Source organism: Propionimicrobium sp. PCR01-08-3 (genome assembly GCF_030286045.1).
In the GTDB taxonomy this organism is placed as follows: domain Bacteria; phylum Actinomycetota; class Actinomycetes; order Propionibacteriales; family Propionibacteriaceae; genus Brooklawnia.
In genome coordinates this window covers 1,952,581-2,008,777 of sequence record NZ_CP127390.1, presented here as the reverse complement: position 1 = coordinate 2,008,777, position 56,197 = coordinate 1,952,581, and the positions used below count along the sequence as shown (strand labels likewise).

Sequence of the window (56,197 nt, the reverse complement as noted above, 5' to 3'; positions counted from 1 at the left end):
GCATGTTCCTTTTTGCGCCGCGCTGGCCACGGCTGAGAGCAAAACTAAATGTTGTGTCGCCTCTGGAGTATCTCTCCAAGAGGTTTAATGTACCTACCGAGCAGGTGCTGGCATGGTCTGGTGCTGCGCTCAAGGTCTTCGATGTCGCGGCCAAATGGACGGCCTCAGCCATCCTGCTCTACGTGTTCGCGGGCATCAACATCCCGGTGGGAATCCTCCTGGTGGGTGGCGTCACCATGTTCTACGCCACGGTCGGCGGTATCTGGGCTGATGTTCTTACCGACTTCGGCCAGTTCCTGATTCAGTTCGTAGCGGCGATCGTGCTCTTCGTGGTGGTCTGCATGCGGCTCGACGGCATTTCCACGCCGTTCACCATGTGGTCCCAGCTGCCACCCGACCACGCGCTGCCGTTCAACGCGCATCTGACAATGTGGTTCTTCTTGGTCTACATCCTCATCGACACCCTTTCCTACAACGGCGGCACATGGAACCTCGCCATGCGCATGATGGCGACTCCGAACGGTCGAGAAGCCAAGCGCTCAATGGTGCTGTCGGCCGCGCTCTACCTCGTCTGGCCGCTCGTGTTGTTCGTCCCGATGTGGGCCGCTCCCATCTTGTTCCCGAATATCTCAGATCCGGAGCAGTCGTACGCGATCATGGCGCAGGACCTCTTGCCGCACGGCCTCGTGGGTCTCGTGCTTGCCGGAATGTTCGCCCACACCATGGCGATGACGGCATCGGACGCGAACGCGATCTCGTCCGTGGTGATTCGTGACATCATCCCACAATTCCGCAAAGGCAAGAGTTTCCTGGAAGAAAAGCAGGAACTGTTCTGGGCGCGACTCACCACTTTCTTGTTTATCGCACTTTCGATGGGGATTGCTTTCTCGGCGGATTCGTTCGGTGGAGTACTCGGCCTGATCATCTCGTGGTTCGGTGCATTGGTTGGCCCGATCGCTATTCCGATGCTGCTCGGAATGCTGCCATGGTTCCGCAGGTCCGGTCCGACCGCGGCGCTCGTTTCGTGGGCAAGCGGTCTGATCATTTTTGCCTTGAATAAGTATGTGCTTATCGATTGGGTAGCAGGCCTGGGCGACTTGGAGAGCGCATATGAGGTGGCGGCTCCGGTGACCGTTGCGATTATTCTCTTTATCGTGATCGGATTCATCAAGCCCGAAAACACGCCAGAGACGGATGCTCTTGTTGACTTACTCAACGATGACCCGGAAGAAGAGCTGACCAGCAAGTCGACGATTTAGCGGCATCTTAGGTTCTAGACACCAGTCGTTTGAAAGGAGAATTGTCCCAGTGAAAGTCACTTGGAAACACCACTTGGAGAAAGACATTCTGCCGTGGTGGAACAGGCGGGCGATCGATACCGAACATGGGGGTGTTTTTACCAACTTCGACAACAACGGTGAACTGCTTTCCAGGAACAAGTACACCTGGTCACAGGGCAGGTGGGCATGGCTTGCTGCGGAGCTGTCGGAGGAACTCGCCAAGGGGAACATCGCGGACGCTGATGCGGACGCCGGGCAGTGGGCTGAGCGCGCGAGATACACCGCTCAGTTCCTGCTCGCCCATGCGCTGCTGGGAGATGGCCGCACGGCGTATCTGACCAGCAGGGAGGGAATCCCGATTCCGCAGGGGCCGGAAGGAGAACTCGCCATCAGCGTGTTTGCCGATCTATTCACCGCCCTCGGACTCGGTGCCGCCGCGCGGATTCATCCACAGTACGGACCGAAATGGCTTGATGCCGCCGACACTATCCTGCATCGCGCGGAACGGGATTGGATCGCGCGTACCTGCCTTTCGGAGCCCTATCCCGTACCTAAGGGTTTTCGCGATCTCGCCGGCCCGATGAACCTGCTGCACACCGCAGCCGAGATGCTCCGTGCCAGGCAGGTGTGCCCGATGACTCCGGATTTTTGGACGAGTATTGCGGCTGTCCGTGATCGCTCGCTCGATCTTCTGCTGGGTGATGACGGATTTCTCGGTGAGGATGCCTGGTGGGAGTTCTATCCGGCATCGTCAGAACTCAGCGATACCCTCCTTGGCGGGCACCGCACTCCTGGGCACCTACTCGAAGCACTCTGGATGATCGCGCATGCGCTTGAGCAGGCGGGCGAAACCCCGCCGTGGCAGCGTTTTGCGCGTTTGGGAATGCGTGCGTTCGAGGTGGGTTGGGACGATAATGCTTCCGGGATGTTCCGGTATGTTCACCTCACCGGCGGGCGGCCCCACGGAAGACTCCTTGACGCGCAGGCGTCCACTCCGTACGAGGCACTCCTCACGCAAACCTGGGACACCAAACTGTGGTGGGTGCACTCAGAGGCCGTCTACGCGGCAGCGATGCTCGCTGAACATGTACCCGGGATGGAGCCGTGGTGCGAGCGTGTAAGTGAGTACACATTCTCGGCGTTCCCGGACCAGGTACACGGCGAATGGGCGCAAATCCGGGAGAGGGACGGCACGCCGCTCAATAAAGTGGTGGCATTGCCGGTGAAAGACCCTTTCCACATCATCAGATCTCTTATCTTCCTATCCCGAATTGAGAGGCGTTCATGAACTATCCCATTCACCTTCACGTGAGCACCACGACCACCGAGATGGGAGCCGCCGCCGGAGCGCGTGCCGGCGCGTTGATCCGCGATGCGCTCGCCACCAGAGAACGAGCGCGAGTCATGCTTGCTGCGGCACCCAGCCAGTCAGCAACGCTCACTGCTTTGTCTCGCGAGCCATTCGATGCGCACCGGGTGGACTTCTTCCATATGGACGATTACCTGGGCCTGCCGGCCGATGCGCCACAGGGATTCGGGAACTGGCTGGATGCGAACTTCATCTCATTGCTCGATGGTGCCACCTTTCATCGCATCGACAACGCGGCGGCTCCTGAAGCGGGCGCGCGGGCCTATTCGGAACTGATGGGCGACGAGCCATTCGACGTGGTGCTGTGTGGGCTCGGCGTCAATGGCCACCTGGCCTTCAACGATCCGCCTGCCGATTTCGAAGATCCGCGGGGTGCTCGCGTGGTGGAGCTTACCGATGTTTCCCGCTGGCAGCAGGTCAACGAAGGACACTTCCCGACATTCGACGATGTTCCCTCGCATGCCATCACCGTGACGATTCCGCGCCTGCTGAACTCGGCACACATGGTGTGCTCTGTGCCAGGAGCGGAGAAGGCGGATGCGGTGCGTCAGACGCTTGACCGCGATCCCACTCCCGAGGTGCCCGGCACCGCCTTGAAGACGCACCCCGACGCCCACCTTTATGTGGATCAGACATCGGCGCCAAACAAGCCAACAGAAGAAAGTCCGAAGGCAGAACAATGAATCTAGGGCAGAGCTACTTCGAAAAAGTCTCCGATTTGATGCAGCGCATCTTGGCGGAGGAGGCCGAGACAACCGCGACGGCCGCGGGCATGCTTGCCGATCAAATTGAGGCCGATCGCCTCGTGCATATATATGGTCCGGGCGGCCACTCCAACCTGGCGAGTCAGGAGGTGTTCTTCCGCGCCGGCGGCCTGATGCACGTTTCGGCGATTCTCGATGAAGGCACTTTGATGTCATCGGGGGCCTTGCGTTCTATGGCGATGGAACGCACTCCTGGCTATGGCCGCGTAGTGATCGACGACGCTCAGCTGGGCGCCGACGACCTGCTGATCCTGGTCAATGCCTACGGGATCAATGCTGCGCTCATCGATGCGGCGCTCACCGCCCGCGAGCGGGGTGTCACCATCATCGGCATCTCGTCCCGCAGCCATGCAGATCAGACGGCACACGGCCATCCCGCCCGGCACCCTTCGAAGGCAAATTTGCACGATGTCGTCGATCATCACATCGACACCAAAGTACCGATCGGTGACGCAGTCATCGAGATCGACGGTGCTTTGGAAAAGACGGGTGCTGTTTCGACCTTCGCCAACGCATTCACCCTGAACTGGCTGATGCTGCAAACCGTCGACGAATTGGTGCGCCGTGGCGTGGAGGTTCCGCTATGGCGTTCGGGGAACGCCCCAGGTGGCGACGAGGCGAACGCGCGTTTCCTGGCTCGGTTCCGGGGCAGAGTGAGGTCGCTGTGAGCGCGATAGGTGCAGATACGCAGAGATATCCGGCCACGCTGGAAGGCCGCAACCTCACCGGAGGTGGCGGGCTCCGGCTCCACCTTGATGAGGGACGAATCTCTGGCATAGAGCGCATTTCTTCAGCCGACATGGCTCCCGGCGCGCCGTTTCTGGCGCCCGGTCTCATTGACATCCAAGTGAATGGGTATGGCGGATATGACGTGAATGGCCAGACCGCAACAGTCGAAGGCGTCATTGCCATCACCAAAAGGCTGGCGTCCGAAGGCGTCACCACCTGGGTGCCGACGATCATCACCGCTTCGGAAGAGATGATCTGTCGCTCCCTTGCTCTGGTGAAGCAGGCGAAAGAATCCGACCCCGTGGTGGACGCCGCGGTTCCGTTCGCGCACGTCGAAGGTCCCTTTCTCTCCGATCAGGACGGCCCAAGAGGCGTGCACAGCCTCGAAGAGATCCGGCCGGTGGACGCCGACGAAGTGGCGCGGTGGTGCAAGGCAGGCCCGGTGGGCTATCTGACCCTCTCGCCGCACTGGGACGACTCTGCCCGCGAAATCGCCAAGATCACCGCCATGGGAATCACGGTTTCGCTCGGGCACACGCAGGCATCACCCGAACAGATCCGTGCTGCGGTGGACGCAGGCGCGGCGCTGTCCACCCATCTGGGCAATGGAATCTTTGCTCAGCTGCCACGTCACCCGAATGCCATCTGGGCACAGCTCGCGGACGACCGGCTCACCTGTGGGCTCATTGCCGACGGCCATCATCTTCCGGCCGACACCTTGCGGGTGATGCTGCGGGCACTCGGCCCCGAGCGCGCGATGTTGGTTTCCGACTCGGTAGAACTCGCCGGAGCGCTGCCCGGCCGGTACACGACTGCTGTGGGAGGAGACGTGGAACTGAGCCCGACCGGGCGACTTTCGTACGTGGGCACGTCATTTCTTGCGGGTTCGGCCGTGAATCTTGCGCATTGTCTGAAGTTCACCGTTGGCAGCGCCGGTCTATCTCTGGCCGATGCAGTGTCCCTGGCCACCCGCAATCCGGCGCGGGTGATTTCGCGGTGTCTCGGGCGTACCGGAGCCGCAGCTGGGGCGCCTCGAGGTGCGTTGATTGCGGGTGCCCGCGCCGATGTGGTGGAGCTCTCGGCTGATGCCACGGTGTGCGGTGTGGTACGCGGAGGGCAGAGGTTGGCATGACTGCGGTGCGCGTGGGAGTGGCCTGCCAAGATGTGATGGTGCCTGTAGGGACACCCATGGCGGGATTTGCTGCCCGGCTGGGCCCGAGCACGGGGGTACACGATCTCGTGACGGTGCGGGCGCTGGCCTTCGACGGCGGCGTGGCGCTGGTGAGTGTAGATGTCTGCTCGCTCCACGAGCGCACCTGCGAGAAGATCCGGGCGGTGGCAGGCAACCACGTGATTGTGACGGCTACTCACACGCACTCCGGGCCATGCGTCAGTTTCGAGCGGCTCGGTACACATGCGGAGGGCGTGCATGATGCGATTGTGGCCGCCGCGCTCGCGGCGGTCAGCGAAGCACGTGCGTCCGCTGTGCCCTGCCGGATGCTCTACGGCGAGGCCAGTGGCGGCGGTGTCGCCAAGAATCGGCGACATCCGGACCGTGTGATAGATCCACCTGTGCAGATCCTCGCATTCGCTCCCGAGAAGCCCATCGGACCGGCGGATGAGGCTGCGCACTATCTGGCTCATCTCATTACTTATCCGTGTCATCCCGTGGTGCTCGATGGCCTCAACCGCCAGATCTCTGGTGACTATCCCGCGTTTCTTCGCGCTGGTGTCGAGGAGACCTTCCCGGGCAGCGTGTGCATCTTTGCCACAGGGTGCGCGGGTGATGTCAACACCGGCCATTCGGCTGCCGCCTCATTTACTCCCACCGGAGGAGGCATGCGTACGTTCGCCGAGGCGAAGCGTATTGGTGCTTTGCTGGCACGTGCGGTGGCGGGCGCCACGATGCAGGAACTGCCGACAAGCGCCGTGCAGGTGGATCACGGTTCGGTTGCGCTTCCGCTCCAGATGCTCACCGAAGAGACTGTTCGAACTCAACGAGCAGAGTGGGCCCGGCAACTCGACGAGGCGTCCGATCCAGGGCTCCGGATGCTGCTGGAACTATGGATCGCCTGGGCGGACGCTTGGGAGCCTGGCTACCAGCCTGAATGGCCGGCCCGTATCAGCCTGCTGACGATTGGCGAAGTGAGCATCGTGGCACTTCCCGGCGAGCCATTCTGGGCTACGGCCTGCCGGATCTGTGAGCAGGGCACGGGCCCTACACTCGTGCTTGGGTATGCAGATGGTGTGCCCGGATATATCCCTCCCGCCGACGAATGTCAGTACGGGGGTTATGAAGTGTGCGATGCACACCGGTATTACGCAATGCCGGCACCGTTTGCCGCGGGTGCCGCCGACCGTCTGGAGCAGGCAGTGGAGGTGCTGGATGCAGCAGCGCGCCACCATCATTGAAGTAGCTCATCGGGCGGGTGTGGCGCCATCGACGGTCTCACGTGCGTTTAACAAACCGCGCATGCTGCGGCCCGAGACTGTGCGCCGCATCATGGCGATCGCCGCGGAACTCGGCTACGAGCCCAACGTGAATGCCCGCGCCCTCAGCACCGGGAAATCCGGCATGTTCGGCCTGGTGGTGCCAGACATCACCAACCCGTTCTTTGCCCCGCTCATCCGTGCGGCGCAGCGGGCGGCCGAGAACGAGGACCTGGACATTCTCGTTGTGGAGTCCGACTCGGACCCGGAGCGCGAGCTGCGTCTCGTCCGGCGCCTGATGCCGCGGGTCGCAGGATTCTTGCTTGCGTCCTCACGGCTTTCCGAGCGGAAAGCCCGCGAAATAACCGAGCTAGCGCGTGTCGTGTTCATCAACCGCGACATCGCGGGCACCGCTCGTGTGCTCACCGAATCGTCGGAGAGTCTCAAGCACGGCGTGGCAGTTTTGGCTGACGGAGGTGCGCGCCATATCGCGTATGTGGGCGGGCCCCGCAAATCTTGGTCCGAAACAGAACGCTCCTCGACGGTCATTGAAGCTGCACGGGAATTTGACATCGCCATCACCCATCTGAGGGTCGAGGCGGGAATCTACCGTGATGCACGAGCGCTCACTCCCGAGATCGTGCGGATCGGGGCGGATGCCGTGGTGGCTTTCGATGACATCCTGGCACACGGGGTTCTCGACGGATTGCGCCATCACGGTATTGATGTGCCCGCGCACGTACAACTGCTCGGCTGCGACGATGCGCTTCCCATCGAAACCCATCCGTCCATCTCCACGATCCGGCTCCGTTCCGAAGAAGCTGCAGTGATCGCTATCCGGCTTCTGATCGGGGACGATGGCGACGCTGTATCTTCCGCTCGCATCGGCCTGCAAGGTGTGCTGGAACTCCGGGAGACCACGCGCGGCTGAGCCTGACGAACGGCTGAGCTAATCGGCCAAATCGATACTCGTCACTGCCGTCTTAGAGGTGGGATCTTGGTACCTCGTTGCGCTGGTCATTCGAGCCTTCGTTCGGATGCGGCTACCTTCTTGCGGGCAGCCTGCTCATTGGCTCCAGATATGCGAGGCCGCGCGGCGATGCCGGGGACGACGTTGAGTAGCGTGGGGCACATGGTGGACACCCAGACAATCGGATTCATCGGCACCGGGGAGATTTCGGCGGCCATGGTGACGGGGCTGGCCGGTGCGGCCGGTGGGCCCGAGCGCATCATGGTCTCGCCGCGCAGCGCAGGCGTCTCGGCGCGGCTGGCCCGGGAGTTTCCCGGCACCGTCGCGGTGGCTGAGTCGAATGCCCACGTGGTTGCGTCCTCTGACATCGTCGTGTTGGCGATTCTTCCCCACCAACTGCATGAGGCGCTCGACGGCGTTCGGTTCCGGCCCGAGCAGCTGGTGATCAGCTTGCTGGCAGGCGTCGCAATCGCGGACGTTGCTGCGGTGGTGGGCGCGAGCGTTCCGATCGTGCGAGCCGTACCGATGCCGGCGGTGGCCCGGCGCGACTCCGTCACGGTCATGGCGCCGCCCGAACCACGTGCCAAGGCACTCTTCGACCTGCTGGGCGGGGCCCTCGAACTGCCCGCCGAACCCGATCTGGCCGTCTATTCCGCGCTCACCGGCACTATCAGCGGGTTCTATCGCTATCTCGACATTGTCTGCGAATGGGCGGTCGGACGCGGTGCCACGAAGGATGCAACGGAGCCTTTCGTGCGTGGTCTGTTCGCGGCCCTCGCACCGGCACTCCGGGACCCGAACGTCGACCTCGCGCATCTTGTCAAACACGCCGAGACTCCGGGCGGGCTCAACGAACAACTGCGCCAAGAATTCTTCGACGGCAGCGCACCGGCTTTGTGCCAAGCGCTGGACGGGCTTTATGAGAGGGTCACCCGGCGCTGATCCACTCAGCCGAGTTGTTCGGCCAGCTCAAGCCAGCGTTCTTCGACCTCGGACGATTCTTGCTGCACGGCCTGAAGCTTCTCGTTCAGCTTGGTCAGGCCCTCGTAGTCGCTCGGGTCGTGGGTGGCCATCTTCTCTTGGATTGTGGCGCTCTGCCCGGCCAGCCGTTCGAGCCTTCGTTCGGACGCAGCCAGCTCCTTGCGGGCAGCGTGCTCCTCGGCTCCCGATCTGTGGGGTCCGGTTGATGGGGCAGGGGAGGAGGACTGCCGGCGGCTCGTCGGATCCGCCGGTCGTGTCGCGGAGATCGATGTCTGAGCGGCTTCCTCTTGGAGGCGCAGGTATTCGTCCACGCCGCCGGGTAGGTGGCGAAGCCTGCCGTCGATGATCGCATACTGCTGATCGGTGACCCGCTCGACGAGATAACGGTCGTGCGAAACCACGATCAAGGTGCCCGGCCACGAATCGAGCAGATCCTCCATCGCCGCGAGCATGTCGGTGTCGACATCGTTCGAAGGCTCATCGAGAACCATCACATTAGGTTCGCTCAGCAGCACCAGCAGAAACTGCAGCCGACGTTTCTGACCGCCCGAGAGCTCACCGACCCGGGCCGACAGATGCTGGGACGAGAATCCCAGCCGCTCCAGCAACTGGGCGGGAGTCAACTCTTTGCCGCCCACGACGTAGCTCGCCCGATGGCGGGCCAGCACGTCACGCACCAGGTCATCTGCGATCTCGTCCAGCTCACGGAACTGCTGATCGAGCACCGCCAGCTTTACGGTCTTGCCGCGTTTCACACGCCCGGAGGTCGGCCTGATGTCTCCGGAGATCAGGCCGAGCAGGGTCGACTTGCCCGCACCGTTGGCACCGAGCACCGCACTGCGCTCGCCCGGAGCGATCTGCCAGGTCACATCGTGCAAGACCTCGCGGCCATCGAATCCCGCGGACGCGTCCAGCAGGTCAACGACATCCTTGCCCAGCCTGGCCACCGCCAGCCGGTCGAGTTCGAGCTTGTCGCGAGGCGGAGGTTCATTGGCGATGAGTTCGTTCGCTGCCTCGATACGGAACCGGGGTTTCGACGTGCGAGCCGGCGCCCCGCGGCGCAGCCAGGCCAGCTCCTTGCGCATCAGATTCTGCCGCTTCGCCTCGGTGGCGGCGGCAATCCGGTCGCGCTCCACCCGCTGCAGAACGTACGCTGCGTAGCCGCCCTCGAAGGGCTCGACGATCTGGTCGTGCACCTCCCAGGTGGCGGTGGCGACCTCGTCCAAGAACCAGCGGTCGTGGGTGACCACCAGGAGTCCGCCGGCATTCAGCGCCCAGCGGTTCTTCAGATGGTGGGCCAGCCAGGTGATGCCCTCCATGTCGAGATGGTTGGTCGGCTCATCGAGGGTCAGCACATCCCACTCGCCGGCCAGCAGGGACGCCAGGGCAACCCTGCGGCGCTGGCCGCCGCTCAACGTGCCGACGGCAGCGTCCCAATCGAGATCGGGCACCAGACCCGCCAGCACGTCACGGATCTTCGGGTCACCGGCCCATTCATATTCAGGCCGGTCGCCGACGATGGTGAACCCGACGCTCACCTCGTCGTCCAAGGTGTCGGCCTGGTCGAGCACCCCGATCCGAAGGTCGCCGCGGCGGGTGACCTGACCCGAGTTCGGCTGAATTCGTCCGGAAAGCATGCCCAGCAAAGATGACTTGCCATCACCGTTGCGGCCGACGACGCCGATCCGGTCGCCCTCGTTGAGGCCAAGCGTCACCGAATCGAAGACGACCTTGGTCGGGTATTCAAGATGCAGGGCTTCGGCCCCGAGAAGATGCGCCATCGGCTAGCGGCCGCGCATGGCCTTGCGGGAGCCCTTCATGTTGGTGGGCAACGGGCCCTTCGGCACCGGGATGCGGGACTTCATCGCGTCCAGAGCCTTGATGCGGCTGAGCACCTCGCCGATCTCGACCTTGTCGAGCGAACCGGGCAGCTTCTCCACGTACTTCTGTACCTTCTCCATGGGCACCTGGCCCTCGCCATCGCCCATCATCACGGTGTGCACATCGATGCCGTAGAGCACCTGCTGATGCCGCCGGACCTCGGTATTGAGCAGATGCTTCAGCCGGCCGGCATCGCCATCGCCGAGCAGCACCACGCCGGGAGCTCCGATCACGCGGTGGATGCAGTCCTGCTGACGGGTGACCGCGATGGCGGGCTGAACGGTCCACTTCTTCTTGTTGAGCATGTCGAGCGGCACTTCACCCGCACCGGGAGTGCCCTTGTAGCGCACGTACGTGGCCTTCTTGGTGCGCCAGGTGAGGACATATAGCGCGGCCGAGAAGCCGAGCAGAGCACCCATCACCAGGCCCCAGATCCACTGGTCGACGACCAGGCCGACGACCAACCCGAGCACGGTCACCAGGGCGAAGGCACCGGCCATCCACCACGGAAGCTTGGAGTCGACCTGTTTGGTGATCTTGAAGGACTCGCGAATCTGTTTCCAGGTTCCCCAATCGCGCGGGTTATCCGAATTGCGCTTCTTCTCGCGCAGCGCCTTGGCCTCGGCTTTCTGCTTGGCAGCCAGCTCCTTGGCCTTCTCGCTCTTCGCCATCATGCTCCGTCGTTCGTGAATCAAGTAGTGAGGGGACGCACGGCGTCCGCTGGTCCATGATACCGGGTGGTCGCGGCCATCAATAAACCTGGATCCACCTGACGGCCAAGCCAGGTTGAGTCAGTCAGCTCAAGCTTGCGAACGCAGCCGTCGGCGGTAGTGCGTCCAGGGCAGATCGTCGTCAGCTCCGGGTAACGAGAAAGGCGGACGCCACGGGCTCGCTGCCCGTGGCGTCCGCCTTTGATGCTGCCAGTTACTGACGTGCGGTTTTCAGATCACAGCCCGAACTCGCCGCCGAAGGCGCCTTCTTCCAGGCGGGCCTTGACCGCCGACAGGAAGCGGGCCGCCACCGCACCGTCAATGAGACGGTGATCGTAGGTCAGCGAGATGTACATCATGTCGCGAATCGCGATGGTGTCGTTGCCGAACTGATCGCTCACCACAACCGGACGCTTCACCAGCGCGCCGGTACCCAGAATGCCCGAATTCGGCTGGTTGATCACCGGGGTATCGAACAGGGTGCCTGCCGAACCGTAGTTGGTGATGGTGAAGGTGGCACCCGACAGCTCATCGGGGCCGAGCTGGTTGTCGCGTCCGCGAGAGGCCAGATCGGCGATCTGCTTGGCGATGCCTCCCACGTTCAGATCGCCGGCGTTCTTGATCACCGGGACGATCAGCCCGCGCGGGGTGTCGACCGCAATGCCCAGATTCTCGGCGTCGTGGTAGACCACGTTCTTGCCGTCGATCGAGGCATTGATGTTCGGGAACGCCTTCAGGGCCTCTGTAGTGGCCTTCGAGATGAACGCCAGGTAGGTGAGCCCGGTGCCCTCCCTGCGGCGGAACTCGTCCTTCACCTTCTTGCGTAGTTGGCTGATCGCGGTCAGATCAACCTCGACGGTGGCGGTCAGCTGAGCAGCGGTCTGCAACGACTCGACCATCCGCGACGCGATGACCGTACGCATCCGGCTCATCTTCTCAGTGGTGCCGCGCTTGCCCGACTCATCGGGAACAGGCTTGGCGGACGGCTGGGCGGCTGCAGGAGCAGCGGCGGCCGCTGCAGGTGCAGGGGCCTCGGCGGCCTTCTTCGCTGCCTCGGCGGCATCCAGCACGTCCTGCTTGCGGATGCGTCCGCCGACACCGGTGCCGGTGATCGAGTTCAGATCGACGCCGTTGTCGGCGGCCATCTTGCGGACCAGCGGTGTGACGTACGGGCCGTCTTCGCCGGTGGCACGAGGTGCGACCGGCGTGGGCTCGGCTGCTCGTGCCGGAGCGGCAGGAGCCTGCGCGGCGGGTGCCGCGGAAGCGGCCGGAGCTGCGCCGACGGGCTCAGGAGTCGGGGCAACCGAGGCGGCGGGAGCAGCGGATGCCGGTGCTCCCTTGTCAGGCTCGGGCGCCGCAGCTGCTGCGTCGGGCGAACCGACCACGCCCAGCACGGAACCGACCTCGGCGACCTCATCCTCCTTCACCTTGATCTCGAGCAGCACGCCTGCGGCGGGAGAGGGAATCTCGGTGTCGACCTTGTCGGTGCTCACCTCGAGCAGCGGCTCATCGGCGTCGACCTCTTCGCCGACCTCCTTCAACCAACGCGACACGGTTCCTTCGGTGACCGACTCGCCGAGAGCCGGCAGCAGGACCTCGGTGGCGTCCGATGAACCCCCGGCAGGTGCAGGAGCGGAAGGCTCTGCGGGCGCGGCAGGTGCGGGCTCGGTGGGAGTGGGTGCCTCCTCGGCCTGCTCGACCGTCCCCGCCGGTGCGGTCGGTGTGGCCTGCTCGGGGGCGGGAGCACTGCCTTGCTCCGACGGCTCGCCGACGATGCCCAACACGGCACCGACCGGGGCGACATCGTCCTCGTTGAACTTGATCTCCAGCAGCGTGCCCGAAGCGGGGGAGGGGATCTCGGTGTCAACCTTGTCTGTGCTGACTTCCAGCAACGGTTCGTCGGCGTCGACGTGCTCGCCAACTTCCTTGAGCCAACGTGACACGGTTCCTTCTGTGACGCTCTCTCCCAGTGCGGGCAAGGTGACTTCAGTCGACATGGGTAAGGCTCTCCTTCGAAATGCCGGTGGTACCGATTAGTAGCCTATCCCGAATGACCCTTCCGCGCGGTTTCCGTGCACGCTCGGTGCCAGGTTTGTTCGCCCCCAGCTGAGGCGCGCAGGTAATAATTGGAGGCGTGAACGCGATCGGACGGTTCTTCTCCCGGGGGCGCCGCCGTGCGTCCAACGCGAAGGACGATCGCGCGGTCGATGAGGCCACTCGCGAGGTGTTGGCGGCCTTCATCGCCGGGCATCGCGGGGTCGAGGGATGGGTTGAACTGCCGACTCAGTTCAACAAGCCGTCACTGCTGCTGATCGCCTATGACGGCGAGTGGACCAGGCGTAGCGTGCCGTCGGCCTCATGGGCTTTCGATTTTTGCAGCAAGCAGGACATTCCCGGCTATCAGGCCGGTGTGGTTCCTTATCCGCAACGCAAACGCGATTGGGACGCCCGGCACCGCGCTCAATAGTCAGCCAGCCATCGACTTCGCGAGCTCGATCAGTGTCCGTACTCCCATCCCGGTGGCGTGAGCGGGCACATAATCGTGGGCGTCGCTCGCATTCCAGGCCGGACCCGCGATATCGAGGTGCGCCCAGCTGGTGCCCTCTGCCACGAAGTGCTGCAGGAACGCCCCGGCGAACAACGCACCCCCATTCCGGTCGGCTTTCGAACGCAGATCGGCGACCGGCGAGGGCAAGAGCTTGCGCACGTGTTCGGTGATGGGCAACTGCCAGAACTCCTCGCCGGCGGCCTCCGCAGCGTCCAGCAGCCGGTCCGCGGTGGCGTCGTCGCTGGTCATCAGGCCTGCGATCTGGGGTCCCAGCGCCACCACGCAGGCGCCCGTCAGCGTTGCGATATCCACCACCATGTCGGCATCGTCCTGGTTGGTGCGGGCCAGCGCGTCGGCGAGCACGATGCGTCCCTCGCAGTCCGAGTTCGTGTTCTCGACGGTGGTGCCGTCGAAGGTGGTGATGACATCGCCCGGACGATAGGCGCTGCCGGAGATCATCGACTCGGCCAGCGGAGCATACGCCGTCACATGGACGCCCAGCCCGAGCTCTGCGATCGCCCGGGTGGCGGCGATCACATCGGCGGCGCCCGCCATGTCGTGCTTCATCGTCAGCAGGCTGTCGGCCGGTTTGAGGTTAAAACCACCCGAATCGTAGGTGATGCCCTTGCCGACCAGCACCAGGTGCCGCTTGGTCCCGCGCGGACGGTAGTCGAGCCGGAGCAGCCTGGGTGGTCTGGCCGAGCCCCCGCCGACCGCCAAGATGCCGCCGAATCCTTGTTTGTCGAGGGCTTTCTCGTCGAGAATCTCCAACTCGACCTTGGAGTCCTTCAGATAACCGCGGGCCTGCTCGGCCAGATCACTCGGGCCGAGCAGATTGGGCGGCAGATTCGTCCAGTCGCGGGCCACCGCCACCGCCTGCGCGGTGATGCGTGCGGCGGCGAGAGCCCGAGCCGACGACCTGTTCGAGCCGAGAATGCCGATGGTCTCGACCGGTGCGGATTCGGCAACCCGGCTGAGCTTGCGGAACCTGCTGGCAGCCAACAGCGCGCCCTCGGCGACCGCCTGTACCTGCCCGTCGGCGCCGGCGTCCAAACTGATCACGATGCGCCGCGGCTCGGCAGAACCGGCCTGCATCACCTGGCGAACTCCCAGCCCAGCCGCCCGGCGCAAGTCTTCGGGACGCAGATCGAGATCGTCGCCCATGCCCACCGCGACCAGCTGCAACGCCGGAAGGTGAAGCTCGGTGACCTCGCCGACCTCCCCGGTGGCGCCCCGGGCACTCAACAGCGCGAGCAGGCCGCCGCCCGCCTTGGCGGCCTTGCTCTCGAGCTCGGAAGTCGTGCCGATCAAGGTGGGGTGCCGGTTCGATTCGACGACTCCGATCACCGCGGCGTCGGCCTTGCCGATGCCGCGCACCGATTCGATGCCCGGAAGTGCGACACGCTCCGGATCGAAGCGGGACGAATCGAACAAAGGCTGGGTCGCCATCGATATAAACCTCCGTGTGCGCTCAAGACTGTGACAACAGGCTATCCCGACCGCGGCACCGCCCCTTTGCGTCCAGCCCGATCGTGGTGCAGTAGCGTGGCGGCCAAGCAGTCGACAGGAGTAATCATGCCTACCCAAGCCTTGCAACACTCTCCGCTGTACGAATGGCACGTGGCGGCCGGAGCCAAGATGGCTCCCTTCGGTGGCTGGGAGATGCCTGTTGAATATGCCGGGGCCGGCGTGCTGGCCGAGCATGCGGCAGTGCGCGAAAAGGTCGGACTGTTCGACGTCTCACACCTGGGAAAGCTGCACGTCACCGGCCCGGGAGCGGTCGACTACCTCAACTCGCGACTGGCCAACGATCTGCGGAAGGTCGGGCCGGGTAAGGCACAATACACCCTGCTGTGCGATCAGGATGGGGGAGCGATCGATGATCTGATCGCCTACCTGCACGATGACGACGACGTCTTGTTGATTCCTAACGCGGCGAATGCCAGCACGGTCGCGCAGGTATTGGCCGATGGTGCCCCCGGCGGGCTGTCCATCGACGATCTGCACACCGAGCGTGCGGTGATCGTGGTGTCGGGGCCTCGGTCGGACGAGCTTCTCTCATCGCTGGGACTACCCACCAGGCTCAGCTACATGGCGTTTCAACCGTTCGGCGAGAAGGCCACTATTTGCCGTACCGGTTACACCGGGGAACGCGGATGCGAGCTGGTGGTCGAGAGTTCGCAGGCCGAACGCTGGTGGACGAGACTGCTCGACGCCGGCGATTCGCTCGGCGTGCAGGCCTGTGGCCTGGGTGCCAGGGATACCTTGCGCACCGAGATGGGCTATGCTCTGCACGGCCACGAACTCTCCCTGGATATCGATCCGGTGACCGCCGGGCTGAGCTGGGCGATCGGTTGGTCGAAACCTGCTTTCGATGGACGCGACGCCTTGCTCGCCATTCGCGAGCAAGGGCCGGCTCGCAAGTCCTGGGGGATTAAGGCCACCGGACGCGGGATCCCGCGTCCCGGAATGGACGTGCTGGACGACGACAGCGGCGAGGTGGTGGGGGTGGTCACGTCGGGCACCTTCTCGCCCACCTTGCACACCGGCGTGGGCCTGGCGTTGGTGGACACCGGACTCGGCGCTCCCGGCCGGGTCGGGGTGCAGATCAGGCGCCGGGCGGAGGAATTCGAGTTGGTGAAGCCGCCGTTCGTGAAGCCGCGGCTGCGCTGACCGGGCTGCCTCAGGCCTCGTCGAGTCGCATCGGGCCGTAGACCTTTTCGTCCTCATCGAACAGCGTCACCGAGGCGACACCCAAGTCGGCCAGTTCGGCGAAATTGTCGGTAAGCCACTGTTCGGCGTCCAGCTGATCGTCGAACCTGGTCTCGATCCCCGCGCCGGCGAGATCGTCGGCGGTCGCCTTCGAGCCGGGCGCAAGCTCGGCATCCCATCGCAGGCTCATCAGTACTCAGCTCCTCGATCGATCGCAGTGCCGGGACGGCGGAATCTTCTCGGCGTGATGGTGCGCGAGACCATGTACATCACCAGGCCCTTGCGGTAGGCACCGGGCAGCCGCTGATCCAGTAGCCTGCGGAACTTCTGCCACAAGAAGGTGGCTTCGAGAAGGATCAGCACGATGACCGCCCACATGGCATAGGTGGCCCAGGTGACGAGCTGGGGGAAGAACGAGCCGGCGATGAAGATCGCGAAGCTGAGTAGCAAGATCGGCCAGACGAATTCGCCGAAGGTCCATCTCGCATCGATGAAGTTGCGCAGCAGTACGCGCTCGGGCCGCTTCTCGGCCTGTTCGTATGCCCTGTCTTCACGTTCCCGCTTGAGTTCGCGCTCGCGTACCTTGCGTTCCTTCTTGGTCAAAGTCGGACGCACGCGTTCGCGGCGGGCCAGTTCGGCTTCTCGCCGGGTGGGAGTCGGTGCGGTCTTACGGCCGGTCTGCTTGATCTCTTGCTCATCGGCAACCGACGTGTCGGAAGTGTCGGCGGCATCAGTGCGCTGGTAAGGGCGGAAGAGTCCCACGGGTGTCCTTCTCAAAAGTAGTTGCTGGCCCACATACTAGTTGGCGGCCGGCCAGATGCCACCGGCCGGGTTGCCTTTGCCGCGACGAGGCCGGGCCTGCTGCGGGCGCCCGGCAGGTGTCAACCGCGACCCACGGAGCAAAATCCGGCGTCGGGCGTGCAGCGTGCCGGGGTGATAGTGGGTGCGGATGGCCTCTAAACTGTGCCCATCTGAATACTGGAAGGATTCTGTGGCTCATGCCAGGCTTTATTGAGCGCATAGCGCGCGCACTCGGATCGCAACATGACGATCCGCAGCGCACCAGCGAGACCCGCAATGAGCTGGACGACGCCTACGCGCGCCAAACAGAGCTTCTCCAGCAGGTGCGCAAGGGCGCGGCCAGCGTGGCGTCCAGTCGTCGTCAGCTCGCCGAGCAGCAACGCGAAACGGCGGCCGAGATTGATTCGCTCACCTTGTCGGCGCATCGTCTTGTCGACCAGGGGCAATCCCCGCTCGCAAGAGAAGCGCTGGTGCGCAAACAGACGCTGATTCATCTGCTGGCCGGGCTGGATACCAAGCATGCCCAGCTGCAGCGCGAAGAAGAGAACCTGATCTGGACGGCGACGAGATTGCAGGCGAAGGTTGATTCGATCCGCGCGAAGCAACACACCGAATGGGCACAATATTCGGCGCGCGAGGCCTCCCAGAAAGTGGCCGAAGCGTTGCGCGGCATCGACGTGAGTGAGACCGACGCCGTCGTCCGCCGCGCCGATGCGCTGCTGCAATCCACGCCGGACGGCCAGGCCATCTCGGACGATGAGCTGAACCAGGCCGCTGCCGCCGAGTTCGAGGCCATCCAGGATGAGTTCGCGGATCGTGCTCCGGCGGCCCCCGGGGAGGGCAGCTATCAGCAGCCGGGCGGATACCCGGCAGGAGGCCCATCCGACAGCTATTCGCCGGTGGACAAGCAATGATCGTACGGATTCTGGGGTCTGGGCAGTGGGAGGTGCCGGCCCAAGTCGTGCCCCGGCTGAATGTCATCGACGATCTCGTGATGACCGCGGTTCATGATCGCGATGCCGACTACCTGGCCGAGTTGTTGCAGGAGATGGCCGATCTCATCAAACAAACCGGAACCCCGGTGCCGTCGGGGCCGGTGGTGTTGTCCGATCAGATCATCCCGAGCCCCTCGACTCCGATCGGCGAGGTCGCCGACTGGCTGCAGGAAAGCCGCGCAGAGGACGGGCTCATTCCGGGTCAGGCCCGCAGGCGCTGAACGAAAGGCCAGAATGAACGTTCTGGCCCGATGTTGAAAGTGAACGTAGACTGAACCCGGATCTGCTGGTGATGCGAATGCACCGGATCCGCTTGACTTGGCCCCAGGCGTTCGCCTGGGGGACCCGGCAGTGAATTGAGGAGCACGAGAGATGACCGATACCACCGTGAGCGCTACTGGCGTCACTCTCAGCGAGACAGCTGCGGCGAAGGCCGCGTCGTTGCTCGCCGTCGAGGGCCGCGATGATCTGGCGCTGCGCATCGCAGTCCAGCCCGGCGGCTGCTCCGGCCTGCGATACCAGCTGATGTTCGACGACCGTTCCCTCGAGGGCGACCTGGTTGATCCCTACGAAGGCATCAATCTGGTCGTCGACAGGATGAGCGCCCCCTACCTTTCGGGTGCCACCATCGATTTCGTCGACACCATCGAGGCGCAGGGCTTCACCATCGACAACCCGAACGCCACCAGCAGCTGCGCTTGTGGAGACTCCTTCCACTGATCTTGCAGCCGACGTTCGTCGGATGCTGATACGACACGTCCCCGGCATTGCGTCCGGGGACGTGTCGTTGTCATTTCATGGTTCGGGCGCCATCGCGTGCGCGCGCAGCTCGGCCGCGCGGCTCGATCATGACCAGCTGGTCGACAGCGGGCGTCCCTCGTCATAGCCGGAGGCTGATTGGACGCCGATCACGGCGCGTTCGGCAAATTCCGGCAGAGTACGCGCGCCCGCATAGGTGCATGAGGAGCGCACGCCCGATGTGATCCAGTCGACGAGGTCCTCGACACCCGGACGCAGCGGATCGAGGTACATCTTCGAACCGCTGATGCCCTCTTCGAACAAGGACGCCTTGGCCCGATCGAAGTTCGACTTGCTGCGGGTGCGGTTGCGCACCGCCCGGGCGCTGGCCATGCCGAAGCTCTCCTTGTAGGCGCGGCCGTCGGGATCGTGCATCATGTCACCGGTCGACTCATAGGTGCCGGCAAACCAGCTGCCGATCATCACGTTGCCTGCCCCGGCCGCCAGAGCGAGCGCAACATCACGGGGGTAACGCACTCCGCCATCGGCCCAGATGGCACCGCCGTGGACCTCCGCGGCCTGCGCACACTCCAACACCGCGCTGAACTGCGGGCGTCCGACCCCGGTTTGCATGCGGGTGGTGCACATGGCGCCCGGCCCGACACCCACCTTCACCACGTCGGCTCCGGCCTCCAGCAGGTCGGTGGTGCCTTCGGGAGTCACCACGTTGCCGGCCACCATCGGTGCCCGGCGTCCGGCCTCGGCAGCGAACGCGTCGCGAACCGGGGCAACATTCGCCAATGCGTCGATCATGCGCTGTTGATGGCCGTGAGCGGTGTCGAGCACCAGCACGTCGGCGCCGGCCTTGAGCAGGGCCTCGGCGCGTCCGGCCGAATCGCCGCTGATGCCGATGGCCACGGCGACCTTCAACCGCCCCTGCGGATCGAGGGCCGGACGGTAGATGGCCGAGCGCAACGCGCCCTTCTGGCTCATCACACCCACCAGGCGGCCGGTGTCGTCCATCGCCACCGCCAGACGCTGGCGGGTCGATTCCAGTGTGTCGAAAACCTCTTGCGGGCTGGCGTCCGGGCGCACCTGGGCGAAGCCATTGGTCATCACCTCATGCACCTGGGCATAGCGGTCGACACCGGCCGTGTCTGCCTGGGTCACCAGGCCGAGCGGCGCTTTGTCGGCGTCGATGACCACGATGGCGCCGTGAGCGCGCTTGGGCATCAGATTGAGCGCCTCGCCCACGGTGGTCGTAGCGGTGACGGTGATCGGTGTCTCGAAGACGGTCGGTGCGGCCTTGATACGAGCGATCGAACTGGCCAGCACATCGACCGGGATGTCCTGCGGAAGAACCGCGAGCCCGCCGCGGCGGGCGATCGTCTCGGCCATCCTGCGGCCCGAGATCGCAGTCATGTTTGCCACCACCAGGGGGAGCGGCAGATCGAGGCCGTCGGCGGAGGTGAGATCGACGTCGAGCCGGGAGGTCACCGAGCTGCGATTGGGTGCCATGAAGACATCGTGGTAAGTGAGGTCGTAAGCAGGCCTGCTGTTCAGAAAACGCACGTACCCATTGTTCAGGCCATTCCCAAACGATTGGCCGCCGTCTCACCAGCTCGCCCGGCCACGGCGATGGCCGGCCCCGGTGAGGCAACTATGATCTGGTCGGCGCGACGCGATAGCATCACCATGACCGGGATTTGACGAATTCAGGTTTGGGCTCGACGGATGTGGGTCATATCCGATGGATTCGGGTGGGCCCTGATCCGGGTAAAGGTAGATAGTGCCGTGGCCTGTGCCAGGGCGGCGGCCGGCGAGATGAGGAAGATCCATGGGTGCCAGTGCTTCAACGCCCACCACGTCCGACGACGTGCTGAAGGTGATCATCTATTCGGACGATCGGCTGGTGCGCGAACAGATGAGGCTTGCCCTCGGCCGTAAGATCGCCGCTGATCTGCCCGAGGTCGAGATCTCCGAGTTCGCAACCCCGGCAGCGATGTTCAAGCGGCTGGACGCCGAGAAGTTCGATATCGCGCTGCTCGACGCCGAGGCGAGGCCCGGCGGCATGGGTGTCTCACACCAGATGCGCGACGAGATTCCGGACTGCCCACCGGTGCTTCTGCTGATCGCGCGGGCGGCCGATGCATGGATGGCCACCTGGTCGCGCGCCGAGGGGGTGTCGCCCTACCCGGTTGACCCGATCCGGCTGCCGACCGATGTCGCCGATGTGGTGCGCAACCATCGCAGCGGACGAACCGATGCGCTGTCGTCCTCGCTGGTGGAGCCGGGTGTGGCAAGCCGCCACGGCGCCTGATTCAAGATAGGCCCGTGTTCGGCGGACGAGCGCGAGCCCGGGCGGGCAGCGGGACTAACCTACAGGCATGACTTTCTCGTGGCCCGATGTGCTGACCGGTCTTGTCCATGGCGAGGATATGGATGCCGGGACGACCCGATGGGCGATGAACGAGATTCTGTCGGGAAACACCGGCACGGCGCAGATGGCGGCGTTCATGACAGTTCTGCGCGCGAAGGGTGAGACCGTCGCCGAGATCGATGCTCTCGCTGCCGGCATGCTCGACAAGGCCACACCGATCGAGTTACCCACCGACGCCGTCGACGTGGTCGGTTCGGGTGGCGACCGCGCCAACACAGTCAACATCTCGACGATGGCGGCCATCGTCGCGGCCGCGGCAGGCGCCAAGGTGATCAAGCACGGAAACCGGGCGGCGAGTTCGATGAGCGGCACCGCCGACTGCTTGGAGGCTCTCGGGGTGGCCTTGAATGTGCCGCCGGCCCGGCAGCGCGAGGTCCTCGACGCCTGCGGCATAGTCTTCCTTTTCGCTCCGCTGTATCACGCCTCGCTTCGGCACACGGCGCCGGTGCGTAAGGAACTCGGCATTCAGACCACCTTCAACTTTCTCGGTCCGCTCGCCAATCCGGCGCGCCCGGCAGCGCAAGCCATCGGCGTCGCGAATTCGGAGCTGGCCGACCTGGTCGCCGGTGTGCTGGCAGCGCGCGGCAACCGGGGCATGGTCTTCCATGGCGAGGACGGTCTGGACGAATTGACGACGACCACCTCGTCCGATATCTGGTTGATTCGTGAGGGGCAGGTCGTGCGCAGCGAATTCGATCCCGGCGAGCTGAACATTGCTCCGGCCCGGCCGGCTGATCTGGTCGGTGGAGATCCCGAACACAACGCCCAGGTCGTCCGCGATGTCTTCGCCGGGGAGACGGGACCGGTTCGCGACATCGTCCTGGTGAACGCGGCCGCCGCGCTGCTGGCCTTCGACGGACCGGATCTGAGCGTACCGGTGGCCGGCCAGCTTCTGGCCAAGGCCGACCAGGCCGCTGAGGCGATCGATACCGGCAAGGCATCGGCGCTTGTGGACCGCTGGGTCGAGGCCACTCAACGCGCCGTCAGCCAAGGCTGATCCAGGCCCACGCGAGCCAGGGCCCGAGCCATAGCCCCGGACCGTAAGGAAACGTTCTGCCCAGCACGGAGGGATGGCGGCGCCGCCACCAGGTGGTGCCCAGCCCCCAGCAGGCGGACGCGATCGCTCCGGCCAGCAGCGCCGCGAACCAGCCCTGCACCGATCCCGCTGCCGCCAGAGCGCCGGTCATGGCGGCGAGCCTTACATCACCGAAACCCAGCGCCCGGCTCCGCCACCACAGCACAAAAAACAGTCCGCCGGCCAGCCCGGCGCCGACCAGCGCCCTGATGATAAGGCCGGGCCACCAGCCGGGATCGATCGCCATGCCGAGGCCGAACCCCGCCAGCAACGCGATGAAGGTGACGCGACTGGCCCGAATGGGTAGCCAGGTCGTCCGGGCGTCGACATAGACCAAGACCAGGCCGGCGCTCGCCCACACCACCCAGGCCGGACGCAAGGCCAGCGGCAACGACGGGATCGGAATGCACAACAATGCCGATGCCACCAGCAGCCCGACGGCGCCGGAGGATCTCGCCAGCTGGGCGTAGCGCGGTTTGGTACAGGCATCGGGTTCGTCATCGGCGGGCTCGGGATGATGGGCCACCACCACCAGCTGCAGGCCGCACACCAGTGCAGCGGCCACCGCCCAAACCAGCCACTCACCCGGCATGACGGTGCTCCGCGCGGCGCCCCTGCTCGACCCGATCCGGGTCGAGTACCAGGTCCGGATCGATTCCCCACGCCTCACACGCTGCTTCGGTGCGCAGCTGCTGAAGTTTTGTGCAATAGACATCTTCGGCGGCGAGAAGATGACGCAGATCGCACCGGGCGATCCCACTGAACTCGGCCAGCTGCGCGATGGTGCAACCCTTCACTGCCAAAGACCACAACAAAACACGCATCTGATGGGGGTCGGCGGCCACGCGGCGAAGATAGTCGAAGCGATGCCGGTCGAGCCGCAGCAGGCGCGCGGCCTCGTCCGCCCGGATGGCCAAAGATGCGGTCCGGGAAGGTTCTTGCAGCAGTCCGAGAACCGTGGACGCGGGCACCTGCGCCGCCCTGGAAATGACCCGCCAGGGCAGCCCGGTGTCGCTCATCAACTGGCAAACCCAGGCGCGAAAAGGCCCGGCCGGAATCTGCCTGGCAGCACGATCCGGCAGGCCTGGACGCGACAGGCCCGGACGCTCTCGCGGCAGAGGAACCCGAACGCTTATGGCCGGTGATGAAACGAGCGGAACAGTCATGGCTTCCCTGAGGGTGCGGGGCCACGTCTTCGTGGCCGGTGTCGGTACCCCCACTACAGTCCATCGAACCGTCGGCCGGCAAGCGCCCGGCTCAAACGGACAACATCGTCATCGGCCCGGACAACACCTCGGCGACGAGGGACAACATCGCCGCGTCCGGGCAAAATGAAAGTGGGACCGGCCGGTGCTGAATGCACCGGCCGACCCCACTCAAGGTCCTCCCAGGAAATTACCGGAGTGCCTTGGTGAATCCGGCAGCCACGGCCGCCTCCTCACTGTTGAACCACACGTCGGCGTTGGTGCGCTCGTAACCGGCGGCCTCGGGGGTGTGGTATTTCATCGAACGCTCGTTGCCCTTGATGGCGAAGCCCTCCGGGGGCGTGGCTCCGACGTAGGCTCCCTCACCGTAGCTGTGAGCCGACGCAGGGTCCGGGCTGCCTTCCGAGATCATCTCATCTTCGGCAAGTTCTTCAGCCAGGTCACTCGCGGCGTCCTCCGCAACCTCCTGTGCCTCGGGTTCGTCGGCAGGAGTGGTGGCCTCGAACGGGCTGGCACCCCACGAATCGTCCTCGTCGGCCTCGGGGCGGGTGGGCTGCTGCGGCGACCAGCCGTCGTCGCTGCTGCCCAAGACACTGCGCACCGCGATGATGATCGCGCCCACCACGGTCGCGATTCCGATGAGCGTGAAGATGCGGCCGACCACGCTGCGCTTGCGGGGTTCGGGTTCTGGGTCGGGCAGCTGAAGGTCGCCGCGCAACGCGGCCAAAGTGGAGCGTCCGCGCCGGGTGGCCTCGATGACGGAAGGATTCTCGTTGGCTTCCTCCCAAAACTCCTGAAGCCTCGGGTACCAATCGTGCTGCACCTTGTCAGAAACGCTTTCGTAGGCCTGGGAGACCGACGGCTGGAGCTTCTCGACGACCTCTTCAACCTTCGGTGAGATGCGATCGTACGCGTCTTCGAGCACCGGAGTGACCCGGTCGGCTGCCTGGCGTCCGAAGTCGACGGCCTGCTTGCCGAGCCCACCGGCCTGCTTCGCGAGGTCGGACACCTGGTCATTGGCCTGCTTGGCAAGCGGAGTGACAGCGTCGGTGGCCCCCTCGAACACGTCCTTGCCCTGCTTGAGAGCCTGGTTGGCGGCTTTCTTCGCGGCCTTCCGGGCCTTCTTGGTCTTGCAGTTCATAACTTTCTCCTGTCCGTTGCTGTGCTCGTAGTCGAGCCGCTCGTAGTCGAGCTGCAAACCGGAGTACGTGGAAACTGCCCACGCGAACGGTTCCGTACCCACGCTACGTGGTCATCGCGGCAAATCACTGGGACTCGGCAGAATTCGTTGGTGCCATCGGATCGGACGACGAGTTTGGTGGCGCGCGGTCATCTGCAAGGATGGAGGCCGTATCCGCGTCAACACGCATTTCGAAAGGTGGGTTCGTATGAGCCAAGCCACCCTGCACACCAATAAGGGCGATATCGTCGTCGAACTGTTCGATGACTACGCCCCGAAGACCGTCGCCAACTTTGTCTGCCTGGCCGGCGGAACCCGCGAGTACCGCGATCCGAGCGACGGCCAGACCAAGACCGGGCCGTACTACGACGGCACGATCTTCCACCGAGTCATCGACGGCTTCATGATCCAAGGTGGCGACCCCACCGGCACCGGGCGCGGCGGCCCCGGCTACGAGTTCGCCGACGAGTTCTACCCCGATCTGGTCTTCGACCGCCCCTACCTGCTGGCCATGGCCAACGCGGGTCCCGGGACCAACGGCAGCCAGTTCTTCATCACGGTGGCACCGACCCCGCACCTGAACCGCCGCCACTCGATCTTCGGTGAAGTGACCGACCCGGCCAGCCAACAGGTGGTCGACGCCATCGGCGCCACCCCGACCGACCGCGCGGATCGTCCGCTCGACGACGTCGTGATCACCTCGGTCGAACTGGCCTGAGGGCCCTGCACCACAACCCACGACGCACCTGATCTTCGAGCGAATCGGACGAGATCAGGTGCGTCGTGCTATCTGCCGGCGGCGTGGCCGCAGTCGATGGCCGGCAACGATCCGAAACATGCTCGTCGCGGTCACCGGTTTCCCGTCCGGCCGATTGAATGGTGGGCTCAGTCGCCGACACCGATCGAGAACGTGGCGTCGAGGTCGCGCTGGCTGTAGGCACGGAACGCCAAATGGGTTTCGGTCTCGCGCACGCCGGGCACCTTCGCCAGGGAGTCGGAGACCACCGGGGCGACGTCGTCAAATGAGGGAACGCGCACGATGGCGATGAGGTCGATCCGCCCGGTAACCGAATAGACCTCGCTGATGCCGTCGATGGCGGCGATCTGCTCGGCGACCTCCGGGATGCGGTCGTTCTCAACATGGACGAAGACGATTGCGGTGATCATGGACTAAAGGTTATCCCTGGCGCCGGCGCCCACTGTCAGCTCGGGCAGATCCGCGCGGTCGACCCCACCGTGAACAGGCATCGACCACTCTCCGTCGATGTCGATCAGCCGCACACCCGGGGTCTCCAGCCAGCGTGCGATGAGCTCGGCTTCCTCCACGGAGGCCGATGGCATGTCGTGCGGTGTCGCCCAGACGACCTCGGCCAGTTGGACGGCTCGATTCGCGACCTCGATCGGATCACTGCCCGGTGCGGCGCATGCCGCAGCCGCCAGCTTGCCGTAACGGATGACATGGATCTGCCAGCCGGGGTTCGGCGCAGGAGACGCTATCCACTGCGCGGCCACGATCTGAGAGCACCGCGATATGGCCTGGAGTCGGTGCAGCCGCTGTGATGCCGCGACATAGCTGCGCAAGCGAGTGGTCAACACCTCGGCCTGCTCGTAGCGTTGCTGCTCCGAAAGCCGGACGATGCGGCGTCCGATCAGCGCCAGGGTGGGCCGCAGGTCACCGGTCATCGCCTCGCGCACCTGCTTGGTCAACTCCGCGTAGTCATCTGCTGCCGACCCCAGGCATGGGGCCAGGCATTTGCCGAGTTCGGCGAGCGCGCAGGCGGGGCCGCTGGCGTTCTTGGCGATCTTCGTGGTGCACTGGCGCAGCGGATAGGCGTCATAGATGGCCTCGCATCCGGTTTGCGCGGCGGATCTCGAACTGAACGGGCCCCAATAGGTTGCTTGGTCGTCCGCCGGTTTGGCCACCACAGAAAGGCGGGGATAGCGCTCGCAGGTGAGTTTCACCCAGGCAACCTTGTCCTGCCGCTTCGAACGACGGTTATAGCGAGGCGCATGAGCCGCGATGGTACGCAGCTCCCGCACCTGGGCCTCCAACTCGGTCGCGCAGACCACGGCGTCCACCCCGGTGGCGATGCGCACCATCTCGTCCATCCGCGGCCTGGTCTCCGACGAGGTGAAATAGGTGCGCACCCGGCGGCGGATATTGCTCGCCTTGCCCACATACAGCACCTGACGATCCTGGCCCGGGCGCTGCGCATAGAAGGTGTAGACGCCGGGCCGCTCGGGCAGCTCGGAGGCCCAGGTGCGTTTGGCCCGGCGTTGCGGTGAAACGCGATGCTCGAATTCCTTGAGATCCTCGAGGCTCAGCACTCCGAGGTTGCCGACCCGCTCCAGCAATCCGTGCAGCACATCGACGGTGGCGCGTGCGTCGGACAGCGCGCGGTGATTGGGTTGGGTGGCGGCATGAAAATGGTCGGCCAGGGTGTGCAGTTTGACGTTGGGCACTTCGCCGCGCAGCAGCGCCTGACGGGCCAGCGCGACGGTGTCGACGACCATATTCCCGGGCCACGGATACCCGAATTGTTCGCAGGCACGTTTGAGGAAACCGATATCGAAGCGGGCGTTGTGTGCCACCAGCACGGTGCCACGCGAGAACTCCAGCCAGCTCGGCAGCACCTCGCCGAGCGTCGGCTGCGAGGTGACCATCTGGTTGGTGATGCCGGTGAGCACGGCGATGAATCCGGGTATGTGGACGCCCGGGTTGACCAGAGTGCCGAATTCGCCGAGAATCTGACCGCCGCGCACCTTGACGGCACCGAATTCGGTGATCGTCGCCTCCGGCCCCGACCCGGTGGTCTCCAGATCGACGACACAGAACGTGGCCTCTGACAGCGGGGTACCGATGTCGTCCAGGCTGGGCTGCAGCAGGTTCTGGTGTCGATCGATGGCCATGCAGCTGACGGTAGCGGTGGGCTCCGACAATTTTTCGTACGTCAGATGCCACTGCCGGGATCGGTTCGCCGATCGCCGCTACCGCGGGACGGGCGCTTGATCGCGGGGCGGCATATCGTGACAAGTTCTTCTCCCGTGGCTGCAACGACGAAGAACCGCGCCCGGCTAGCGTTGCCCATGGCTGATCCGATGCGGTGCACGGTCAGGCGGTAAGAAAAAGGAGTGTGGTGGTGGTTCGGCGAACGGTCTATCGGGTGCGCGAACCCCGTCGGCATCGGCTCGGTTCCCATCGGGGTTGTCAACTACGCGCAGGAGTTGCAGCCGCGCAATCTCTGGTAATGGGGCTGCTCGCGGCGGCATTGCTTGTGGGCTGCTCGGCACCCGCCGTCTCCACCCCGTCTGCGCCGGAGGCTCCTACCCCGGCGAGCACCGCCGAGCGGGCGGACGTCGCAGAGCATCTGATGGAGACCGTCCAAGAAAACGATGAGGAAGCATTCTCCGCAACCTTCGCGGCGGATGTCGACCCGGAATTCGTCGCCATGCTGTGGACGAATCTGGACCTGATCGACCTGAGCCTCGTGGAGGAGAGGTCCGATGGCACCTGGCGGGTGCACTGGAAGGTTCCCGGTGAGCAGGGCGTGGCGACCCACCTGATCGCCGCAGATGTGGAGTGCGATTCGTCCGGCTGCCTGATCGCCGGCCTCGGGCAATCCGGCACGTCACCGGAACCGATCTGGCTGGTGGAACCGATCAGCATCCAGCACACGGCATATGTGGCACTTGTCGGCGGCGGAGACCTCGCCGGATGGCAGATTCCGGCCGGTGAAGCGTCCGCCTTCTTGATGGCGTCTCCCACTGACGATCTGGTGCAGCAGGCATCCACCCAGGTGGTCGAGGTGCCCGGCAGCACCGAGGCGTTCGAGAAGGTGATGGGAGCCTCCGCGCTCGATTTCGCCGACGCGGGGGCGATCACCTGGGTGGCCAACAGCGGCGGTGACGAAGACACTGTCTCAGCCGCGCCGCCCCGGGTGGTGATCAACCCCGACACCACCCAGGATGCGGACAAAACGTCGCGCAATCTGCTGCTCGTCCACGAATTGACGCACGCTGCCACGAGCTGGCTCGGGCATCCGGCCGACGGCCAACTGTGGGTCAGCGAAGGCCTGGCCGAGCATCTGATGTTGCAGACCTCCGACGCGGCAGCCCAAGCCAGCAACCAGGTCCTGCTCGATCACTGCCCGCTTTCCGACGCACCGCCGGCAGACGCCGATTTTGCGGATCCGTCCAAGAGCGAACTCGCCTATGCCTGGAGCGCGGCGGCCATCAATATGCTCCTCGCTGAGCGTGACACGGGCCATTCCCTCCACTACCTGTGGATCACTGCGGGCGAGCAGCCCGAATTGATCGGGCCCGTGGCCGACTGTGGCTGATGAGCCAGGCAGCGGCCGTGGCTTTGGCGGGGAACGCCCGATGGTCGAAGATGAGGAGCGCCCCAGCGTGCCGCGCGCCGGACGCGCAGTAGGCGGAAATCAGCCGACTGAGGCATTAATCTAATGACGGATCCTGCCCGGCAGAGCGTGGGTCCTCAGCAGATCCCTACAAGGAGGATTCCGTGACCGCCTGGTACAGCTTCTTCAAGATGACGCTGGTGCGCCCCGCGGTCAGATGGTGGTTCCGGGTCACGATCGAGGGCACCGAGAACATTCCTGAGAACGGCTGCCTGCTGGCCGCCAATCACCTGGACGCGGGCGACACCTTCAGCCTGCCGTCGCTGATCAAGCCGACGGTCACCTTTCCCGCGAAGAAGGAACTGTTCATGGGCAAGGGCGTCAAGGGCAAGGTGCTGGCCTGGTTCCTGACCGCGGTCGGGCAGGCTCCAATCGATCGTTCCGGTGGACGCGCAAGCGTCACAGGGCTCGGCTCGGTCGAGGATGTGCTGGCGGCGGGCGGGGTCGTCGGGATCTTTCCGGAGGGCACTCGTAGTCCCGATGGGCGGCTCTACAAGGGCCACACCGGAGTGGCGAGGATGGCCTTGACCAGCGGCAAACCGGTCGTCCCGGTGGCGATGATCGATACCCGGCTGGTTCGGTCGAAGATCGGCATCCCGACGATGAAGAATGCCCGCATTATGGTCGGTAAGCCCATCGATTTCCGCGAGTACGCCGGCCAGGACAATGATCTACATGTGCTTCGCTGGGTCACCAATGAGGTGATGGCAGCCATCCAGCAGCTGACCGGGCAGCAATACGTCGACGTTTACGCCTCGCGGGTCAAGCGTGGCGATCTGAGGAATGCGGACCTTGCCGGCTACTTGCTCGACCACCCCAACCAGAAGCAGACCCGGCCTGCAGTCACCGCCGAGCTCAGGCCGGCGAAAGCAGATCCGGATACTCCGGATGAGATCGGCGTGGGGGAGTGATCGGCAATGGCCGGTAGATCACGTAGATCACTTGTTCCGGGAGCATTGACGAAACAGCTGAGGCATCCGTGGCGAGTCGAAGCCGACCACCTCGAGCGGATTCCCGATGGCGCGTGCATCCTGGCGGTCAACAGGGTGAGCCCTTTCGATCATTGGATGGTCCCGGCTTCGCTGAATCGCGATTCCCGGGTGATCGCCGGCGGTCTGCCGATACGTTCCCGCCATAAAGTCAACTGGCAGGCCGATCCCGATGCGGACGACAGCCCGCAGGCAGCGGCCGCCGCGGGCGCGATTCTGGTGGTCTTTCCCGAGGGCGACAACAGCGCCGACGGCTGCGTACACAAGGGACACGCCCAGTTCGCGGCCTTCGCACTGGAGGAGGATCTGCCTGTCGTCCCCGCGGCTCTGGTGCCTTTCGCCGCCCAGGGCACACTGCCCGAACTGCGTTACCGGCTACGTATCGGGGAGGCCGTCGACACGACTCGGTTCACCCAGGCACACATTCCCAGCGACGCGCTGGATGGTTTCGTGCTGCGCGCATTGACCGACCTGGTGATCACCAGGATCTGCCAGCTTGCGGGGCGCCGCTATGTCGACAACTACGCGGCGACGACCGGTGCGGTGGCCAAGGTGACCCGTCCGGCAGCGTTTGCGTCCTGGCGTGAGGGACGAGCCGAACGCCGGGCTGCCCTGGAGCAGCGCAGGGCAGCCGAAGCGGAGCTGGCCAGGCTGCTGGACGAGCAGGACGCGGCGATCATGGACGAAGCCGTCGAGGCGGCACGGTCGCAGGCCGAAAAAGCGGCATTGGCCACCGAACACGCCAGAGCGCAACGTCGGCATCTCGCCGGCCAGCACCTGCCGAAGACCGACGACGACCAGGCCGGCCGGCCAGATGAGTGATCAAGCCGCCCCGCCTCGCGAGCCTCTCATTCCGGGTGCGGCCGAGCTGCGGCGCACCGTCTACCGGGCGGCCGGCTGGGCCAGAATCGGGTTGGTCGTGCACATGCTCGTCGTCAACGGATTGCGATTGTCGAAGGTTCCCCATCCGGGGATGCTGATCGAGATCTGCGTGATAGTGACTGGTTGGACGATCGTCATCAGTCTGCTGAACCTGAAGAAGAAGTGGCGCAACCGCTGGCTGATGGGCCTCGACATGGTGATCACGCTGCTGGTGGTGGCGAGTTCGGACTATGTGCTCGGCCTGAACGTGTTACGCGAAAGCTATCTCGGCGTCGGATGCTATTGGATGCTGGCGGCGCCGGCCGTGCTGGCGATGTGGCGCGGGCAGTGGGTGGGCCTGGCGGCGGGCGTCGTCGTCGGTGCGGTGCAGTTCTTGCAAGCGCCCTCGATCGCACCTAGGGCCTGGGGCGATGTGCTTTTGATGACCGCCATTCCTTATTTCATCGGTTTGCTCGTCAATGAACTCAGCACCACGATGACCGACCGCGACCGCAATCTGGCCACCCTGGCCGCGCTGGAAGAGCGCGAGCGCCTGAACCGCATCGTCCATGACGGGGTGCTGCAGGTGCTGGCGATGGTCGCCAGAGAAGGAAACGAACTGGGGCCCCGGGGCAAGACGCTCGCCACGCTCGCACTCAAACAAGAAGACCAGTTGCGCGCAACGCTCCAGGATCGCCGGGTCGACATTCTGGGTGGTGGTTTTCTCGACACCGACAAGACCGACGTCACGATCATGCTGGAGAGGCATCAAAGCGACACCGTGACCGTCTCGGTGATGGCCGGAGAACTGAACATGGCCTCGGCCCGCGCAAAAGAACTCGACCGGGTGATCACCGAGGTGCTGGCAAATGTCAGCAAGCATGCCGGTGACGGCGCGCACGCCTGGATGCTGCTGGAACAAGAGGGCAACGACCTGATCATCTCGGTGCGCGACAATGGTGTCGGTGTCACCGATGAGCAGCTGGAGCACGCGGCGGCCGGCGGAAGGATGGGTGTCAAGGAATCCATCGTCGGGCGTGTGATCGACCTGGGCGGCTCATCGGATCTGACCACCTCGCCGGGGGCCGGGGTCGAATGGGAGTTCCGTGTTCCTCTGGAGCGTGAGTGAACGGCGCCGGCCGGCGCCTCCGGGCCCACTCAGGGATGGCCCCGAGGTGGGCAATAATGAACAATCCGGTCGAGCACAGGAGGTAACTGATGGCAGCAGATACCAGCTGCTCCAAGGTCCGCGTGATGCTGGTGGACGATCACCCTTTTTGGATTGACGCGTTGGGTGAGGATCTCACCGAACTGGGGTGCGACGTGGTTGCGGTCGCCCATGAGGGCGCTCAAGTGATGGATCGTGCCAGGGCGACGCTGCCCGATGTGGTGGTGATGGATCTCAATATCCCCAGTCCCGACGGGGCCACCTGCACCCAGATGCTGACCGGTGAATTCCCCGACGTCAAGGTGCTGGTGATGTCGGCCTCGGGTGAGCGCGACGATGTTCTCCGGGCGGTGAAGGCCGGCGCCAGCGGATATGTGCTGAAGTCGGCCACCAAGCAAGAGCTGCTGGATGCCGTGACCAAGACCGCCGAAGGTGAGGCGGTCTTCACCGCCACCCTGGCCGGGCTGGTGCTGGGCGAATACCGGCGGATGGCCAACAACCCCGGCGCGGACGATGATTCTCCGGCACTCACCCCACGCGAATTCGAGGTGCTCCGGCTGGTGGCCAAGGGGTTGAGCTACCGCGACATCTCCGAGCAGCTGTTCGTCAGCCATCGCACGGTGCAAAACCACGTGCAGAATGTGCTGCGCAAACTCCAGTTGCACAACCGCGTCGAACTCACCCGGTACGCCATCCAGCAGGGGCTGGACACCTGATCTCATCCCTGGTTCGGGCAGCGTCAACTCTTCTGGGCGGAACAGATTATTCTTGGCTGCGTGTCTGAGCTGATCCCGTCTTTAGCCGAACTGCATGCCATGCCGCAGGTGCAGCAGCCCACCTATGCTGATCCGGATCGGCTGAAGTCGGTGGTGAACGATCTGCGCAAGCTGCCGCCCCTGGTCTTTGCCGGTGAGTGCGATGAGCTGCGCGAGAAGATCGCCCGGGTGGCCGACCGCAAGGCGTTCATTCTGCAGGGCGGTGACTGCGCCGAAACCTTCGACGGTGTGCGCGCCGACAACATCAAGGCGAAGCTGCGCGTCCTGCTTTCGATGAGTGTGGTGCTCACCTATGCGGCGCAGGTTCCGGTCGTCAAGGTCGGACGCATCGCCGGCCAGTACGCCAAGCCGCGTTCGAAAGACACCGAGACCCGCAGCGGGGTCACCTTGCCTGCTTACCGGGGCGACGCGGTGAATGGCTTCGACTTCACTCCCGAGTCGCGCCGCCATGACCCCGACCGGCTGATGCGCATGTACAACGCTTCGGCCGCCACCTTGAACCTGGTGCGGGCGTTCGTCACCGGCGGTTTCGCCGACATCCGCCAGCTGCACCTGTGGAATGCCAGCTTCGTGCAGGATTCGCGCATCGAGCACCGCTACGAGCAGATGGCCGGTGAGATCGAACGGGCGCTCGGATTCATGATGGCCTGCGGGGTGGACGACCAGACCCTGTCGGTGGTCGACTTCTACGCGTCCCACGAGGCGTTGCTGCTCGACTACGAATACGCGATGACCCGCATCGATTCGCGCAGCGAACTGCCCTACGACACCTCGGGCCACATGGTGTGGATCGGCGAGCGCACCCGCCAGCCTGACGGCGCCCAGGTCGAGCTGCTGAGCCGGGTGACCAATCCGCTGGGCATCAAGCTGGGCCCGACCAGCAAGGGCGAAGACGCCATCGCTCTGGCGGACCGGCTCGACCCGAACCGGGTGCCGGGACGCATCACCTTCATCACCCGAATGGGCGCCGACAATGTGCGCGAGAAGCTGCCTGGCCTGATCGAGGCCGTCGAGGCCACCGGACGCAAGGTGGCCTGGGTATGCGACCCGATGCACGGCAACACCTTCGAGACCGCCAACGGCTATAAGACCCGCAGCTACGCCGCGGTCGTCGAAGAACTCAACGGCTTCTTCGATGTGCACGACCAACTCGGCACCTGGCCGGGCGGCGTGCACGTCGAGCTGACCGGCGACGATGTCACCGAATGCCTGGGCGGAGCATTCCATCTGGCCGAAGAAGACCTGAATTCGCGTTACGAGACGGCCTGTGACCCTAGGCTGAACCGTAGCCAGAGCTTGGAGCTGGCCTTCATGATCGCCGAGCGGCTCAACCAAAGCCGGGTGCTGCGCCGCGAACCGCTGCAAATACCCAATTGGAATGACTGATACCCGATGATTGACCTGAGGTCGGACACCATCACCAAACCGAGCGCCGCGATGCGGGAGGCGATGGCCGCCGCACCGGTCGGCGACGATGTCTACGGCGAGGATCCGACGATCAACGAACTGGAAACCCGCACCGCCGCGCTGCTCGGGCACGAGGCCGGCCTGTTCTGCCCGAGCGGATCGATGGCCAATATGCTCGGCGTCTGGACGCTGGTGCCGGCCGGGGGCGAGATTCTTTGCGATCAGCGGGCTCATATCGTCCGGGCGGAGATGGGTGCGCATGCCGCACTTCACGGCATCACCATGCGCACCTGGGCGTCCAGCTCGGGTGTGCCCGGTATCGCGCAAACCAGTGATATCGCCGAGCTGATGGAGGTCGGCTGCGGGCCACACCTGGTGGAGACCGCGGCCATCGAGATCGAGAACACCCACAATTTCGGTGGCGGCACGATCCATCCAGTCGAAACCCTGCGCGAGATCCGCGAACTCTGCCAGGCGAACGGCGTGGCGATGCACCTGGATGGTGCCCGGTTGTGGAACGCCCATGTGGCCACCCGGGTCCCGATGGCCGAATACGGGTCGTTGTTCGACACTATCAGCGTCTGCTATTCGAAGGGCATGGGCGCACCCGTCGGTTCCGTGCTGGTCTCCAGTGCCGAGCGCATCGACCGCGCCCGCGAACAACGCAAACGGCTGGGTGGCGGCATGCGCCAGGCCGGCATCCTCGCCGCGGCCGCGCTGTATGCGCTCGACCACAACATCGACCGGCTGGCCGATGATCACCATAACGCCCAGGTCTTCGCCGAACAGGTGATGGCCCGGGCTCCCGAAGCCATCGACCCGCGCCATCTTGCCAGCAACATCGTCGTGGTCGACACCGGCGAGCGCCTGTCGTCCGAGGTCGCCGCCAAAGCGGCCGAGCGAGGCGTGCGCTGCTCCACGGTGGGCGTCCACAAGTTGCGTGCGGTCACCCATCTCGACGTGGACGAAGCCGGTTGCCGGGAGGCGGGCCGGATCGTGGGGGAGCTTCTCGCGTCTTGACCACTCGATTCAGCGGACGAGTGCGATCTCGAGTGCCAGCTCAGCGTTGATCGGTAAGACGAAGCTCTCTGATCTCATCAGGTGTAAGGGCGGGTCCGTCGTCAGCTACCACGAACAGCCCGTTGTCTTTTATCAGCCGACCGCGACGAATCGGCTCGATACGCAGCGCCGAACCGTCCAGCGTGATTTCCACCTCGCCGTGTCGCAACCCGATCTGACGGCGGAGTGCAACTGGAATTACCACCCGTCCAGATTTGTCGATGGTTGCTCTCATAGTCTTGAGGCTAGCAGGCAGTTAATGCCGAAGTGAACCCCTATTTGTGATGCATCGGTCGCTGACATCAAGCAGTTGGCGTGCCATAGTGGGAGACATGCAGATCACCCATTTCGGACATTCCTGCGTACTCATCGAAACCTCCGGCCAGCGGGTGCTGGTCGATCCGGGAGACTTCTCCACTTCGTGGCATGACGTGATCGATCTGGACGCCGTCCTGGTCACTCATCAGCATGCCGACCACGCCGATCCCGTCTGGCTGCCCAAGCTGCTGGACGCGAACCCCGACGCGGTGGTCGCCGTCGAGCAGACCGTTCCCGAGATCGTCGAGCTACCGACCAGGACGCTGCGCCTGGGCCCCGACGAACGAATCGATCTCGGCGGGCTGCACGTCGAGACCATCGGCGGCCAGCACGCGGTGATCCACCGCGACTATCCGCGGATCGGCAATGTCGGATTCGTTTTCCGCGCCGAGGGAGAGGCGAGCGTCCTGCACCCCGGAGACAGTCTGGATGCGACAGCCGAGGGCATCGATATTGCATTGATCCCGGCCTTCGGGCCGTGGGCGGCCACCAAGGAGACCATCGAATTCGCCCGGGCGACGGCCGCCCCTCAAGGCTTCCTGATCCACGACGGCCTGCTCAACGAGCGTGGCTGGAATCTGGTCGCAAAACACGTCCAGGCGTTGAGCGACACCAAGCTGATCGACGTCCGCGACACCAGGCCGTGGCAGGTCTAGGAGGCCAGAGTCTCACTCACGGTAGCCGGTTCGGCGTCGGCGATTGAGGGCACAACGGTCTTATCCGGCATCGACGACAGCACCATCGCGATGAACATGGCTGTGCCGCCGACCAGGGTGCGCACGCTGAACAGTTCTTGGCCGACAAGAATGGCGAAGATCGCGGCCCAGATCGGTTCGGTGCTCATGATGACCGCGGCCCGGGCCGGCGACACCCTGGTCTGTGCCCAGACCTGCATCAGCGCGGTCAGCCCGCCGCAGATGATCGCCAGATAGGCCACGGCACCCCAATCGGCCGAACCCTGAGGCAGCGCGATGCCGCCCGGAATCGCGGCGATGAAACACAACACCGCAACCCCCGCGGTCTGCAGGGTGGCCAGCGTGATCGCCTTGTCCTCGGTGGCCACGCGTCCGGTATAGATGATGTGCAGCGCATAGAGCAGAGCACTGATGATGGTCAGGGCCTCACCGACACCGAAACGCGTCGCACCGGCTCCGGGCACGATCGTCAGCGCGGCCAGGCCGAGCGTGGCGAGCGCCACCGACACCCAAACCCGTTGACGCACCCGCGCTTTCAGCAAGAGCGCCTCCAGCATCGGGGTCATGATCACGTAGGTGCCGGTCAAGAACCCCGAGATGGACGCACTGGTGTGCGCCAGACCATAGGTCTGCACCAATTGGGCCCCGCCGTAAAGCAGGCCCAGCATGGCGCCCTGCCGGATCGTGACGCGGGTGAAGATCAGCTTGCGGTGCATCACCAGACCGAAGAACACCGCAGCGATGGTGAAGCGCACGGCCAGCAGGTCGGCCGCATCGATCCTGGTCAAGATGTCGTGCAGCACGAAGAAGGTGGAACCCCACAGCATCGCCATGATGAGCAGGCACAGCGGAGCGATGGCATCGGCACCCGTCCGGGCACCGCGGAGGACATTCATCACAGCGAAACGTACACCTTGATCTTTGCGCCTTCGGGCAACTCGGAATCGGAGGAGAGCTCGTTACCGTCCTCGTCGGTGACCTTGGTGATCTTGCCGACGTTCGGGCCGAGGTTGGCACCACTATAGACAAACTCCGGCGAGAACTTCGCGTCGGTGAGCCGGTCGAAATACGCCTGCGGCTTCTCCTTGGATTTCGGGGTGGGCACCTTGGTGAGGTTGGCGCCCTTGCTCAGCACGAGTGTGACGGTGTCTCCGCGGTAGCCGGTGCCGTCGGCGGGGGACTGGCTTACCACCGAGTCTTTGGGCACATCCTTGCTGACCTCTTCGGTTCCCCACTCGACCTGGAAACCGACATCGGTCAATGACTGAACGGCTTCGTCCTTCGTTTTGCCCACCACATTCGGGATGGCGAGGGGCTCCCTGCCTTGCGAGATGGTCAGATCGACGGCCGTGTCGCGTTTCACCAGCTCACCTGCCGCGTAACCGGCGTCGATCACCAGGCCTGCGGTGACCGTTTCGCTCCACTGCTCGGTCAGGGTTCCGGTGGCCAGATTGGCGTCGGCGAGCGCTTGCTGCGCATCGTCCAAGGTGAGTCCGGCCAGTGATGGCACGGCGAAGCGTTCGGGCCCCAGCGAAACGACGGCGCTCATCTGCGATCCGCGGACGATGTCGTCGCCGGCCCCCGGGTTGGAGCTGATCACCAGGTCGGTGGGCACGGTTTCGGAATACTCCTCGGTGAAACTGATCGTCAGACCCACTCCGGACGCGGCACTCTCGGCCTCCGCCTGGGTCATGTTGACCACCGAGGGCGCGGCCACATAGCGTCCGGACGCGAACCACCAGCTCGTCATGCCGATGATCAACGCCAACAAGACGATGACGATGGTCGCCACGAAGGCGCGGCGGCGCCGGTAGGTGGCCGAACGCGACAATCTCGGGTAGCGTTCGCTGGCCGGCCGGGGAGCTTCCTCGAATTGCCGTGGACGGATGGCTTGCGCAGCCTCAGCTCCGCCCACGCGGGTGGGCGGATCGATTCGTTGGTGAGTGGTGCGTGGTGCAGCGGGCACCGGCTCGGACCGTCTGGGTATCACCGCGGATTCGGCCGTGGGGGTGGCGCCGGCAGGCTGGCTCCCGCCATAGCCGACCCGACGATCGGTCCGGGTCTGCAGGGCGGCTTTCGGTGCGGTGACGACCGGGGCGGCCTGGGCGGCGACCGGTAGCCGGGCCGAGTGATCGGCCAGCACGGAGGTGGCCATCTGATCGGGATCGAGAGCGGTTGTGGGAGCGTGCGACCACGGCAGCGCGGCGGCCGGATAGACCAGCGCACACAAGGCATCGTCGGATTTCACGCCGCGTTCCAGGGCTCTGCGCACCCTGCGCACCCGGCGCAGCAGTTCGCGTCCATTCGCGGGCCTGGCCGCCGGGTTACGCCTGGTGCAGGCGGCGACCAGGGCGTCCACATAGTCGGGGATCGGTTCGCGGCGGGCCTGTCCCGGATTCTTGGCGGCCAGCACCTCCGACGGGTTCGGAACGTTCTCGTTGACGTGCTTGTAGGCCACCGTGATCGGCGCGTCCCCGGTGTAGGGCTTGGTGCCGGTGAGCATCTCGAAGATCACGATGCCGGTCGAATAGACATCCGACCACGATTGGGCGCGTCCGGTGGTGAGCAGTTCTGGCGGCAGATAGCTGACCGTGCCGATCAGCAGACCCTGGGTGGTGGTCGAGGTCTGCGAGCTGATGGTGCGTGCCAAGCCGAAATCGGCGACCTTGATCTCGCCGCGGTGCGAGATCAGCACATTCTCCGGCTTGACGTCGCGGTGCACGAGTCCGGCCTCGTGGGCGACGGCCAGGGCGGCGGCGACCGGTTCGATGAGTTGCATCACGCGCAGCGGAGACATCGGTGCATCCCTGGTGATGATGGAGCGCAGGGTCGATCCCTCGACGAACTCCATCACGATATAGGGACGGCCGTGGTCGAAACCCTGGTCGAAGATCGACACCACATTCTCGTCACAGAGCCGGGCTGCGGCCCGGGCCTCCCGGTCGAATTTGGCAACGAAGTCGGCGTCGTCGCCCAGCCCGTCGTGCATCACCTTGATGGCGACGATGCGCTCCAGCCTGCGATCCCAGGCCCGGTAGACGGTGGCCATGCCACCTCTGGCGAGCCGTTGCAACACCTCATATCGGCCGTCCAGCACATCACCAACAAGCCTGTCGGTAGGGCGCTGGGTCACGGCTGCTCCATAGTCCTCGGGGAAGTTGATGAACGCTATTCAGTGTATGCGGCGCGGGTATTGGCTCCCGGTAACGCCAGGCGTTGGCGGGTCGTGTCGCGGGAATCCCCGATCACCACCCGGACGTCGTTACTGTAGGGGCATGAATGCGCTGATGGGCCTGAAGACGCGGCTGAGGTTGTCGCGGACACTGACCTGGGTGGGCCTGCAGACCAACCCGAAAACTCTTGCAGAACTGGTGCAGCGGCTGTGTCGCGAGCATCCCGACGTCATCGTGATAACCCAGCCCGGCGCGCTGCCCGAAGACCTGGTCACCGGATACCGGTCGGCGCTGAAGGCACTCGGCCGGCAGAGCGGTCAGACGATTCTCGGGTTGCAGGCCGATACCAGGGCTGCGGTGTCGGCCTCCGCAGATCTGGTGGTCACCGGTGCCGGAGCGGGCGCCGTGCGGGGCCACTCCCATGGCCTGTCGGTGGTGCGCGCCGATGATCGGATCACCGGCCAGAGCGCGCTGGATGATCCGGACGTGGATGCCGTCATCGTGCCGATCGATCTCGTGGCCCGGACGGCAGCGCAGGCACCAGCGTCCGATCCCACATCGAAGCCCTGGTTCGCGCAGGTGGCTGACCTGGACGGCGCCCGGCGCGCGGTAGGGGCGGGAGCCCGCAGGTTGGCCTTCACGGGAACCGACGTGGCCGGCTATCGCGAGTTGCTCGCCGGCCCGTGGCGCGACGAGATGGAGCGGGTCAGCTTCACTGCCTTCCAAGCGAAATAACGCGACCCTTCAGAACTGGCGCTCCACGCATTGCCGGGCCAGCTCGGTCAGGGCGATGCGGCCGGGATCGGACAACTCGGCTTGCGACAGGGCGTGCAACGCGGACGCATAGTCATCCCCGATCAGCTGCTCGATGAAACCTGCGGCCCCCGATGAGGTGACCAGATCGCGTGCGGTCATGATCTGGTCGGTGGTCATCGGTTTGCCGACCAGACCCTCGAGTTGCGCGCGCCGGGGAGCGTCGAGCAGCTCCAAAGCCTTGGCCAACAGCATCGTCCGCTTGCCCTCCACCAGATCGCCGGCCTCGGGTTTGCCGGTCTGATCGGTTGCGGCGAAGACCCCGAGCAGGTCGTCGCGCAGCTGGAACGCCCGGCCCAGCGCCAATCCGAAATGCCCGAGCGCCTCGAGCGTGGCCTCGCAGGCACCGGCGGCGGCCGCGCCGAATTGAACAGGACGCTGCACCGTATAGCGCGAGGTCTTCTCCTCGAGTACCTTGGCGGCGACGCGTTCGGGGTCGTTGCCGGCGTCTGAGCCGACCCGGTATTGCGCCCACAGATCCAGCACCTGGCCGGTGTTCACCTCGGTGCGCACCAGATGCCAGTACCTGCCGGCGCGGTGCCAGGCGGCGGTTTCCAGACCGGAATCTGAGACCAGCTCGTCAGACCAGACGATCAGCTCATCGCCCAGGACCACCGCCATTGCCCGCCCGAACTGGGCCGGGTCCCCGGCACCTTGACTGGCACGATGCCAGGCCTCGAACTGACGGTGCACGGTCGGATTCCCGCGCCGGGTATCGGCTTCGTCCAGCACGTCGTCGTGCATCAGAATGCCCGCGTGCAGCAACTCGAAAGCGCTGACGGCGGGCCAGATCTCCTGCGGAACCTCTTCGCTTCCACAAGCTGCGACGTATCCCCAATAGGCGAATGCCGGACGAAGTCTCTTGCCTCCCGAGACGAAATCGGCGGCGACCCGGGTGAGCTCGGCAAGAGCGGGGGAGACACCGACCAGCTGCGTGCGCTTGGCCTCCAGAAAGGCATCGAGTTGCTCGGCAACCTGGTCGCGGAAGTCTTGCGAGGCAGGGTTTGCTGGGTCAGGACGCATGCCCCAACACTATCGGCGCGTAACCGGGGCCGACGGCGAGGAAATAGACAGCGGATGGGCCGCCGGTGCGCCGCCACTACAATCGCAGCCATGTCTTCTCGCGAATCCATCGGTGAACTGCTGGCCAGGGCCACCGAACCGACCTTCAGTTTTGAGTTCTTTCCTCCGAAGGACGAGGCCGGCCAGCAGATGCTCACCCGCACCATCGCCGATCTGGAGGAGCTTCGCCCGGACTGGGTGTCGGTCACCTATGGCGCGAACGGATCCAGCCGTCAGCGCACCCTGGATGCCACAATGTCCATCCTTGCCAGCACTGATTTTCGAGTAGTGGGGCATATCACCTGCACCGGGCAGACCGTCGGCGAGCTGAGCCAGGCCATCGATGCCTACGGCGAGGCCGGTGTGACCAATATCCTGGCCATTCGCGGCGACATGCCGGGCGGTGCCCGGGTGCCCTGGGAGCCGCATCCCGGCGGCCTGCGCAATGCCACCGAATTGGTCGAGCTGATCGCTTCCCGCGGAGACTTCACCATCGGCGTGGGTGCCTTCCCCGACGGCCACTCGACCTCGACACCGGAGCTGGACGCGCAGATTCTGCTGGGCAAGCAGCGGGCCGGTGCCTCGTTTGCGGTCACCCAGCTGTTCTTCGACCTCGGTCACTATTTCGAACTGGTCGGCAGAGCCCGCAGCGCGGGCTGCACGCTGCCGATCGTGCCCGGCATCATGCCGGTCACCAGCGTCAAGCAACTCGGCCGGTTCGCCGAGCTATCGGGCGCCGACATTCCGGCGAAGGTCGCCGAGCGGTTGTTGGGTGTCGCGGACGATCCCGCTCAGGTGCGCGAGACCGGCGCCCAGATCGCCGCCGAACTGTGTGATCGGCTGCTGGCGGGCAAGGCACCGGGCCTGCACTTCTACACCCAGAACCGCTCGCGGGCTACTCGAGAGATTCTCGCCAAGCTCCGGGACGTCCATCGCCCAGATCGATGGTGACCAGGCGCTGGGTCGGGCGGGTGAGTGCGACATAGAGCACCCGCATCCCACCCGGGGTTTGATCCACGATCTCGTCGGGCGCCACCACGATGGCCGCGTCGAACTCCAGGCCCTTGGCCTGCAGCGCGGTGACGACCGTGAGCCTGGCCCGCACGGCGTCGTCCAAGGGCATGGACGCCACGGTGTCACGAACCGAACCGAATCGTCCGGCCGCGCAGATGATCGCGATCGAGCCCTCCACCTGACGGCCCAGCTCGGTCACCACGCGGCCCAGTGACTCGGGGAGCCGGTCGGCCGGCACCGAAAGCAGCCGGGGATCGACACCGGTCTGGCGAACCGAGGTCGGCACGTCCGCGTCCGGATAGAACGAGGTGATCACCTTGCCCGCGAGATCCATGATCTCGGCCGGCGAGCGGTAGTTGGTCGACAGCCGGAAGGTGCGCGAGGACCCGCGTCCGATCAGATCGCGCATCGCGCGCTCGGTCTCGTCGTCGTTCGGGTAGGAGCTTTGCGCGGGGTCGCCGACCAGCGTCCAACTGGCCTGCGGGCCGCGGCGGCGCAGCATCCGCCACTGCATGGGCGTGATGTCTTGGGCCTCGTCGACCAGCACGTGCGCGTGGGTGACCACCCCGTCATCGTCGGGGTCGGTCTCGCGGGTGTCGGTGAGCTGATCGGCCAGCGTCACCAGCTCGGCGATCTCGGTGCCGTCCTCGAGATAGAGCGCCGGATCGACCTCGTTTTCCACCGGCGCCGGGCCGATCATCGCCGCCAGCTCGTCGAGCAGCGCGATGTCGGCCACCGACCAGTCGGGATGCATACCTGTCCCCGGAATGAAGTCCCTGGCGTGGTCCAGGCTGTCCGCCAGAACGTGCCGCTCGTCCGCGTCCAAGACCTCATGAGCGAACTTCCGCAGCAGTGCCGGGTCGGCGAGCCTGGCCAACACCGCCTCGGGGGTCAGGATCGGCCACCAGGCATTGAGGAACATGGCGTAGCTGGCCTGCGAGGTGACGATGTCGTCGAAGACCTCCCGGGAGAGATCGAGCAGGGCCGCGATGTCGGTCGGCAGCTTCGCCCACAGTGCGTCGGTGAGCGCCTTCTCGGCGGCCGGACGCGCACGATTGGCCTTGTGGGAGTTGAGCACGGCGCGGCGGATGGTGTTCAGTTCGCCCGCCTCCAAGGTGAGGATCTCGCCCTTGACGCTGACTCTCAGGCGGATGTTTCCGGAGGTCATCGGCTCGAAGACGGCCCTCCTGAGCACCGGGAGCATCCGCAGGCTGCCCTTGATCATGGCGGCCTCGGCGTCGTCGACGCGCCCGGTCCCGAAGCCCAGGACGTCGCTGGCCAGCTCGCCGACCGACTTCAGGGTCACCGAGTCCTCTCCGAGGCCCGGCAGCACACGTTCGATATAGCTCATGAACAGGTCGGTGGGGCCCACCACCAGCACACCGCCGGCCTCCATGCGTTTGCGGTGGGTGTAGAGCAGGAAGGCGGCCCGGTGCAGGGCAACCACGGTTTTGCCGGTGCCGGGCCCGCCGGAGATCACCGTCACACCTTGGTAGGGGGCGCGGATCGCCATGTCCTGCTCGGCCTGGATGGTGGCGACGATGTCGCGCATTCGGGGCCCGCGGGCCCGCTTCAACGCGGCCATCAGCGCGCCTTCGCCGATCACCGGAAGGTTGGAGGAGTTCTCCTCATCGAGCAGGTCGTCTTCGATGCTGACGACCAGGTCGTCGCGGCAGCGCAGGGTGCGGCGGCGGGAGACGCCCATCGGGTCGGCGGCGGTGGCCCGGTAGAAGGCCTCCGCGGCCGGGGCGCGCCAGTCGATCACCAACGGCTCGTAGTCCTCGTCGCGCACGCCGAGGCGTCCGATATAGCGTTTGTCTTCGTTCTCGTCGGTGAAGTCGAGCCGGCCGAAGACCAGCCCCTCGTGCTCGGCGTCCAGAATCGCGAGCCGCTTGGCCGCCTGATAGGCGAAGGCATCGCGTTCGAACAGCGCGGTGCTGTCTTCTTCACGCATCCAGTCGGCGCGGTCGGTCTGGTATTTGGCGCGGCTCTCGGCCTGTACTTGGCGTGCCGCTTCGGTCGCGGAAGCAAGGTAACGGTAGACCTTGTCGACGTGAGCCTGCTCGATAGCCAACTCGTGGGCAAGGATCTCGTTCGTGCTCGGGGATTGTTCTTCGCTCAAGTGGGTCCATCCTCAGAAAAAGCCCGGAATGACCAGCTTACTCCGCGTGTGGGAGGATGAAACGTGACCACTGTCAGCATCATCGGGCTGGGAGCCATCGGCGCGGCGCATGCCGCCTGCATCGCCGACGCATCGCCGGGGACAGCAATCCGCGTCATCGCCGAGGGCGATCGTGCTGCCAGGTTGCGGACGAACGGTGTGCATGTGAATGACACCTGCTACGACTTCGAGATCACCGAGCCCGGCCAACAGGTGACGCCCGCCGACCTGATCATCGTCGCGGTGAAGCATCACGACCTGGACGAGGCGATCGGCCAGCTGGCGGGCCATGTCGGACCCGGGACCGTGATCTGCAGTCTGCTGAACGGGATCACCAGCGAAGAGGAGATCTCCCAGGCGTATCCCGAGGTCTGCGTGCCGCCGGCGGTGAGCGTCGGCATTGATGCCGTCCGCGACGGGCTGGAGGTGCGCTTCACGACCATCGGACGCATCGAGTTCGGCGACGCCGAACCCGGCGAGCCGAGCGAGGGCGTGCAGCGGTTGGACGCGATGCTGACCGACTTCGGGATTCCGCACCTCGTCAGCCCGGACGCCAAGCGGATGCTGTGGTGGAAGTTCCTGCTGAATGTGGGCGTCAATCAGACCTCGGCGCTACTGGAGGCGCCCTACGGATTGTTCCAGCATGAAGGTGCCGCGCGTGATCTGATGATCTCGGCACAACAAGAAGTGATCGACGTGGCGGGGGCCGCCGGGGTGAATTTGGGGCAGGCCGACATCGATCAGCTGGTGGGCATTCTCGGCACGCTCGGACCCGCCGGCTTCACGTCGATGGCTCAGGATGCCTTGGCCAATCGCCGGACCGAGGTCGACCAGTTCGCGGGCACCGTGGTGGCGCTCGGCGAAAAGTACGGCATCCCCACGCCCGTCAACCGCGTCCTGCTGCAGGCCTTCGAGGCCAAACATCAACTGTGGGGCGTGGCCTGAGCGGCCTACCTACTTGGCGACCAGCAGTGGCCAACCGAACTGCAGGGTCATGCCGAAACCGTGACCGACGATGATGGTGATGCCTGCCGCGATCGCCAGGATGACCACAGCGAAGCAGACGCCGGCGAATACCTTGGCGATCGGATGGGGATGGTGTTCTGCGACGTCATCGACGCCCTTGGCGCCGAAAGACAACGCCCAGATACCGATCGCGAAGATGGTCGGAAGCCCGGCACCGAGGACCAGTGCGTAGACCAGCACCTCGCCGCCGGCCTCGAACAGTTGCTCAAGAACCCGCATGCTCAGTTCACCTTCACCAGTTCTAGGTCACTTTTGGGATCGTTCGCTGGTTGATCTGCGAACTCACCCCCATCTGCTTGGGGGAGCGCCTTCATGGACTCCTCGATTGGGTTCAGGGATTCCGCGGTCACGGGCTGCTCCACCGCGTCCGTGGACGCAGGCGCGGGGTGAATCGAGGCCCCGTTCTCGCCGCCGGCCCATTCGGCGTTGACATTGTTGTGGTCGATCTTGGTGTTCAGCGAGTGCCGGTACATGGCACCGGCGCAGACGACCAGGATCGCGGTGATCACCAGGGCGCCGAACACGCCGCCGATCGAATGCCCGATGAACCACATGACGGCGCCCATCACGCCGGAGCATGGCAAGGTGATGCACCAGGCCGCCACCATCTTGCCGGCGACCCGCCAATTGACCTTTGCGCCCTTCTTTCCGACGCCGGCGCCGAGGATCGATCCGGTCGCGACGTGGGTGGTCGACAGTGCGAAACCCATGTGGCTGGAGACCAGGATCACCGAGGCGGTGGAGAACTCGGCGGCCATGCCCTGCGGAGGAGTGAGCTCGGTCAGGCCCTTGCCCATCGTCCGGATGATTCGCCATCCGCCGGTGTAGGTGCCCAAGGTGATCGCCATCGCGCAGGCGACCTTCACCCACAGCGGCACCGCCTGCAGGTCGGTCCACTGCCCGGACGCGATCAGCGCGAGAGTGATGACCCCCATGGTCTTCTGTGCGTCGTTGGTGCCGTGTGCCAGCGCCACCAGCGATGCCGATCCGATCTGCCCCCAGCGGAATCCGGTATTGCGGTACTTCGCCAAGACGTGTTTGGTGATGCGGTGCACCAGCCAGGTGCCGACGGTGGCGATGATGATGGCGATGAACGGCGACATCAGCGCGGGAAGCACGACCTTGCCGATCACCCCGTCGGGCTTGGTGCCATCGCCGATCCAATTGACGCCGCCGGTGCCCAGCCCCGCCATCGTGGCGCCGATCAGGCCACCGAAGAGCGCATGCGACGAGCTGGACGGCAGCCCGAACAGCCAGGTCACCAGGTTCCAGACGATGGCCCCGACCAGACCGGCCAGCACGATCAACAGCAATGCCTGGCCGCCTTCTTGCAGCAGCTCGGGGCGAGGGGCGCCGGAGGCGTCCTGAATGTTGACGACGGAATTCGTGACGGTCAGCGCGACCTCGACGGACAAGAACGCCCCGACCAGGTTGAGGATCGCCGACAGTGTGACGGCCGCCTTCGGCTTGAATGCGCCGGTTGCGATCGAGGTGGCCATGGCATTTGCGGTGTCATGAAACCCGTTGGTGAAATCAAAAACGAGGGCGGTGATAACCACCAACGATAAAATGATGAGCTCTGGAGGCACGTCTATAGTTTGCCTCTTTCCCGTGCTCAGAGGGTAGTTGAGGGGCGTTTCCCGGCAACAAAAAATGCGCTCCGGCGTGTCGGATCAGCGACCGTCTACCGCGCGGAATTATCTTCGTTACCTAGTAATTTGGCACTTGGAATAGCGACCGATATGCGACGGTCGCGCGAAAGTCATCGCCTTCGCGCAGCCGGCGTTGCCAACCGGTGGGCGGCCTCGATGCTCAGGGGGATCTCAATGAGGGCGCGCACCAGTGTGGCCAGCGGTTCGGCGGAGTCGGCGGCCGACGACGGTTTGCCCTCGCGCAGCGCATCGAATGCCAGCTCTTGCTGGTAGGCGCCCAACAGCGATATCAGCTGGTCGGGGGCGATCTTCAGGACGAGACCGTGCTGGTCGATGACGGACTGGATGGCCTGGGCCATCAGCGCGTCGAGGTCGTCGTCGATCTGGTTGATCGCGACGCGCACGTCGGGATTGCGTAACGCATGCAGCCGGATCTCGGAGCAGGCAAGCAGCCACTGATCGTCGGTGGAATGTGCGGCCTGGAAAATCTGCAGGGCCTGTCTGATGACCTCGTCGACGGTCCGGGGCTCGATGCGGGTTGGTGGAACCGAGGCGATGGCGTCGGTCGCCGCTTTCAGGATCGCGTCCGACTGGCGCTTGAACACGGCCAGCATCAGCTCGTCCTTGGATTCGAAATTGGAGTAGAAGGCGCCGCGAGTGAACCCGGCACGTTCACAGATTTCTTCCACAGAGGCGGCGAGCACACCCTTCTCGGCGAACAGAGCGGTGGCGGCGTCCATCAACCTGTCCTGGGTCTGGGCGCGTTTGCTGCTCACCGTTGCGGTCATCATTCCTCCAAAGTTGGATACAGTGCCGTATCGGATGCATCCTTGTATCGGATACGTTACCGTATCGGACGGTTTGGTCGACGGGAGAGCCTTCGTGTCAGCATTGTTGTACCGCATCGGCCGGGCATGTTTTCGGCATAGCCGGCGAGTGCTGGGTATCTGGCTGGCCATACTTGCGCTCGTCGGAGTGCTGGCGCTGACCGTCGGCGGCGACTACGACGACAATTTCACCATTCCGGGCTCGAACTCGCAGCGCGCTCTCGAAGAACTCTCCGTCACCTTTCCCGAAGCCGCGGACGCATCCGCCACGATCGTGGTCGGCGCGCCGGAGGGCACCCGGATCGACGATGAGCAGGCCCGCGAAGCCATGCAGGAATACATCGACTTCCTGGAGAGTGACCTCGACTTCGTCAAAGGCGCCCAGCTGCCGTACAGCGACTACGTCAAAGGCCTGATCTCCAACGACGGGTCGCACGCTCTGGTGCGCGTCCAGGTCGAGGGCAGCCAGTCGACCTTCACTGACGAACAGCGCGCGGAGCTCACCGAGGCGGGGCAGAAGATCACCGAGCTGTTGCCGGGCTCGAGCGCCGCGGTCGGCGGTGACGTCTTCGCCGTGGAGATGCCGGAGATCTCCGTCGTCGAAGGTCTCGGTGTCGTCGTCGCGCTGATCGTGCTGACCGTCGTGCTCGGGCTGGTGGCCGCCTTCATGCCCATCATCTCGGCGCTCACCGGTGTCGGCATCGCCGTCTGCCTGGTGATGGTCGGGGCCGGCATCATCACCGTGAGCTCGACCGCACTGATCCTCGTGGTGATGCTCTGCCTGGCGGTCGGCATCGACTATTCGCTGTTCATCATCTCCCGGCACCGCGATCAGCTCTTCCACGGCATGGATACCCAGGAGTCGGCAGCCAGAGCGGTCGCGACCAGCGGTTCTGCCGTGGTCTTCGCCGGATTGACGGTGATCATCGCGCTGGTCGGCCTGAACTTCGCGGGGGTGCCGTTCTTGTCGGTGATGGGCATGTTCACCGCGGTCGGCGTCGGCATCGAGGTGTGCCTGGCGCTCACCTTGCTGCCGGCCCTGCTCGGGCTGCTCGGCGATCGTCTGCGTCCAAGCGAACGTAAGGCAAAACGCCTGGAGAACCGCAGACCGGGACGCGCGTCCCGGATGTGGGTGAAGATCGTCACGAAATGGCCGCTGGTCACGGTGCTGGTCGTCGTGGTCGGGCTGGGCGCGCTGGCGTTGCCGGCGCGCAATATCGAACTGGCCCTGCCCAACTCCGGGCGCTCATCGGCGGGAGCCCCCGACAGGGTGGCATTCGACCTGGTCAGCCAGGAGTTCGGGATCGGTTTCAATGGTCCGCTGGTGATCACCGGCTCCATCGTGGAGTCGACCGACCCGATGGGGCTGCTCGACGACATGCGCGCGGAGATCGAGGACATCGACGGTGTCGAGATGGTCGCCGCCGCCGTCCCGAACCCGAACGCCGATACCGGCATGATTCAGGTCATCCCGACCACCGGACCCGACGATCCGGCCACCGCCGACCTGGTCGAGGCGTTGCGTGCCCAGCACGATCACTGGCTCGACGAATACGGGGTCGACACTTCGGTCACCGGATTGGTTGCCGTGCAGATCGACGTCTCGGAGAAACTCGGCGCAGCCCTGCTGCCCTTCGGGATCTTCGTCGTCGGGCTGTCGCTGATCCTGTTGATGATGGCCTTCCGTTCGGTCTTGGTGCCGATCAAGGCGGCTCTCGGCTACCTGCTGTCGGTGCTCGCGGCGTTCGGCATCGTCACCCTGGTCTTCAATGACGGCGTCGGGGCGTCGCTGATCAACCTCAGCGAACCAGGACCGATCATCAGTTTTCTGCCCATCATCTTGATGGGCATCCTGTTCGGGCTCGCGATGGATTACGAGGTCTTCCTCACCTCCCGGATGCGCGAGGAGCATGCGCGCGGCAACGCCAACTGGATAGCCGACGGCTTCGCCGGCTCGTCGAAGGTGGTGATCGCTGCGGCGCTGATCATGGTCTCGGTCTTCATCTTCTTCGTGCCGACCGGCATCGGCCCGATCAAACCGATCGCGCTCAGCCTTGCGGTGGGCGTGGCCATTGATGCCTTCCTGGTGCGGATGACGCTCGGGCCCGCGCTGATGAAGCTGGGTGGATCCAAGGTGTGGTGGCTGCCGGCCTGGCTCGACAAGAGGCTGCCGGTGATCGATGTCGAGGGCGACGCGCTGGCGCACCAGACGAAACTCGAGGCCTGGCCGGCGCCGGACGATGCGTCCGCGATCCATGCCGAGCAGCTGTCGGCGATCAGCGACGGCACGGTGCTGTTCCGTGACTTGGACGTCACCCTTGCGCCGGGTGAGGTGCTGCTGGTGGAAGGCGACCGTCCGGCCCGGTTCGCGCTGATGTACGGGCTGTCCGGACGCGTGAAGTTCACTGCCGGCGAAGCCAAGGTGCTGGGTCACGTGTTGCCAGAGGAAGGCTCGCTCGTCCGGACGCGCACCCCGCTGCTCTTGGCCCCGACCCGCGATGTGGCTGCCGAATTGCGCCGGGCCGCCGGCGGCATCGTATTCGTCCCGTCGCTGAGCGAGCTGTCCCCGGAGGCGATCGAACTGCTGAACCAGGCGATGGACGCACCGCCGCCGGCCGGCGAGCAGCCGACCAGCTGGGTGCTGGGCATTCCCGCCGGTGCCGATCCTGAAACCTACCTGCCCGGAGGCGCGCGCGTGCTCCGGCTCGATTCTGAACTCGCCACAACTGTTGGAGGCGTATCCCGATGACGATCAATCATGCTGGTAGTGGCAAGAAGCTGCGCTGGACGACCTGGCTGGGGCTGATCCTGGTTCCGGTGCTGTTGGCGGGCGGACTGCTGTGGGCCACCTGGAACAGCGACGACCGGATGGACGAGGTTCGCGCCGCCGTCGTGAATCAGGACGTCGCCGTCGAGCTGCAAGGGCAGTTGGTGCCGATGGGACGCCAGCTCACCGCCGCCCTCGTCGACTCGGACCGTGAACAGAATCTCGCGTGGGAGCAGGCCACCTTCGACGGCGCCGAGGCCGGTTTGAAGACCGGCGAATACGCGGCGATGGTCGTCATTCCCGAGGACTTCTCGGCCGCCGCCACGTCGTACGCGGGCGACGCGCAGGACGCCTATTCGGCCACCATCCAGGTACAAACCTCACCGGTGGCGGGCATCGCGGATGCCACCTTGGGCAAGGTCGTCGCACAGGAAGCTGCCCAGGTGCTCAATGAGAGCCTGACCTCGGCCTACCTCGATCAGATCTATGTCGGCTTCAATCAGATGGGGGAGCAGTTCGTCACCTTGGCGGACGCCGCCTCGCAGCTGTCGCATGGTGCAGACCAGCTGTCCGATGGCGCGTCCGAACTGTCGAACGGCCTGAATCAGACGGCGTCGGGGGTGAGCGAGTTCGCCACCGGTGTGAATCAGGCGGCGAGCGGCACCCAGCAGTACGCGGCCGGCGTCAGCCAATACGCGGGCGGGGTCAGCCAGCTCGCCGGCGGCGTCAGCCAGTATGCGGTCGGGGTGGATCAATACGCGTCAGGCGTCGGCCAGTACGCGGCCGGCATGAACACCTTGTCCCAACAGGTGCAGCCGTTGCCCGCCGGAGCCCAGCAGCTGGCCCAGGGCGCCCAGCAGTCCGCGGACGGCGTGGGGCAGTACGTCGACGGTGTGAACCAAGTGGTCAACCCGATGATCGATGTGCTGAGCCAGTATCCCGAACTCGCCGAGACCATCCAGCAGATCACCGGCGACCAGGAAGGCCTCGATCAGGCGGTTGCCTATATGCGTCAAGCTCAGGACGACATGGCCGAGCTTGAGCAGATGAGCGGCTGGACAGTCGAACAACTGGCACAGGAAAAGAACGGCTCGGAAGGCTTCCTGGACTGTCCACTCGGCACCACAACAGCCGACGGAATGGACTGCGACGCCTATTGGGCCGCCGTCCAGGCCGGCATCACTACAGCCGATCAGACGATGGCCGACGCCCGCCAGGACGAAGATCTCGGACCGATCATCGACAATCTCGAGAAGTTGCCCGATCAGCTGGCCGGGATCCAGCTGCCCTCGGGCGGCGTCGATGTTCTCGAGATGGCCACCCAACTGCGAGATGGCGGTGAGGCCTTGAAGGGCGGCACCTCCCAGCTGGCAGATGGCGTCACCCAGTTCGCCGGCGGCATGCAGCCGCTGGTCGACGGCATGAACCAGACCACCGATGCGGCGAACCAGCTGTCTTCGGGAGCCAACCAGTTGAGCGACGGCGCCGATCAACTCGCCGACGGGGCCAATCAGCTGAACGACGGTACCGGGCAACTGGTCGACGGCGCCAATCAGCTGTCGGACGGCATGACGCAACTGTCGTCCGGTGCCGGTCAGCTGACCGATGGAGTGAACCAGCTTGCCGACGGTGGCTCACAATTCTCGGACGGCGTGTCACAGTATGCGGACGGCATGAGCCAGTTCGCGGACGGCATCGCCCAGGGCAAGGACCAGATTCCCTCCTACAGCGATTCCGACCGGGATAATCTCGCCGACGTCGTGGCTTCTCCGGTGTCCACCGGCAACCTGACCGGCACCGCCACACTCGGCACCGGCTGGGCGACTGCGTTGCTGGTGCTCGCACTGTGGGCGGGGGCGATGGCCACCTTCATGGTGGTGAAGGTGCTGAGCAAGCGGCTGCTGAGTTCGGCGCGTCCATCGGCCTACCTGGTCGGTGAGGCGTTGCTGCCAGGGGTGATCGTGGTGGGCGTCCAAGCCGTCGCGGTGACGGCGATCGGACAGGCCGCGCTCGGGTTGCCGTTCGCCAAGCTGGCGGGGCTGCTCGGCATCAGCCTGGTGGCTGGGCTCGCCTTCGTGGCGGTCAATCACGCGCTGGTGGCCTGGTTCGGCAGAATCGGACGATTCGTCTCGCTGGCGTTCGTGGTGATCGCGATGGCTCCCATGGTGACCGACGCAATACCTGGTTTGTTCGCCACCTTGCGCGCGATCTCGCCGATGAGCCCGGCCCTGGACGCCATGCGCTCGCTGATCACGTCGTCGGGCGGTACCGCGGTGGCGGTCTTCCAGTTGCTGCTCTGGCTACTGCTCGGCCTGGTGGCGAGCGCAGCCGCGATCATCAAACACCGCACGACGACCATGGACGATCTGGTGAGCGCCCAAACGAGCCCCGATTAGTTGGCGCCATATTTGCTGACCGGTTGAAGCAACTGTTCCGCTACTTGATGTCCCGATGCTGCTTCAAAATGTGACGCGGCGTGCCAAGAAGAATCACCCGCCGTTTGATGATCATTCTGTCTACAAGATCAGAGATGAAACTCGGCTGAATCAGGAGAGACCAGAGTCAGGTGCGGCAATACGGGTGGTTCCTGCGGGCGTGACGAAGTATTGGTAGCCGAGGCGCGAGGTCCAGGTGAAGTGGCCGGGGACGGGGTGTTCCAGTTCATTATTCGAACGGGAGTGTGAACCTTTGGGTTGGGTGAGGCGAGCATTGCCCTCTCAGCGAACACTGCCGCCATACAGGTAACCGATTTCGCCTGGACGAGGCTCCACGGCGCACTGTCGCGTCCTGGGTCTTCATGGCCGTTACCGAATCGTCATGATTTTGATCAACGATTGCCGTACGGCTTTCGTGAGAACACCTTGGTGCAACTACACTTGTTGGTACGAAGTCGGTGAACGCGCCGGGTGCGCACCGAGGCGAGGCAGGAGGGGAGGAAATGGCACTTTCAGAAGAAGAGCAGCGGCTCCTTGAACAACTTGAAGCGTCCTTGGCTGAGGACGACCCGAAGTTAGCTCAGACTCTCGGCAAGACCAGCACTCCTCGACAGATACACGGACGCAGGGCGACCCTGGCGGGCGTGCTTTTCGTGCTTGGCTTGGTGTTGCTCGTTGTCGGCATGCGCACCAACTGGATCGTCAGTATCTTCGGCTTCCTCGCGATGCTGGTGGCCACCGTGGTGGCTCTGGGGGCATGGCGAAAGGCCACCGGTACTGCAGAAAAGGCGAAGCCGACGCCGCCATCGAGTTCCGAACCGTTCATGGGCAAGATGGAGGATCGCTGGCGTCGCCGTCAAGAAGGTGGGCTCTGACCACCAGGCGTCCGCAATGACGCGGAGACGATAGGCAACGGAATGAAAGTTGTATTGGCTCCGGATTCGTTCAAGGAGTCGATGAGCGCAGCGCACGCTGCGGCAGCAATGAGCCGCGGCGTGCGTTCTGTTTTCCCCGATGCACAGTGCGTCGAGGTCCCGATGGCCGACGGCGGCGAAGGCACCACCGACGCCTTGGTCGCCGTACTCGGCGGCGAGTTCCGGCAGGTTTCGACAGTGGACGCGCTCGGGCGACCGATACAGGCGGTCTACGGACTGGATCCTGGTGGGTTGGCCATCATCGAGGTCGCCACGGCGGTGGGCTTGGGCCAGATCAAACCGGACGAACGAGACGTGCTTCGTAGCACCTCATCTGGCGTCGCGGATGTGATCGTGGACGCGCTCGACGCGGGCGCCACCACCTTCATCATCGGCCTGGGCGGCAGTGCCACCACCGACTGCGGTGCGGGAATGCTGGCCGGACTGGGCGCCCGATGGCTCGCCGCCGATGGCAGCGAACTGACGCCCGACCCCACCGCGCTCGCCGATCTCGATCGAGTGGACCTCAGCGGGCTCGATCCCAGGCTCGGCCAGGTGACGATCGAGTTGGCCTGCGATGTCACGAACCCACTTTTGGGGCCGGATGGTTCCGCCGCCGTCTTCGGACCACAGAAAGGCGCGACGCCCGATGACGTGGGCTATCTCGATGGCGTCTTGGAAAAAGTTGCGAATGCCCTGGTAGCCGCCGGCACTCCGGATGTGCGAGACGTGCCCGGCGCGGGTGCCGCCGGTGGGCTCGGGGCGGCGTTCTTGGCGATCGGTGCCGAGTTGCGCCGTGGCGCCGAGATCGTGGCCGAAGCCGCCCACCTTGACGAGGCAGTCGAAGACGCCGACCTGGTGCTCACCGGAGAAGGCGGCATGGATTTTCAGACCCGCTCGGGCAAGACCCCGGCGGGGGTGGCCGAGGTGGCAGCCCGCCATGACGTGCCGGTCATTGCCTTTGCCGGCACACTCGGACGCGGAGTCGACGATCTGGTCGGTCAGACCTTCGACGCCGTCATTCCGATCACCACCGGCCCGGGAACACTCGACGACGCACTGCGGCAGGGGCCGGCGAATCTGGAGCGAGCGGTTGCCAGCACGATGCGCGTGCTGAGACTGGGTGGCTGGCTGCTCGGCTGACCGCGTCACAGCAGAACCCGAGACTAATCGGGCTCGCGGCGTCCCATGAACAATGAGCGAGGCAGCACCCGGGCCATCAGGCGCTTGCCCTTGGAAACGTGCGCATACCACTGTGTGGTGATCAACGCCACGTCGGCCGCGACGTCGGCCTCGGCGGGCGGCACCGCAGCGAAACGTTGACGCTCCACCAGCAAGGCGACGTGGCGCAAGGCTCGGCGTCCATCGGCCTTCAACCCCGGCCAACCGGACGCAGCCGCCTGCCGCGGAGTCGCCTTCGGCCACGTCAGCCCGACATCGATGGCGGTGGCGTGCAGCTCGCGCCAGGCACCGCGTACACGATCGGGCGCCGCCTGGGCCCCCAGCCTGCGGCGGCGCTGCAGAGCCCGGGCGGTGGCCGGCGCGGCCACGATGACGATGGCGGCGAGGAAACCGAGCGGGATCCGCAGATCGATCGGCTGCCCACTTTCCCCCGGCCCTGGCGCGGGCGCCGACGGTTCGGGAGACTGCGTGGGCTCCTGCGATTCGGCGGGCGCAGTGGGCTCTTCGGAAGGAGTCTGTGGAGTGGGTTCGGGCGAGGTCTCGGGTGGTTGCCCGCCGCTGCCGATCGAGACCGTGGGTTCGAAGCTGACCCAGCCGAGTCCCTCGAAGTACAGCTCGGGCCAGGCATGCATATTGTGCGAAGTCACCAACCACGAGCCGTCGTCCTGCTGG

General features: G+C 64.9%; 52 protein-coding genes (2 of these 52 running past the window's edge). 31 read left to right on the top strand and 21 right to left on the bottom strand.

From position 1 onward, the window contains the following. The 8 genes from QQ658_RS09220 to QQ658_RS09185 all read left to right on the top strand — a co-directional run. On the top strand, positions 1–1,259 hold the 3' portion of the coding sequence (locus QQ658_RS09220; protein ID WP_286024568.1) for a sodium:solute symporter family protein. It extends 262 nt beyond the left edge of the window; the window shows 1,259 of its 1,521 coding nt (coding positions 263–1,521); the start codon falls outside the window, past its left edge; the stop codon is at positions 1,257–1,259. Positions 1,260–1,308: 49 nt separating this feature from the next. Continuing rightward, positions 1,309–2,568, top strand: a complete 1,260-nt coding sequence (locus tag QQ658_RS09215) for an AGE family epimerase/isomerase (RefSeq protein ID WP_286024567.1) — start codon at positions 1,309–1,311, stop codon at positions 2,566–2,568. Continuing rightward, entirely contained in the window at positions 2,565–3,332 is a 768-nt protein-coding gene (locus QQ658_RS09210; protein ID WP_286024566.1) for a 6-phosphogluconolactonase, read from the top strand. Before QQ658_RS09215 ends, QQ658_RS09210 begins: the two co-directional genes overlap by 4 nt. Continuing rightward, on the top strand, positions 3,329–4,081 hold the full coding sequence (locus QQ658_RS09205; RefSeq protein ID WP_286024565.1) for a sugar isomerase domain-containing protein: 753 nt from the start codon (positions 3,329–3,331) through the stop codon (positions 4,079–4,081). The genes QQ658_RS09210 and QQ658_RS09205 overlap by 4 nt, the downstream gene beginning before the upstream one ends. Further along, the gene (locus QQ658_RS09200) at positions 4,078–5,274 is read left to right on the top strand and encodes an N-acetylglucosamine-6-phosphate deacetylase (protein ID WP_286024564.1); all 1,197 of its coding nucleotides are present in this window, start codon (positions 4,078–4,080) and stop codon (positions 5,272–5,274) included. The genes QQ658_RS09205 and QQ658_RS09200 overlap by 4 nt, the downstream gene beginning before the upstream one ends. Then, positions 5,271–6,554, top strand: a complete 1,284-nt coding sequence (locus QQ658_RS09195) for an alkaline ceramidase (RefSeq protein WP_286024563.1) — start codon at positions 5,271–5,273, stop codon at positions 6,552–6,554. The genes QQ658_RS09200 and QQ658_RS09195 overlap by 4 nt, the downstream gene beginning before the upstream one ends. Next, the gene (locus QQ658_RS09190) at positions 6,436–7,503 is read left to right on the top strand and encodes a LacI family DNA-binding transcriptional regulator (protein WP_353057958.1); all 1,068 of its coding nucleotides are present in this window, start codon (positions 6,436–6,438) and stop codon (positions 7,501–7,503) included. The genes QQ658_RS09195 and QQ658_RS09190 overlap by 119 nt, the downstream gene beginning before the upstream one ends. A 201-nt stretch (positions 7,504–7,704) precedes the next feature. Continuing rightward, the gene (locus QQ658_RS09185) at positions 7,705–8,484 is read left to right on the top strand and encodes an NAD(P)-binding domain-containing protein (protein WP_286024561.1); all 780 of its coding nucleotides are present in this window, start codon (positions 7,705–7,707) and stop codon (positions 8,482–8,484) included. A 5-nt stretch (positions 8,485–8,489) separates the two neighbouring features. Here QQ658_RS09185 and QQ658_RS09180 read toward each other — a convergent pair whose 3' ends face one another. The 3 genes from QQ658_RS09180 to sucB form a co-directional block, all read right to left on the bottom strand. Beyond that, the gene (locus QQ658_RS09180; RefSeq protein ID WP_286024560.1) at positions 8,490–10,304 is read right to left on the bottom strand and encodes an ABC-F family ATP-binding cassette domain-containing protein; all 1,815 of its coding nucleotides are present in this window, start codon (positions 10,302–10,304) and stop codon (positions 8,490–8,492) included. 3 nt (positions 10,305–10,307) lie between these two features. Further along, complete coding sequence (locus tag QQ658_RS09175; protein WP_286027084.1) at positions 10,308–11,075, bottom strand: DUF4191 domain-containing protein; 768 nt, start codon at positions 11,073–11,075, stop codon at positions 10,308–10,310. Positions 11,076–11,350: 275 nt separating this feature from the next. After that, positions 11,351–13,111 carry a 2-oxoglutarate dehydrogenase, E2 component, dihydrolipoamide succinyltransferase gene (sucB, locus tag QQ658_RS09170; RefSeq protein ID WP_286024559.1) on the bottom strand — a complete coding sequence of 587 codons (1,761 nt, stop codon included), beginning with the start codon at positions 13,109–13,111 and terminating at the stop codon, positions 11,351–11,353. A gap of 137 nt (positions 13,112–13,248) precedes the next feature. Here sucB and QQ658_RS09165 point away from each other — a divergent pair, with 137 nt between their 5' ends. Next, entirely contained in the window at positions 13,249–13,581 is a 333-nt protein-coding gene (locus tag QQ658_RS09165) for a hypothetical protein (protein WP_286024558.1), read from the top strand. Here QQ658_RS09165 and QQ658_RS09160 read toward each other — a convergent pair whose 3' ends face one another. After that, on the bottom strand, positions 13,582–15,111 hold the full coding sequence (locus tag QQ658_RS09160; RefSeq protein ID WP_286024557.1) for a leucyl aminopeptidase: 1,530 nt from the start codon (positions 15,109–15,111) through the stop codon (positions 13,582–13,584). A gap of 126 nt (positions 15,112–15,237) precedes the next feature. Between QQ658_RS09160 and gcvT the strand changes: the two genes are divergently transcribed. After that, the gene (gcvT, locus tag QQ658_RS09155; RefSeq protein ID WP_286024556.1) at positions 15,238–16,335 is read left to right on the top strand and encodes a glycine cleavage system aminomethyltransferase GcvT; all 1,098 of its coding nucleotides are present in this window, start codon (positions 15,238–15,240) and stop codon (positions 16,333–16,335) included. Between the two features lie 10 nt (positions 16,336–16,345). On the opposite strand, the gene QQ658_RS09150 is transcribed toward gcvT, so the two are convergent. Both QQ658_RS09150 and QQ658_RS09145 read right to left on the bottom strand, forming a co-directional pair. Beyond that, positions 16,346–16,564, bottom strand: coding sequence for a hypothetical protein (locus QQ658_RS09150; RefSeq protein ID WP_286024555.1), 219 nt, complete (start codon positions 16,562–16,564; stop codon positions 16,346–16,348). Further along, positions 16,564–17,136 carry a DUF3043 domain-containing protein gene (locus tag QQ658_RS09145; RefSeq protein ID WP_286024554.1) on the bottom strand — a complete coding sequence of 191 codons (573 nt, stop codon included), beginning with the start codon at positions 17,134–17,136 and terminating at the stop codon, positions 16,564–16,566. Before QQ658_RS09145 ends, QQ658_RS09150 begins: the two co-directional genes overlap by 1 nt. 236 nt (positions 17,137–17,372) lie before the next feature. Here QQ658_RS09145 and QQ658_RS09140 point away from each other — a divergent pair, with 236 nt between their 5' ends. The 3 genes from QQ658_RS09140 (at position 17,373) to QQ658_RS09130 (ending at position 18,890) form a co-directional block, all read left to right on the top strand. Continuing rightward, positions 17,373–18,089 carry a PspA/IM30 family protein gene (locus tag QQ658_RS09140; protein WP_286024553.1) on the top strand — a complete coding sequence of 239 codons (717 nt, stop codon included), beginning with the start codon at positions 17,373–17,375 and terminating at the stop codon, positions 18,087–18,089. Continuing rightward, a complete protein-coding gene (gene pspAA, locus QQ658_RS09135) occupies positions 18,086–18,391 on the top strand; it encodes a PspA-associated protein PspAA (RefSeq protein ID WP_286024552.1) in 306 nt (101 codons plus the stop codon). The genes QQ658_RS09140 and pspAA overlap by 4 nt, the downstream gene beginning before the upstream one ends. 151 nt (positions 18,392–18,542) lie before the next feature. Beyond that, positions 18,543–18,890, top strand: a complete 348-nt coding sequence (locus QQ658_RS09130) for a HesB/IscA family protein (RefSeq protein WP_286024551.1) — start codon at positions 18,543–18,545, stop codon at positions 18,888–18,890. A 126-nt stretch (positions 18,891–19,016) separates the two neighbouring features. Here the strand turns inward: QQ658_RS09130 and QQ658_RS09125 are convergent, their stop codons facing one another. Further along, positions 19,017–20,480: a GuaB1 family IMP dehydrogenase-related protein gene (locus tag QQ658_RS09125; protein ID WP_286024550.1), complete on the bottom strand. Its 1,464-nt coding sequence runs from the start codon at positions 20,478–20,480 to the stop codon at positions 19,017–19,019. A 265-nt stretch (positions 20,481–20,745) separates the two neighbouring features. Between QQ658_RS09125 and QQ658_RS09120 the strand changes: the two genes are divergently transcribed. Together QQ658_RS09120 and trpD are read left to right on the top strand one after the other, a co-directional pair. Then, positions 20,746–21,228 (top strand): response regulator, encoded by a 483-nt coding sequence (locus QQ658_RS09120; RefSeq protein ID WP_286024549.1) that lies wholly within the window; start codon positions 20,746–20,748, stop codon positions 21,226–21,228. A 67-nt stretch (positions 21,229–21,295) separates the two neighbouring features. After that, positions 21,296–22,345, top strand: coding sequence for an anthranilate phosphoribosyltransferase (gene trpD, locus QQ658_RS09115; protein ID WP_286024548.1), 1,050 nt, complete (start codon positions 21,296–21,298; stop codon positions 22,343–22,345). On the opposite strand, the gene QQ658_RS09110 is transcribed toward trpD, so the two are convergent. From QQ658_RS09110 to QQ658_RS09100, 3 genes are all read right to left on the bottom strand, one after another. Continuing rightward, positions 22,332–23,015, bottom strand: a complete 684-nt coding sequence (locus QQ658_RS09110; protein WP_286024547.1) for a prepilin peptidase — start codon at positions 23,013–23,015, stop codon at positions 22,332–22,334. The two genes, trpD and QQ658_RS09110, sit on opposite strands and share 14 nt — an antisense overlap. Continuing rightward, positions 23,005–23,442: a hypothetical protein gene (locus QQ658_RS09105; RefSeq protein ID WP_286024546.1), complete on the bottom strand. Its 438-nt coding sequence runs from the start codon at positions 23,440–23,442 to the stop codon at positions 23,005–23,007. Before QQ658_RS09105 ends, QQ658_RS09110 begins: the two co-directional genes overlap by 11 nt. Positions 23,443–23,818: 376 nt before the next feature. Further along, on the bottom strand, positions 23,819–24,871 hold the full coding sequence (locus QQ658_RS09100; RefSeq protein WP_286024545.1) for a sunset domain-containing protein: 1,053 nt from the start codon (positions 24,869–24,871) through the stop codon (positions 23,819–23,821). A gap of 145 nt (positions 24,872–25,016) precedes the next feature. Here QQ658_RS09100 and QQ658_RS09095 point away from each other — a divergent pair, with 145 nt between their 5' ends. Further along, positions 25,017–25,526: a peptidylprolyl isomerase gene (locus QQ658_RS09095; RefSeq protein WP_286024544.1), complete on the top strand. Its 510-nt coding sequence runs from the start codon at positions 25,017–25,019 to the stop codon at positions 25,524–25,526. 167 nt (positions 25,527–25,693) lie between these two features. Here the strand turns inward: QQ658_RS09095 and QQ658_RS09090 are convergent, their stop codons facing one another. Then, positions 25,694–25,975, bottom strand: a complete 282-nt coding sequence (locus QQ658_RS09090; RefSeq protein ID WP_286024543.1) for an Lrp/AsnC family transcriptional regulator — start codon at positions 25,973–25,975, stop codon at positions 25,694–25,696. A gap of 3 nt (positions 25,976–25,978) precedes the next feature. Further along, complete coding sequence (locus QQ658_RS09085) at positions 25,979–27,718, bottom strand: DEDD exonuclease domain-containing protein (protein WP_286024542.1); 1,740 nt, start codon at positions 27,716–27,718, stop codon at positions 25,979–25,981. 338 nt (positions 27,719–28,056) lie between these two features. On the opposite strand from QQ658_RS09085, the gene QQ658_RS09080 reads away from it, so the two are divergent. The 7 genes from QQ658_RS09080 (at position 28,057) to QQ658_RS09050 (ending at position 35,447) form a co-directional block, all read left to right on the top strand. Further along, positions 28,057–29,148 (top strand): hypothetical protein, encoded by a 1,092-nt coding sequence (locus QQ658_RS09080; protein WP_286024541.1) that lies wholly within the window; start codon positions 28,057–28,059, stop codon positions 29,146–29,148. Positions 29,149–29,357: 209 nt separating this feature from the next. Then, positions 29,358–30,137: a lysophospholipid acyltransferase family protein gene (locus QQ658_RS09075; RefSeq protein WP_502928960.1), complete on the top strand. Its 780-nt coding sequence runs from the start codon at positions 29,358–29,360 to the stop codon at positions 30,135–30,137. A gap of 45 nt (positions 30,138–30,182) precedes the next feature. Then, complete coding sequence (locus QQ658_RS09070) at positions 30,183–31,037, top strand: lysophospholipid acyltransferase family protein (protein ID WP_286024539.1); 855 nt, start codon at positions 30,183–30,185, stop codon at positions 31,035–31,037. After that, positions 31,030–32,205, top strand: a complete 1,176-nt coding sequence (locus QQ658_RS09065; protein ID WP_286024538.1) for a sensor histidine kinase — start codon at positions 31,030–31,032, stop codon at positions 32,203–32,205. Before QQ658_RS09070 ends, QQ658_RS09065 begins: the two co-directional genes overlap by 8 nt. An 89-nt stretch (positions 32,206–32,294) precedes the next feature. Continuing rightward, the gene (locus QQ658_RS09060; protein ID WP_286024537.1) at positions 32,295–32,960 is read left to right on the top strand and encodes a response regulator; all 666 of its coding nucleotides are present in this window, start codon (positions 32,295–32,297) and stop codon (positions 32,958–32,960) included. A gap of 60 nt (positions 32,961–33,020) precedes the next feature. Next, entirely contained in the window at positions 33,021–34,406 is a 1,386-nt protein-coding gene (locus QQ658_RS09055; RefSeq protein ID WP_353057916.1) for a class II 3-deoxy-7-phosphoheptulonate synthase, read from the top strand. A 6-nt stretch (positions 34,407–34,412) separates the two neighbouring features. Next, positions 34,413–35,447, top strand: coding sequence for a threonine aldolase family protein (locus QQ658_RS09050; RefSeq protein WP_286024536.1), 1,035 nt, complete (start codon positions 34,413–34,415; stop codon positions 35,445–35,447). Between the two features lie 40 nt (positions 35,448–35,487). Here QQ658_RS09050 and QQ658_RS09045 read toward each other — a convergent pair whose 3' ends face one another. Further along, entirely contained in the window at positions 35,488–35,721 is a 234-nt protein-coding gene (locus QQ658_RS09045) for an AbrB/MazE/SpoVT family DNA-binding domain-containing protein (RefSeq protein ID WP_286024535.1), read from the bottom strand. Positions 35,722–35,818: 97 nt separating this feature from the next. On the opposite strand from QQ658_RS09045, the gene QQ658_RS09040 reads away from it, so the two are divergent. Next, positions 35,819–36,460, top strand: a complete 642-nt coding sequence (locus QQ658_RS09040) for an MBL fold metallo-hydrolase (RefSeq protein ID WP_286024534.1) — start codon at positions 35,819–35,821, stop codon at positions 36,458–36,460. On the opposite strand, the gene QQ658_RS09035 is transcribed toward QQ658_RS09040, so the two are convergent. Beyond that, positions 36,457–37,395, bottom strand: a complete 939-nt coding sequence (locus QQ658_RS09035) for a DMT family transporter (protein WP_286027082.1) — start codon at positions 37,393–37,395, stop codon at positions 36,457–36,459. The two genes, QQ658_RS09040 and QQ658_RS09035, sit on opposite strands and share 4 nt — an antisense overlap. Further along, entirely contained in the window at positions 37,395–39,632 is a 2,238-nt protein-coding gene (locus QQ658_RS09030) for a protein kinase domain-containing protein (protein WP_286024533.1), read from the bottom strand. Before QQ658_RS09030 ends, QQ658_RS09035 begins: the two co-directional genes overlap by 1 nt. A gap of 142 nt (positions 39,633–39,774) precedes the next feature. On the opposite strand from QQ658_RS09030, the gene QQ658_RS09025 reads away from it, so the two are divergent. Next, positions 39,775–40,407, top strand: a complete 633-nt coding sequence (locus tag QQ658_RS09025) for a hypothetical protein (protein ID WP_286024532.1) — start codon at positions 39,775–39,777, stop codon at positions 40,405–40,407. Positions 40,408–40,416: 9 nt separating this feature from the next. Here the strand turns inward: QQ658_RS09025 and QQ658_RS09020 are convergent, their stop codons facing one another. After that, on the bottom strand, positions 40,417–41,508 hold the full coding sequence (locus tag QQ658_RS09020) for a polyprenyl synthetase family protein (protein WP_286024531.1): 1,092 nt from the start codon (positions 41,506–41,508) through the stop codon (positions 40,417–40,419). A 90-nt stretch (positions 41,509–41,598) separates the two neighbouring features. Here QQ658_RS09020 and QQ658_RS09015 point away from each other — a divergent pair, with 90 nt between their 5' ends. Further along, positions 41,599–42,498 (top strand): methylenetetrahydrofolate reductase, encoded by a 900-nt coding sequence (locus tag QQ658_RS09015; RefSeq protein WP_286024530.1) that lies wholly within the window; start codon positions 41,599–41,601, stop codon positions 42,496–42,498. On the opposite strand, the gene QQ658_RS09010 is transcribed toward QQ658_RS09015, so the two are convergent. After that, positions 42,443–44,683, bottom strand: a complete 2,241-nt coding sequence (locus QQ658_RS09010) for a HelD family protein (RefSeq protein ID WP_286024529.1) — start codon at positions 44,681–44,683, stop codon at positions 42,443–42,445. The genes QQ658_RS09015 and QQ658_RS09010 overlap by 56 nt on opposite strands. 63 nt (positions 44,684–44,746) lie before the next feature. On the opposite strand from QQ658_RS09010, the gene QQ658_RS09005 reads away from it, so the two are divergent. Further along, complete coding sequence (locus QQ658_RS09005) at positions 44,747–45,667, top strand: ketopantoate reductase family protein (RefSeq protein WP_286024528.1); 921 nt, start codon at positions 44,747–44,749, stop codon at positions 45,665–45,667. Between the two features lie 9 nt (positions 45,668–45,676). Here the strand turns inward: QQ658_RS09005 and QQ658_RS09000 are convergent, their stop codons facing one another. From QQ658_RS09000 to QQ658_RS08990, 3 genes are all read right to left on the bottom strand, one after another. After that, positions 45,677–45,967 carry a hypothetical protein gene (locus tag QQ658_RS09000; RefSeq protein WP_286024527.1) on the bottom strand — a complete coding sequence of 97 codons (291 nt, stop codon included), beginning with the start codon at positions 45,965–45,967 and terminating at the stop codon, positions 45,677–45,679. 2 nt (positions 45,968–45,969) lie between these two features. Continuing rightward, complete coding sequence (locus tag QQ658_RS08995) at positions 45,970–47,337, bottom strand: inorganic phosphate transporter (protein ID WP_286024526.1); 1,368 nt, start codon at positions 47,335–47,337, stop codon at positions 45,970–45,972. Between the two features lie 173 nt (positions 47,338–47,510). Continuing rightward, the gene (locus QQ658_RS08990; RefSeq protein WP_286024525.1) at positions 47,511–48,188 is read right to left on the bottom strand and encodes a TetR/AcrR family transcriptional regulator; all 678 of its coding nucleotides are present in this window, start codon (positions 48,186–48,188) and stop codon (positions 47,511–47,513) included. Between the two features lie 94 nt (positions 48,189–48,282). Here QQ658_RS08990 and QQ658_RS08985 point away from each other — a divergent pair, with 94 nt between their 5' ends. From QQ658_RS08985 to QQ658_RS08970, 4 genes are all read left to right on the top strand, one after another. Continuing rightward, on the top strand, positions 48,283–50,976 hold the full coding sequence (locus QQ658_RS08985; protein ID WP_286024524.1) for an MMPL family transporter: 2,694 nt from the start codon (positions 48,283–48,285) through the stop codon (positions 50,974–50,976). Continuing rightward, positions 50,973–53,390, top strand: a complete 2,418-nt coding sequence (locus QQ658_RS08980) for a YhgE/Pip domain-containing protein (protein WP_286024523.1) — start codon at positions 50,973–50,975, stop codon at positions 53,388–53,390. Before QQ658_RS08985 ends, QQ658_RS08980 begins: the two co-directional genes overlap by 4 nt. Before the next feature lie 542 nt (positions 53,391–53,932). Then, positions 53,933–54,304, top strand: a complete 372-nt coding sequence (locus QQ658_RS08975) for an SCO2097 family morphological protein (protein ID WP_286024522.1) — start codon at positions 53,933–53,935, stop codon at positions 54,302–54,304. Positions 54,305–54,346: 42 nt separating this feature from the next. Then, the gene (locus QQ658_RS08970; protein ID WP_286024521.1) at positions 54,347–55,486 is read left to right on the top strand and encodes a glycerate kinase; all 1,140 of its coding nucleotides are present in this window, start codon (positions 54,347–54,349) and stop codon (positions 55,484–55,486) included. A gap of 23 nt (positions 55,487–55,509) precedes the next feature. Here the strand turns inward: QQ658_RS08970 and QQ658_RS08965 are convergent, their stop codons facing one another. Next, positions 55,510–56,197 carry the 3' portion of a transglutaminase TgpA family protein gene (locus QQ658_RS08965; protein ID WP_286024520.1) on the bottom strand. 1,484 nt of this gene lie beyond the right edge of the window, so the window shows 688 of its 2,172 coding nt (coding positions 1,485–2,172); its start codon lies off the right edge, out of view; its stop codon occupies positions 55,510–55,512.

What these genes read in the sequence shown, in the direction of transcription:
- QQ658_RS09150 (WP_286024555.1), bottom strand. Translation starts at nt 16,564, where the DNA reads ATGAGCCTGCGATGGGATGCCGAGCTTGCGCCCGGCTCGAAGGCGACC.
- QQ658_RS09160 (WP_286024557.1), bottom strand. Translation starts at nt 15,111, where the DNA reads ATGGCGACCCAGCCTTTGTTCGATTCGTCCCGCTTCGATCCGGAGCGT.
- QQ658_RS09035 (WP_286027082.1), bottom strand. Translation starts at nt 37,395, where the DNA reads ATGAATGTCCTCCGCGGTGCCCGGACGGGTGCCGATGCCATCGCTCCG.
- QQ658_RS09060 (WP_286024537.1), top strand. Translation starts at nt 32,295, where the DNA reads ATGGCAGCAGATACCAGCTGCTCCAAGGTCCGCGTGATGCTGGTGGAC.
- QQ658_RS09000 (WP_286024527.1), bottom strand. Translation starts at nt 45,967, where the DNA reads ATGCGGGTTCTTGAGCAACTGTTCGAGGCCGGCGGCGAGGTGCTGGTC.
- QQ658_RS08975 (WP_286024522.1), top strand. Translation starts at nt 53,933, where the DNA reads ATGGCACTTTCAGAAGAAGAGCAGCGGCTCCTTGAACAACTTGAAGCG.
- sucB (WP_286024559.1), bottom strand. Translation starts at nt 13,111, where the DNA reads ATGTCGACTGAAGTCACCTTGCCCGCACTGGGAGAGAGCGTCACAGAA.
- QQ658_RS09095 (WP_286024544.1), top strand. Translation starts at nt 25,017, where the DNA reads ATGAGCCAAGCCACCCTGCACACCAATAAGGGCGATATCGTCGTCGAA.
- QQ658_RS09110 (WP_286024547.1), bottom strand. Translation starts at nt 23,015, where the DNA reads ATGCCGGGTGAGTGGCTGGTTTGGGCGGTGGCCGCTGCACTGGTGTGC.
- QQ658_RS09015 (WP_286024530.1), top strand. Translation starts at nt 41,599, where the DNA reads ATGTCTTCTCGCGAATCCATCGGTGAACTGCTGGCCAGGGCCACCGAA.
- QQ658_RS09175 (WP_286027084.1), bottom strand. Translation starts at nt 11,075, where the DNA reads ATGGCGAAGAGCGAGAAGGCCAAGGAGCTGGCTGCCAAGCAGAAAGCC.
- pspAA (WP_286024552.1), top strand. Translation starts at nt 18,086, where the DNA reads ATGATCGTACGGATTCTGGGGTCTGGGCAGTGGGAGGTGCCGGCCCAA.
- QQ658_RS09180 (WP_286024560.1), bottom strand. Translation starts at nt 10,304, where the DNA reads ATGGCGCATCTTCTCGGGGCCGAAGCCCTGCATCTTGAATACCCGACC.
- QQ658_RS09090 (WP_286024543.1), bottom strand. Translation starts at nt 25,975, where the DNA reads ATGATCACCGCAATCGTCTTCGTCCATGTTGAGAACGACCGCATCCCG.
- QQ658_RS09025 (WP_286024532.1), top strand. Translation starts at nt 39,775, where the DNA reads ATGAATGCGCTGATGGGCCTGAAGACGCGGCTGAGGTTGTCGCGGACA.
- gcvT (WP_286024556.1), top strand. Translation starts at nt 15,238, where the DNA reads ATGCCTACCCAAGCCTTGCAACACTCTCCGCTGTACGAATGGCACGTG.
- QQ658_RS09120 (WP_286024549.1), top strand. Translation starts at nt 20,746, where the DNA reads ATGGGTGCCAGTGCTTCAACGCCCACCACGTCCGACGACGTGCTGAAG.
- QQ658_RS08970 (WP_286024521.1), top strand. Translation starts at nt 54,347, where the DNA reads ATGAAAGTTGTATTGGCTCCGGATTCGTTCAAGGAGTCGATGAGCGCA.
- QQ658_RS08980 (WP_286024523.1), top strand. Translation starts at nt 50,973, where the DNA reads ATGACGATCAATCATGCTGGTAGTGGCAAGAAGCTGCGCTGGACGACC.
- QQ658_RS09085 (WP_286024542.1), bottom strand. Translation starts at nt 27,718, where the DNA reads ATGGCCATCGATCGACACCAGAACCTGCTGCAGCCCAGCCTGGACGAC.
- QQ658_RS09205 (WP_286024565.1), top strand. Translation starts at nt 3,329, where the DNA reads ATGAATCTAGGGCAGAGCTACTTCGAAAAAGTCTCCGATTTGATGCAG.
- QQ658_RS09075 (WP_502928960.1), top strand. Translation starts at nt 29,358, where the DNA reads ATGACGCTGGTGCGCCCCGCGGTCAGATGGTGGTTCCGGGTCACGATC.
- QQ658_RS09050 (WP_286024536.1), top strand. Translation starts at nt 34,413, where the DNA reads ATGATTGACCTGAGGTCGGACACCATCACCAAACCGAGCGCCGCGATG.
- QQ658_RS09020 (WP_286024531.1), bottom strand. Translation starts at nt 41,508, where the DNA reads ATGCGTCCTGACCCAGCAAACCCTGCCTCGCAAGACTTCCGCGACCAG.
- QQ658_RS09195 (WP_286024563.1), top strand. Translation starts at nt 5,271, where the DNA reads ATGACTGCGGTGCGCGTGGGAGTGGCCTGCCAAGATGTGATGGTGCCT.
- QQ658_RS09065 (WP_286024538.1), top strand. Translation starts at nt 31,030, where the DNA reads ATGAGTGATCAAGCCGCCCCGCCTCGCGAGCCTCTCATTCCGGGTGCG.
- QQ658_RS09080 (WP_286024541.1), top strand. Translation starts at nt 28,057, where the DNA reads ATGGGGCTGCTCGCGGCGGCATTGCTTGTGGGCTGCTCGGCACCCGCC.
- QQ658_RS09140 (WP_286024553.1), top strand. Translation starts at nt 17,373, where the DNA reads ATGCCAGGCTTTATTGAGCGCATAGCGCGCGCACTCGGATCGCAACAT.
- QQ658_RS08990 (WP_286024525.1), bottom strand. Translation starts at nt 48,188, where the DNA reads ATGACCGCAACGGTGAGCAGCAAACGCGCCCAGACCCAGGACAGGTTG.
- QQ658_RS09190 (WP_353057958.1), top strand. Translation starts at nt 6,436, where the DNA reads ATGAAGTGTGCGATGCACACCGGTATTACGCAATGCCGGCACCGTTTG.
- QQ658_RS09210 (WP_286024566.1), top strand. Translation starts at nt 2,565, where the DNA reads ATGAACTATCCCATTCACCTTCACGTGAGCACCACGACCACCGAGATG.
- QQ658_RS09040 (WP_286024534.1), top strand. Translation starts at nt 35,819, where the DNA reads ATGCAGATCACCCATTTCGGACATTCCTGCGTACTCATCGAAACCTCC.
- QQ658_RS09105 (WP_286024546.1), bottom strand. Translation starts at nt 23,442, where the DNA reads ATGAGCGACACCGGGCTGCCCTGGCGGGTCATTTCCAGGGCGGCGCAG.
- QQ658_RS09130 (WP_286024551.1), top strand. Translation starts at nt 18,543, where the DNA reads ATGACCGATACCACCGTGAGCGCTACTGGCGTCACTCTCAGCGAGACA.
- trpD (WP_286024548.1), top strand. Translation starts at nt 21,296, where the DNA reads ATGACTTTCTCGTGGCCCGATGTGCTGACCGGTCTTGTCCATGGCGAG.
- QQ658_RS09185 (WP_286024561.1), top strand. Translation starts at nt 7,705, where the DNA reads ATGGTGGACACCCAGACAATCGGATTCATCGGCACCGGGGAGATTTCG.
- QQ658_RS09045 (WP_286024535.1), bottom strand. Translation starts at nt 35,721, where the DNA reads ATGAGAGCAACCATCGACAAATCTGGACGGGTGGTAATTCCAGTTGCA.